This window comes from Floridaenema aerugineum BLCC-F46, assembly GCF_041929345.1.
GTDB lineage: Bacteria > Cyanobacteriota > Cyanobacteriia > Cyanobacteriales > Aerosakkonemataceae > Floridanema > Floridanema aerugineum.
In genome coordinates this window covers 1-57,671 of the sequence record NZ_JBHFNQ010000121.1, presented here as the reverse complement: position 1 = coordinate 57,671, position 57,671 = coordinate 1, and the positions used below count along the sequence as shown (strand labels likewise).

The 57,671-nt window shown below is 41.3% G+C and carries 47 protein-coding genes, 1 other RNA gene and 2 pseudogenes; 19 read left to right on the top strand and 31 right to left on the bottom strand.

The window, feature by feature from the left end:
- Positions 1 to 481: 481 nt before the first annotated feature.
- Complete coding sequence (locus ACE1CC_RS16300; protein WP_413271484.1) at positions 482 to 829, top strand: zinc ribbon domain-containing protein; 348 nt, start codon at positions 482 to 484, stop codon at positions 827 to 829.
- An 8-nt stretch (positions 830 to 837) separates the two neighbouring features.
- On the opposite strand, the gene nblS is transcribed toward ACE1CC_RS16300, so the two are convergent.
- From nblS to ACE1CC_RS36845, 3 genes and pseudogenes are all read right to left on the bottom strand, one after another.
- Complete coding sequence (gene nblS / locus ACE1CC_RS16295; protein WP_413271483.1) at positions 838 to 2,829, bottom strand: two-component system sensor histidine kinase NblS; 1,992 nt, start codon at positions 2,827 to 2,829, stop codon at positions 838 to 840.
- 105 nt (positions 2,830 to 2,934) lie between these two features.
- Positions 2,935 to 4,215 carry a phosphoribosylamine--glycine ligase gene (gene purD, locus ACE1CC_RS16290; RefSeq protein WP_413271482.1) on the bottom strand — a complete coding sequence of 427 codons (1,281 nt, stop codon included), beginning with the start codon at positions 4,213 to 4,215 and terminating at the stop codon, positions 2,935 to 2,937.
- 143 nt (positions 4,216 to 4,358) lie between these two features.
- A pseudogene (locus tag ACE1CC_RS36845) lies at positions 4,359 to 5,338 on the bottom strand (Rpn family recombination-promoting nuclease/putative transposase).
- A 494-nt stretch (positions 5,339 to 5,832) separates the two neighbouring features.
- Here ACE1CC_RS36845 and mutS point away from each other — a divergent pair.
- On the top strand, positions 5,833 to 8,523 hold the full coding sequence (mutS, locus tag ACE1CC_RS16275) for a DNA mismatch repair protein MutS (RefSeq protein ID WP_413271479.1): 2,691 nt from the start codon (positions 5,833 to 5,835) through the stop codon (positions 8,521 to 8,523).
- Between the two features lie 58 nt (positions 8,524 to 8,581).
- On the opposite strand, the gene ACE1CC_RS16270 is transcribed toward mutS, so the two are convergent.
- From ACE1CC_RS16270 to ACE1CC_RS16260, 3 genes are all read right to left on the bottom strand, one after another.
- A complete protein-coding gene (locus ACE1CC_RS16270; protein ID WP_413271478.1) occupies positions 8,582 to 9,217 on the bottom strand; it encodes a type I restriction endonuclease in 636 nt (211 codons plus the stop codon).
- A 27-nt stretch (positions 9,218 to 9,244) separates the two neighbouring features.
- Positions 9,245 to 9,955: a metallophosphoesterase family protein gene (locus ACE1CC_RS16265; protein WP_413271477.1), complete on the bottom strand. Its 711-nt coding sequence runs from the start codon at positions 9,953 to 9,955 to the stop codon at positions 9,245 to 9,247.
- Positions 9,956 to 10,173: 218 nt separating this feature from the next.
- A complete protein-coding gene (locus ACE1CC_RS16260; protein ID WP_413271476.1) occupies positions 10,174 to 11,370 on the bottom strand; it encodes a GNAT family N-acetyltransferase in 1,197 nt (398 codons plus the stop codon).
- Between the two features lie 175 nt (positions 11,371 to 11,545).
- On the opposite strand from ACE1CC_RS16260, the gene ACE1CC_RS16255 reads away from it, so the two are divergent.
- Positions 11,546 to 11,758: a hypothetical protein gene (locus tag ACE1CC_RS16255; RefSeq protein ID WP_413271475.1), complete on the top strand. Its 213-nt coding sequence runs from the start codon at positions 11,546 to 11,548 to the stop codon at positions 11,756 to 11,758.
- 175 nt (positions 11,759 to 11,933) lie between these two features.
- Positions 11,934 to 12,326: a transfer-messenger RNA gene (gene ssrA / locus ACE1CC_RS16250) on the top strand.
- Between the two features lie 165 nt (positions 12,327 to 12,491).
- Here ssrA and ACE1CC_RS16245 read toward each other — a convergent pair.
- The 3 genes from ACE1CC_RS16245 to ACE1CC_RS16235 are packed head-to-tail and all read right to left on the bottom strand — an operon-like array spanning position 12,492 to position 15,947.
- Positions 12,492 to 14,180, bottom strand: coding sequence for a tetratricopeptide repeat-containing S1 family peptidase (locus ACE1CC_RS16245; protein ID WP_413271474.1), 1,689 nt, complete (start codon positions 14,178 to 14,180; stop codon positions 12,492 to 12,494).
- A gap of 45 nt (positions 14,181 to 14,225) precedes the next feature.
- Positions 14,226 to 15,068: a S1 family peptidase gene (locus tag ACE1CC_RS16240; RefSeq protein WP_413271473.1), complete on the bottom strand. Its 843-nt coding sequence runs from the start codon at positions 15,066 to 15,068 to the stop codon at positions 14,226 to 14,228.
- A 51-nt stretch (positions 15,069 to 15,119) separates the two neighbouring features.
- Positions 15,120 to 15,947 carry a COP23 domain-containing protein gene (locus ACE1CC_RS16235; protein ID WP_413271472.1) on the bottom strand — a complete coding sequence of 276 codons (828 nt, stop codon included), beginning with the start codon at positions 15,945 to 15,947 and terminating at the stop codon, positions 15,120 to 15,122.
- A 518-nt stretch (positions 15,948 to 16,465) separates the two neighbouring features.
- Between ACE1CC_RS16235 and glgP the strand changes: the two genes are divergently transcribed.
- Entirely contained in the window at positions 16,466 to 19,105 is a 2,640-nt protein-coding gene (glgP, locus tag ACE1CC_RS16230; protein WP_413271471.1) for an alpha-glucan family phosphorylase, read from the top strand.
- Between the two features lie 101 nt (positions 19,106 to 19,206).
- Here glgP and ACE1CC_RS16225 read toward each other — a convergent pair whose 3' ends face one another.
- Complete coding sequence (locus tag ACE1CC_RS16225) at positions 19,207 to 19,947, bottom strand: DUF429 domain-containing protein (protein WP_413271470.1); 741 nt, start codon at positions 19,945 to 19,947, stop codon at positions 19,207 to 19,209.
- A gap of 87 nt (positions 19,948 to 20,034) precedes the next feature.
- Here ACE1CC_RS16225 and ACE1CC_RS16220 point away from each other — a divergent pair, with 87 nt between their 5' ends.
- Complete coding sequence (locus tag ACE1CC_RS16220; protein ID WP_413271469.1) at positions 20,035 to 20,973, top strand: hypothetical protein; 939 nt, start codon at positions 20,035 to 20,037, stop codon at positions 20,971 to 20,973.
- Between the two features lie 64 nt (positions 20,974 to 21,037).
- Complete coding sequence (locus ACE1CC_RS16215) at positions 21,038 to 21,496, top strand: hypothetical protein (protein WP_413271468.1); 459 nt, start codon at positions 21,038 to 21,040, stop codon at positions 21,494 to 21,496.
- A gap of 116 nt (positions 21,497 to 21,612) precedes the next feature.
- On the opposite strand, the gene ACE1CC_RS16210 is transcribed toward ACE1CC_RS16215, so the two are convergent.
- Positions 21,613 to 21,900, bottom strand: coding sequence for a hypothetical protein (locus ACE1CC_RS16210; RefSeq protein WP_413271467.1), 288 nt, complete (start codon positions 21,898 to 21,900; stop codon positions 21,613 to 21,615).
- 416 nt (positions 21,901 to 22,316) lie between these two features.
- Here ACE1CC_RS16210 and ACE1CC_RS16205 point away from each other — a divergent pair, with 416 nt between their 5' ends.
- A complete protein-coding gene (locus ACE1CC_RS16205; protein WP_413271466.1) occupies positions 22,317 to 25,991 on the top strand; it encodes an NACHT C-terminal alpha/beta 1 domain-containing protein in 3,675 nt (1,224 codons plus the stop codon).
- A gap of 524 nt (positions 25,992 to 26,515) precedes the next feature.
- Here ACE1CC_RS16205 and ACE1CC_RS16200 read toward each other — a convergent pair.
- Both ACE1CC_RS16200 and ACE1CC_RS36840 read right to left on the bottom strand, forming a co-directional pair.
- Positions 26,516 to 26,899, bottom strand: coding sequence for an SH3 domain-containing protein (locus ACE1CC_RS16200; protein WP_413271465.1), 384 nt, complete (start codon positions 26,897 to 26,899; stop codon positions 26,516 to 26,518).
- Between the two features lie 173 nt (positions 26,900 to 27,072).
- Positions 27,073 to 27,234: pseudogene (locus ACE1CC_RS36840) on the bottom strand (B12-binding domain-containing radical SAM protein); the annotation flags it as partial.
- Between the two features lie 389 nt (positions 27,235 to 27,623).
- On the opposite strand from ACE1CC_RS36840, the gene trpS reads away from it, so the two are divergent.
- The 3 genes from trpS to ACE1CC_RS16185 all read left to right on the top strand — a co-directional run bounded on the left by trpS (position 27,624) and on the right by ACE1CC_RS16185 (position 30,805).
- On the top strand, positions 27,624 to 28,631 hold the full coding sequence (gene trpS, locus ACE1CC_RS16195; protein ID WP_413271464.1) for a tryptophan--tRNA ligase: 1,008 nt from the start codon (positions 27,624 to 27,626) through the stop codon (positions 28,629 to 28,631).
- 154 nt (positions 28,632 to 28,785) lie between these two features.
- Positions 28,786 to 29,709: a methylenetetrahydrofolate reductase gene (locus ACE1CC_RS16190; protein ID WP_413271463.1), complete on the top strand. Its 924-nt coding sequence runs from the start codon at positions 28,786 to 28,788 to the stop codon at positions 29,707 to 29,709.
- A gap of 97 nt (positions 29,710 to 29,806) precedes the next feature.
- Entirely contained in the window at positions 29,807 to 30,805 is a 999-nt protein-coding gene (locus ACE1CC_RS16185) for an ADP-ribosylglycohydrolase family protein (protein WP_413271462.1), read from the top strand.
- 290 nt (positions 30,806 to 31,095) lie between these two features.
- Here the strand turns inward: ACE1CC_RS16185 and ACE1CC_RS16180 are convergent, their stop codons facing one another.
- A complete protein-coding gene (locus ACE1CC_RS16180; RefSeq protein ID WP_413271461.1) occupies positions 31,096 to 32,433 on the bottom strand; it encodes a hypothetical protein in 1,338 nt (445 codons plus the stop codon).
- A 95-nt stretch (positions 32,434 to 32,528) separates the two neighbouring features.
- Here ACE1CC_RS16180 and cysC point away from each other — a divergent pair, with 95 nt between their 5' ends.
- The gene (gene cysC / locus ACE1CC_RS16175; protein ID WP_413271460.1) at positions 32,529 to 33,059 is read left to right on the top strand and encodes an adenylyl-sulfate kinase; all 531 of its coding nucleotides are present in this window, start codon (positions 32,529 to 32,531) and stop codon (positions 33,057 to 33,059) included.
- A 126-nt stretch (positions 33,060 to 33,185) separates the two neighbouring features.
- Here the strand turns inward: cysC and ACE1CC_RS16170 are convergent, their stop codons facing one another.
- Positions 33,186 to 33,401, bottom strand: coding sequence for a hypothetical protein (locus ACE1CC_RS16170; protein WP_413271459.1), 216 nt, complete (start codon positions 33,399 to 33,401; stop codon positions 33,186 to 33,188).
- Positions 33,402 to 33,587: 186 nt separating this feature from the next.
- On the opposite strand from ACE1CC_RS16170, the gene ACE1CC_RS16165 reads away from it, so the two are divergent.
- Both ACE1CC_RS16165 and ACE1CC_RS16160 read left to right on the top strand, forming a co-directional pair.
- Entirely contained in the window at positions 33,588 to 33,791 is a 204-nt protein-coding gene (locus tag ACE1CC_RS16165; RefSeq protein ID WP_413271458.1) for a hypothetical protein, read from the top strand.
- Positions 33,792 to 33,903: 112 nt separating this feature from the next.
- Positions 33,904 to 35,490, top strand: coding sequence for a B12-binding domain-containing radical SAM protein (locus ACE1CC_RS16160; RefSeq protein ID WP_413271457.1), 1,587 nt, complete (start codon positions 33,904 to 33,906; stop codon positions 35,488 to 35,490).
- Positions 35,491 to 35,871: 381 nt separating this feature from the next.
- Here ACE1CC_RS16160 and ACE1CC_RS16155 read toward each other — a convergent pair whose 3' ends face one another.
- From ACE1CC_RS16155 to ACE1CC_RS16145, 3 genes are read right to left on the bottom strand one after another with little or no spacing between them, the layout of a single operon-like run.
- Positions 35,872 to 36,651, bottom strand: a complete 780-nt coding sequence (locus tag ACE1CC_RS16155) for a photosystem II S4 domain protein (RefSeq protein ID WP_413271456.1) — start codon at positions 36,649 to 36,651, stop codon at positions 35,872 to 35,874.
- Positions 36,651 to 37,235 (bottom strand): GNAT family N-acetyltransferase, encoded by a 585-nt coding sequence (locus ACE1CC_RS16150; protein WP_413271455.1) that lies wholly within the window; start codon positions 37,233 to 37,235, stop codon positions 36,651 to 36,653. The genes ACE1CC_RS16155 and ACE1CC_RS16150 overlap by 1 nt, the downstream gene beginning before the upstream one ends.
- Positions 37,228 to 37,740, bottom strand: coding sequence for a hypothetical protein (locus ACE1CC_RS16145; protein ID WP_413271454.1), 513 nt, complete (start codon positions 37,738 to 37,740; stop codon positions 37,228 to 37,230). Before ACE1CC_RS16145 ends, ACE1CC_RS16150 begins: the two co-directional genes overlap by 8 nt.
- A 405-nt stretch (positions 37,741 to 38,145) precedes the next feature.
- On the opposite strand from ACE1CC_RS16145, the gene serA reads away from it, so the two are divergent.
- From serA to ACE1CC_RS16130, 3 genes are all read left to right on the top strand, one after another.
- Positions 38,146 to 39,726 (top strand): phosphoglycerate dehydrogenase, encoded by a 1,581-nt coding sequence (gene serA, locus ACE1CC_RS16140; RefSeq protein ID WP_413271453.1) that lies wholly within the window; start codon positions 38,146 to 38,148, stop codon positions 39,724 to 39,726.
- 121 nt (positions 39,727 to 39,847) lie between these two features.
- Positions 39,848 to 40,744 carry a 50S ribosomal protein L11 methyltransferase gene (gene prmA, locus ACE1CC_RS16135; RefSeq protein WP_413271502.1) on the top strand — a complete coding sequence of 299 codons (897 nt, stop codon included), beginning with the start codon at positions 39,848 to 39,850 and terminating at the stop codon, positions 40,742 to 40,744.
- Positions 40,745 to 41,163: 419 nt separating this feature from the next.
- Complete coding sequence (locus ACE1CC_RS16130; RefSeq protein ID WP_413271452.1) at positions 41,164 to 41,481, top strand: hypothetical protein; 318 nt, start codon at positions 41,164 to 41,166, stop codon at positions 41,479 to 41,481.
- Here the strand turns inward: ACE1CC_RS16130 and ACE1CC_RS16125 are convergent.
- From ACE1CC_RS16125 to ACE1CC_RS16105, 5 genes are all read right to left on the bottom strand, one after another.
- Positions 41,471 to 42,598 (bottom strand): Gfo/Idh/MocA family oxidoreductase, encoded by a 1,128-nt coding sequence (locus ACE1CC_RS16125; RefSeq protein ID WP_413271451.1) that lies wholly within the window; start codon positions 42,596 to 42,598, stop codon positions 41,471 to 41,473. The genes ACE1CC_RS16130 and ACE1CC_RS16125 overlap by 11 nt on opposite strands.
- 343 nt (positions 42,599 to 42,941) lie before the next feature.
- Entirely contained in the window at positions 42,942 to 43,409 is a 468-nt protein-coding gene (locus tag ACE1CC_RS16120) for a DUF4870 domain-containing protein (protein WP_413271450.1), read from the bottom strand.
- A 61-nt stretch (positions 43,410 to 43,470) separates the two neighbouring features.
- A complete protein-coding gene (gene gshB, locus ACE1CC_RS16115; protein ID WP_413271501.1) occupies positions 43,471 to 44,439 on the bottom strand; it encodes a glutathione synthase in 969 nt (322 codons plus the stop codon).
- A gap of 73 nt (positions 44,440 to 44,512) precedes the next feature.
- On the bottom strand, positions 44,513 to 44,770 hold the full coding sequence (gene grxC / locus ACE1CC_RS16110) for a glutaredoxin 3 (RefSeq protein WP_413271449.1): 258 nt from the start codon (positions 44,768 to 44,770) through the stop codon (positions 44,513 to 44,515).
- A 118-nt stretch (positions 44,771 to 44,888) separates the two neighbouring features.
- Positions 44,889 to 46,433, bottom strand: a complete 1,545-nt coding sequence (locus ACE1CC_RS16105) for a zinc ribbon domain-containing protein (protein ID WP_413271448.1) — start codon at positions 46,431 to 46,433, stop codon at positions 44,889 to 44,891.
- Between the two features lie 55 nt (positions 46,434 to 46,488).
- Between ACE1CC_RS16105 and tnpA the strand changes: the two genes are divergently transcribed.
- Entirely contained in the window at positions 46,489 to 46,896 is a 408-nt protein-coding gene (gene tnpA / locus ACE1CC_RS16100) for an IS200/IS605 family transposase (RefSeq protein ID WP_413271500.1), read from the top strand.
- A gap of 275 nt (positions 46,897 to 47,171) precedes the next feature.
- On the opposite strand, the gene ACE1CC_RS16095 is transcribed toward tnpA, so the two are convergent.
- The 8 genes from ACE1CC_RS16095 to ACE1CC_RS16060 form a co-directional block, all read right to left on the bottom strand.
- Positions 47,172 to 47,969, bottom strand: a complete 798-nt coding sequence (locus tag ACE1CC_RS16095; RefSeq protein WP_413271447.1) for a cistern family PEP-CTERM protein — start codon at positions 47,967 to 47,969, stop codon at positions 47,172 to 47,174.
- Between the two features lie 695 nt (positions 47,970 to 48,664).
- Positions 48,665 to 50,377 carry a GTPase HflX gene (gene hflX / locus ACE1CC_RS16090; RefSeq protein WP_459563859.1) on the bottom strand — a complete coding sequence of 571 codons (1,713 nt, stop codon included), beginning with the start codon at positions 50,375 to 50,377 and terminating at the stop codon, positions 48,665 to 48,667.
- Between the two features lie 53 nt (positions 50,378 to 50,430).
- Positions 50,431 to 50,871 (bottom strand): tetratricopeptide repeat protein, encoded by a 441-nt coding sequence (locus ACE1CC_RS16085; protein ID WP_413271445.1) that lies wholly within the window; start codon positions 50,869 to 50,871, stop codon positions 50,431 to 50,433.
- A 138-nt stretch (positions 50,872 to 51,009) separates the two neighbouring features.
- Entirely contained in the window at positions 51,010 to 51,348 is a 339-nt protein-coding gene (locus ACE1CC_RS16080) for a type II toxin-antitoxin system PemK/MazF family toxin (protein WP_459563858.1), read from the bottom strand.
- The gene (locus ACE1CC_RS16075) at positions 51,344 to 53,680 is read right to left on the bottom strand and encodes a Z1 domain-containing protein (RefSeq protein WP_413271443.1); all 2,337 of its coding nucleotides are present in this window, start codon (positions 53,678 to 53,680) and stop codon (positions 51,344 to 51,346) included. Before ACE1CC_RS16075 ends, ACE1CC_RS16080 begins: the two co-directional genes overlap by 5 nt.
- On the bottom strand, positions 53,673 to 54,158 hold the full coding sequence (locus tag ACE1CC_RS16070) for a hypothetical protein (RefSeq protein WP_413271442.1): 486 nt from the start codon (positions 54,156 to 54,158) through the stop codon (positions 53,673 to 53,675). Before ACE1CC_RS16070 ends, ACE1CC_RS16075 begins: the two co-directional genes overlap by 8 nt.
- 38 nt (positions 54,159 to 54,196) lie before the next feature.
- Positions 54,197 to 55,159, bottom strand: coding sequence for a 7,8-didemethyl-8-hydroxy-5-deazariboflavin synthase subunit CofG (gene cofG, locus ACE1CC_RS16065; RefSeq protein WP_413271441.1), 963 nt, complete (start codon positions 55,157 to 55,159; stop codon positions 54,197 to 54,199).
- Between the two features lie 94 nt (positions 55,160 to 55,253).
- Positions 55,254 to 55,886, bottom strand: a complete 633-nt coding sequence (locus tag ACE1CC_RS16060; RefSeq protein WP_413271440.1) for a helix-turn-helix transcriptional regulator — start codon at positions 55,884 to 55,886, stop codon at positions 55,254 to 55,256.
- Positions 55,887 to 56,261: 375 nt separating this feature from the next.
- Between ACE1CC_RS16060 and ACE1CC_RS16055 the strand changes: the two genes are divergently transcribed.
- Positions 56,262 to 57,347, top strand: a complete 1,086-nt coding sequence (locus ACE1CC_RS16055) for a hypothetical protein (protein WP_413271439.1) — start codon at positions 56,262 to 56,264, stop codon at positions 57,345 to 57,347.
- Positions 57,348 to 57,671: the final 324 nt, after the last annotated feature.

Genomic DNA, 57,671 nt, shown 5'->3' with positions numbered 1-57,671 from the left:
GGGGCTGGCAGGGTTACTTCATTGTCTAATGAGAAAATTTCCCCACCCTTGGGACGTAGGGGGAGTAGGTGGAGAAACTTCCTTTCATCTCTCGACACTTGAGAGACAATTCTATTTGACAGAGGCAGAACATCTAATGTAGGGGTAATTCATGAATTACCCCTACATTAGATGTTCTGTGTCAGTGCTGTTCCACTTCCATGATTTTCTGCTCCGAACATGAATTAGCCCTGGGGGGGCAGGGGAGCTCGCTTAGGCTCGCTTAGGCTCCAAGGGCAGAGGAGATAACTTAAAACTCATAACTTTCTTCCTGTACGGACAATTCATGAATTGTCCCTACTCAAAACTCTGTATGGGCAATTCATGAATTGCCCCTACAACTCAAAACTTTCCCTCCTCCCCAGTTCCCAGGCTTCGACGTGAGCGCTCAGCCGAACGTCCCCAGTCTAAGATAATTTAATTAGTCACGTTGCTACTCTCAATGTCTAATTGTCCTCGTTGTCAACAACCAATTAAACCTCAAGCAATTACTTGTCCCCATTGCCGTTTGGTTTTAAAAGCTCACGGTCATCCAGGTATTCCTGTACACCGTGCTACAGGGGAAGCGCTATTATGTGATAGTTGCGTTTATCACGCAGATGATACTTGTAATTATCCCCAGCGACCTCATGCTAGAGAATGTACGCTTTACCAAGATATTAATGCACCAAAAATGGAAGTTAAACCGCAACCTAATCAATCATTTCAGTTTTGGTTTAAGCGTAATTTGCTTTGGATTCTCCTGCTAACTTTATTATTGATTAGTTTTTTAATCACCATTTTACAGTAGGACTCATACTAAAACAAACTGGCAGTAATAGAACTTTTTAATTCAGAAGTTTCTGGGAGAGTTGGCAAACTTTCATCACTGGTTTCTTTTTGTTGAAAAACTGCCAAATTAAACCAGAAAGTTGTCCCTACTCCTACTTCACTGACTAAGTTAATTGTGGTGTGATGTTTTTCAATAATATTGCGAACAATGGAAAGTCCTAACCCTGTTCCTTCCAGGGTATGGACGCGATTTTCAACTCGGAAGAAACGCTCAAAAATTGCTTCTTGATCTTCTGGTGCAATGCCAATTCCGGTATCAGAAACTTCAATTCTTACCTGGGGTGTTTGGGTTTGGGTGTGGGAGTTTTCTTCTGCGTTTAAAAGATAAGCGCGAATCGCTACTTTACCGCCAGAAGGAGTGAATTTTAGGGCATTACCTATTAAGTTAGCAAACACTTGTAATAGTAAATCGTAGTGTCCTAAAACTTGTGGTAAATCAGGATCTACTTCCTGAATTAGCTCAATCCCTTTGTCTTTAGCGTTAAGTTGGTAAGTTCTGAGTGTTTGTTCAATTGGTTGGGCAATATCTAAGGCTTCAAAATGATAGATACGGCAGGATGATTCTAACCGAGTTAATTCTAAAACATCATTGACTAAACGAGTTAGGCGATCGGTCTCGTTATTCGCTGTCTCTAAAAATTCCTTGCGTTGTTCTTCGTTTAAATCTTCGCCGTATTCGTGCAAAGTTTCAATGAAAGATTTAATATTAAACAAAGGCGTTCTCAACTCATGGGAAACATTACTAATAAAATAACTTTTCGCCTCGTTGAGTTCCGCTTCGCGAGTAATATCTTGCACCGTCATCGCAATGCCCTTGACACTTTCCCGATATTGGTCGAGAACAGTAGTTAATAAAATGCGAATCGTGCGATTTGTCGGTTGAGTTAATGTTACCCGAAATTCTGCGCCTTCTTTATCACTTTCATCTTTTGCCATTTGATAAAGTGGGCGAGTTAGTTCCGAGGTAACTTCTTGGGGAAGATGATACAAAACATTGTCACCGACAACGTTAGAGTTAGAATTTTCCCAACCAAAAATTCGTTTAGCAGTGGGATTAACTAAAATTACTTGTAAATTAGTATCAAGTAAAACTGCACCATCAGCAATTGTAGAAACCAAAGTTTCTAATTTGGCTTTTTCTGCGGTCAACTCTTCGATATTTTGTTCTTCATAACTTTCTAACCTTTCTGCCATTTCGTTGAAACTGGAAATTAACTCTCCTAATTCTCCTCCCAATGGCAAATCAATCCGCTGATTAAAGTTTCCCGCAGCGATATTTTTTACCCCTACGACTAATTCTTTAATAGGTTGAGTAATTGTCAAGGCATTAATCACACCGCCGAGAATTACCATTACCCAAATTGAAACAAAAACTGCGATCGTCACATCTCTAGTTAAATGAGATGATGTCACTACAGTCGGATTGGGATTAATCCCAATTGCCAAAACTCCCAAATATTTGCCACCCTGAGTTAAAGGCACAAACACATCAGTAACTTCCCCATTGGGAGTGCGATGCTGACGAATCATTGGCAACTCGGAATTGCTGGCGTAATCTGGAGGCAGTTGTATCCGCCTTTCAATAGTTAAAGAGTTTTGGACTTCCGACTGCCAAAAAGGAAGACCAAAAAAGATTTTGCCATCTTTATCCGCATAAAGCATATAGCGGACACTGGAAGTGTTATCGAAGAAACGTTCGGAAAAACGTGCGACTTCCCTCAGATTGTTTTCGGCAATTAGGGGCGATACATTGGTTGCCAAGAGGATTCCCAAGTCACGACCAAAACGGGTATCGTTGAGACGAGCATCCTCTTGAATGGTATTCACTGCCCAAAAGGTAAGACCACTCATTAGTAAAGAGACTATCAAGGTAGCAGCTGCCATTAACCTTGTTTGCAGTGTAAACTCTGACCACCAGTGGGCGATAGCTTCTCGAATTGTTTTCAGGAGGACCAGCATCTTAACAAAGGATGGAGGACAACTAAGGGAGTGTGAACTGAGAAGTTTGCCTCATTGCCAAACTTCTATCGCTATTCATACTTTAAAGGCTATTTGCAAAAAAAGTTAGGCGATCGCTTTGTCACTGATATCCCGTCGATAGTATGCGCCTGCAAATTCGATTTTATCGACAGCAGTGTAAGCGAGGGCTTTAGCACTATTTATATTTTCGCCTATCGCCGTAACTCCTAAAACTCTACCGCCATCGGTAACTAAAGTTTGTCCGAATTTAGTCCCTGCATGAAATACTACTGCGCCTGTTGACTCGGCTGGAGAAATGCCTGTAATTTCTTTACCTTTGGGGTAATCTCCGGGATATCCAGCGGAAGACATAACGACACAAACGCAAGCACCTGATTTCCAGCGAATCGGCGGCATTTCGCCAAGTCGCTGTTCCACACAGGCTAACATTAATTCTTCTAAGGGAGTTTCCAGCAAGGGTAACACAGCTTGAGTTTCTGGGTCGCCAAAGCGACAGTTAAATTCTAGGACTTTTAATTCGCCTTGGGGAGAAATCATTAGTCCGGCGTAGAGTACGCCGCGATAGTCGATGTGGCGTTTTTGGAGAGTGGCGATCGCTCTTTCCAACACTTCTCGTTCTATCCTTTCCATAAGGGAAGGTGTCACCAAAGGCGCAGGCGCATAAGCACCCATTCCCCCAGTATTCGGCCCTGTATCTCCCTCCCCAATCCGTTTATGATCTTGAGCAGGGATTAAAGGGCGAATTGTCACCCCATCTGTCAAAGCTAAAACGGAAGCTTCCTCACCAACTAAACATTCTTCAATTACCAAAGTGATGGAAGAATCAGAACTTTTGCCGATACCTTCTTTAAAGATAGTAGTAATTGCTGTTTGTGCTTCTTCTACTGTTTGCGCGACTATTACGCCTTTTCCCGCTGCTAGTCCATCTGCTTTTACCACAATCGGTGCGCCTTGTTGGGTGACGTAAGCTTTCGCCGCTTCTGCATCGGTGAAAGTTGCAGACTTCGCTGTTGGGATTCCTGCTTCTTCCATTAAAGCTTTTGCCCAAGCTTTGGAAGCTTCGATTTGAGCACCTGCTTTGCTTGGGCCAAAAACGGGGATATTTTGAGATTGTAGAGCATCAGTAATTCCCAAAGCTAGGGGAACTTCGGGGCCAACAACGACTAAAGAAATGCTATTTTCTTGAGCAAAACTGCTAATTCCGGCAAAATCATCGACAGCTAACGGCACATTTTGGCATTTTTCCATTATCGCCGTTCCGCCATTCCCCGGAGCGACAAATACTTGTTCTACTTGTGGAGATTGTAAGAGTTTCCAAGCTAAGGCGTGTTCCCTTCCGCCGTTACCAACTACTAATATTTTCACTTTGTCCTCGCACTTATAAAGATAGATGCTAGTTTCGCTGTTTATAGGCGGCTAATAGTATAGACGATTTTGGATTTGGGATGAAAAAATTACCCCCCTGGAGTTATAGTTGGGGGGAGTGCGATCGTATCCATTGAATTCTCTTAATTATTTTCCGACAAGGTATCAGCCGCAAAATTTCCCGCCGCTGTCCTCACCAATTCCAAATCCAAGTTTAATCTTTCCGCGATTTGTTCAATACTTAACCCTAATTCCAACAACAAAGGTACTGTTTCCAATTTCCCTTCTAATTTCCCTTCCAATTTCCCTTCTTGTTTACCTTCCAATTTCCCTTCCTGTCTACCCTCCTGTTTACCTTCGGCTTTTGCTTCTTGATACAATCTGGTTTGTTTCAAGTCACTTAAACTAAACATAGCTTCTATCTCCTCGCGACTTAGGTTAGTAAATTTATAAATCAATACTGACTCTATTAATTCTATAACTTTCCGCCTGGTTGTTTCATCGTCTAGCTGTCTCTGCGCTAGTTCTAAAAGTCGCCTAGTGCGTACAACTGCTGACTCAGAATCTTCTACCACTAGCTGCACCATCCCAATTGGTAATGATGGTTCAGTTCTATTGATTAATTCATCTAAATATACAACAATTACTTGTTGATTTTGGACTAGTCCTTGGTAGTGAATTGGGATTCCTGGATCTAAATCACGATTAGCAAATATGGCGACTGCACACCAATTATTTCTAGGTCGATATTGTCCTAAGTAACCCAAGTTGCTAGTTATAAGATTAGTCTGATTCTTTGTACGTTGTTGGGCTTTAGCCCTCTTATGCCACGTTTCCTAAGAGGGCTAAAGCCCAACAACGTACCTTTATGTAAATAACTAGCAACTTGCGTTAAGTAGACAAAGATTTCGGTAAAGAACCGCCAATAAAAATCTGATCTTGGTTGAAACTGGACTTCGACAAAGTAAATAGGTTGCTCTGGCGAATTTTCATGAGGTATAAATAATCCATCTAATCGACGTGCCAGTTCTTTGACTTCTTGAGAAGAGAAGCTATAATTGTTGGCTAAGGATGGAGGTCGATCGATCAGTTCAAACAGTAAACTGGGAAAAGTCTGAAACATTTGATAGAAAATTGTATCTGTTCTCACAAGGAAAAGGCGCTCTTTTTAATGTAGTTAAACAACTGATTCGGCTTTATGCAAATTATACTATTCTTTAAATAGACATCTCCAAAAAACCTTGTAGAGACGTTATATATAACGTCTCTACAAGGTTTTCAGATCGAGAAGATTAACAGCGATGCTCTTTAGAGAGTACAATTTTAGGTGAGTCATAAATAATTTTAACATTATGAGGCACCCTACGACATATACTAGCAACTTGAGTTAGTATATGAAAACCCAGGAATCCTCACCGCCAACTAAACCCCAAAATAAAAGGAGAAGTCGAATTTGAGCAAAACACAATGGGAAAATAACTACTTTATAGCCAACCTATTTAACTGATAAACTCCTCCTTCTCTTACCTCTGCGCCCTCTGCGCCTGGAGCGGTTCAAAAAACTCTAAAACTTATAAATTTAAACATTGAACTCATCAAAAGGTTGATTTATTCTATATGACTTACTCCGCATCTACCCCAAATCCCAAAAAGAATAAAGTTCAAGAAGATGAAATTGCTAATGCTGATTACCGAGTAATCGATCGCGAAAAACTCAGCAAAATGTATCAGCATTATGTAGAAGTAAAAGATAAATATCCTCACTCATTATTATTGTATCGTGTCGGAGATTTCTTTGAAACTTTTTTCCAAGATGCGATCGTCATCGCTAGGGAATTAGAATTAGTTTTAACGAGTAAACATGGGGGTGAAGTTGGTAGAGTACCAATGACAGGGGTACCGCACCATGCTTGGGAACGCTACACAACTCAATTAGTAGAAAAAGGTTATGCGGTTGTAATTTGCGATCAAGTCGAAGATGCTGCTGATGCTGTAGGTTTAGTTAAGCGAGAAGTGACGCGAGTTCTTACGCCGGGAACTTTGTTAGAAGAGGGAATGTTAAAAGGGCGGCGAAATAATTATTTAGCAGCGGTTGTAATTGCTAATACGCATTGGGGTTTAGCTTATGCAGATATTTCAACAGGTGAATTTTTAACTATTCAATCGAGTAATTTAGAGCATTTATCTCAGGAATTAATGCGTTTACAACCTGCGGAAGTGCTGATTCCAACTAATGCGCCTGATTTAGGTAGTTTACTACGTCCGGGAGAGAAATCTGAACATTTACCCGATGTATTACCGCCAAATTTTTGTTATGCTTTACGTCCGCAAATTCCCTTTACTTTGGGTGAGGCGAAACAGCGACTTTTGCAGAAATTTAAATTGCGATCGCTAGAAGGTTTAGGTTGCGAACATCTCCCTTTAGCGGTGCGTGCTGCTGGTGGTTTATTGCAATATTTAGAAGATACCCAAAAAAATAATCAAGTTCCGCTACAACCTTTACGTACTTATACTTTAACAGATTTTTTAATTCTCGATCATCAAAGTCGCCGCAATTTAGAAATTACGCAAACTGTGAGAGATGGGAGTTTTCATGGTTCTTTATTGTGGGCGATCGACAAAACTTGCACTACAATGGGTGGGCGTTCTTTGCGTCGTTGGTTATTGCAACCATTACTAGAGATTAAAGGAATTAGAGCCAGACAAGATACAATTCAAGAATTATATGAAAATGTTTCTTTACGCCATGAATTACGCCAATTATTACGGCAAATCTATGATTTAGAGAGATTAACAGGACGCGCAGGTTCGGGAACAGCTAGCGCCAGAGATTTAGTTGCTTTAGCTGATTCTTTAAAGCGCTTACCAGAGTTAGCTAAATTAGTAGAAAATGCCCGTTCTCCCTATTTAAGAGCTTTACAAAAAGTACCACCAGTTTTAGAACAATTAGCCCAAAGATTGCATAATCATTTAGTTGAATCTCCGCCAATTCATATTACCGAAGGTGGGTTAATTCGCCCAGGAATAAATGCTCAATTAGATGCCATGCGCCAAGAGGCGGAAGACGATCAAAAGTGGTTAGCGAATTTAGAAGCAACGGAAAGAACGAGAACTGGGATTTCTAATTTAAAAGTAGGTTATACCAAATCTTTTGGTTATTATATTAGCATTTCTCGTGCTAAAGCTGACCAAGTTCCTGATAATTATATTCGGAAACAAACTCTTACTAATGAAGAGAGATATATTACACCGGAATTGAAGGAAAGAGAGAATCGAATTCTCACGGCGCGAGAAGATTTAAATCGTTTGGAATATGATATTTTTGTTAGTTTGAGGGCGGAAGTTGCCCAAGAAGCTGAGTTAATTCGCAATATTTCTCGTGCTGTTGCTGCTGCTGATGTTTTGGGGGGTTTATCAGAGATAGCAGTAGCTAAAGATTATTGTCGTCCTAATATGATTGAAGGAAGAGAAGTTAATATTATTGATGGGCGACATCCAGTAGTTGAACAGTCTTTACCTTCGGGGTTTTTTGTCCCTAATTCTACTAAGTTAGGATTCACAAATGACGAAGGACAAATGACTAATAACAGCCCAGATTTAGTAATTTTAACAGGGCCAAATGCGAGTGGGAAGAGTTGTTATTTAAGGCAGGTGGGTTTAATTCAATTAATGGCGCAAGTTGGGAGTTTTGTGCCAGCTAAGGCGGCGACTTTGGGAATTTGCGATCGCATTTTCACCCGTGTCGGCGCAGTTGATGATTTAGCGACAGGTCAATCTACTTTTATGGTAGAAATGAATGAAACGGCAAATATTTTAAATCATGCTACGGCGAAATCTTTGGTTTTGTTAGATGAAATTGGGCGAGGTACAGCAACTTTTGATGGACTTTCTATTGCTTGGGCGGTAGCAGAATATTTAGCAACAGAGATTAAGGCAAGAACAATTTTTGCCACTCATTATCATGAATTAAACGAGTTAGCTTCGCTGTTACCAAATGTTGCAAATTATCAAGTAACGGTGAAAGAATTACCTGATAAAATAGTCTTTTTACATCAAGTGCAACCGGGCGGCGCAGATAAATCTTATGGCATAGAAGCAGGACGTTTGGCGGGTTTACCTCCAGTGGTAATTCAACGGGCAAAACAGGTGATGGGACAAATTGAAAAGCATAGTAAAATTGCTGTGGGTTTAAGGGAAGGTGTACAGACTGAACCTAATTCTGCTAAGAAGAAATCTAAGAAAAAAGCTATAGAAATTCCTTTCGCAGATGAGGAACCAGTTACTTTTGAAGAAAATTTTCCGTTTTGATCGGTTCGTTGTAACGACTTCAGTCGTTTTCTTGCGGAATGTACGACCCAAGTCGCTACTACGAACTTTTGATCGTCTCCTCTCCCAATCGCCTCAAAATTTGCAACACAAGATAAAGTTCATTACTTGGATTGAGCAACGAAAAAAGCCTAGAATTTGCATATTCCGCAGTGGGTTGGCGAGTCGCTTTCAAAAACAAAAACTCATTCCCATTCGTAATCATGCCAAACGTGGGTTGAGCCATCTGTGGGTTGCTCAACATATAAGCCAGTGCTTGAGGAATTGCCCTTGTCACTGCAAAATCACTTCGCTTCGACTCAATCACCAACAGCCACAAGCGATTTTTCAACACTAGCACATCAATCCGCCCCCGAATCACTTTGCCTTCATCCTCCAACTCCACATCGACACTAGTTTCTGTCTCAATCCGAAACGGTTTGTGATAAAAACCCGCTAAATCTAATAACGGAGCCAGCACTACCATCTTGACACTGTTTTCTAGCATTGGTGGATCTTCCATCAATTCCACAAAATTGGCTTTCACCCGATCTAACAAATGCTGTTCTACCTCACTCAAAGGTGGATTATCAGTAGACCACTCCCAGAAAAAGCTTTGATTTTGAGCCAGATGTAACCCAAATGCCTGTTTGAGTTCGCGAAGCGTCACTTCATTAGCCGGAATTGTTTGCACCATTTCACTTTATTTACCTATACTTACTTCTCACGTTGCTGACCATTTTAGACGGGGTTGGTAATCTTCTTTTCCAACAATTAAAACATTGCCATTTTCATCACAAATGCCAGCTTTACCTACTCCATGCACTGCAATTCTACCCCGACAAATTGTTCTACTATAATGTTCATGATGATGACCATGAAACATTTTATTTGCGCCAAGTGCTAAAGCTAAATCATCCAATTCTTTAAATCCGAAACGATGGGAAGATGGCGCTTCGTGGGTAACTAAAATATCTGCTTTTTGTTTCCAAAGTGCGACATATTCTTGCCAAAAAATAGTTACATGATGTTTGCGGGGTATACTATCACGCCAGCGTTGTCCTCTACCGCAAGTATGAAGTAAATCTTGGCGAGTGGGAAATCTGGGTTTTGCTGGAGGTCGCCAAATTTTTTCGCGAAAAACGCCGCCTAAACCAGCTATTCTTTTGCCATCTATTTCTACTACTCTGCCATGCAAATTACGATCGCCCAACTTAGACCCAAACAAGTTATCATACCAACTATCTTGATCGCCATCGTGATTACCGGGAATAAACCAAACTTCTGTTTTATCTATGATTTCGGCAAGTTCTTCATCAAGCGATCGTTCTAAATCACAATCACCTAACAACACCACAGCTTGTGGAGAGTAAGCTTTTACACCCCGAATAATTGGTTTAAAATCACCGTGAGGATCTCCAGCAAATAAAATCATTTCCCAAGAAACAGGCGACAGCGAACTACATAAGGCAGAAGGCAGAAGGTAAAAGCTATAAGGTAAGAACAGCAATAATTATTTTGGTGGTTACTATAGGAATCCTGTTTGAAATTTCCCAACATACTGAGATTTTAACTCGTATCCAACAAGGGTTTTAAAATAAAAGCCTTCAGAAATAAAACCGGATTCCTATATAAATACAAAAAACCAAATAATTAAAATAAATCTGCCATCCAAGGTACAGAACTAGCAAAAATTTGTGTGGCACTAGCAAGAGCTTTTTCAGTAGCTTCTAAAAAACCACTAAATTGTAATTGGTGGGCTGTATAAAGTCCCGTGTAAAGCGGTGAGAGTCCACGGATATTTAACCGTAAGTCACCTCTACCTCCTCTCGTTACTTCGCCACTTCCACCAGACACCCTGAGAATAAAGTTGCCATTATTACCAGTCAATAAATCATCTTGAACTGCTAAGTGTAACTCAGCTTCCACCCCGGCTGCATAACCACGTACCGAAAGTGCTTTCACTACATCAATTATCCGCAGCATCCAGATACTTGAATTTTTTACCTTGGCTGTTTGTTCTGGTAAAAATAATAGTAGTGGGTGAACAACTGAACCGCGCCAGGTGGCTGTTTGAATTTGAGAACGATGATCTGCGACAAATGTCCACAAACGTTTTGCTGCCGCTGTTGTCAAAGCTACCCAATCTAGAATTCCGAATTTGGATTCTTGACTATTTTGATAGAAAATAATATAGCCTTCTGGTTGGCTTTGGGCACCCACCAAGTAAGCATAAATTACTTCCTGTTCTCGCAGCGGGATAATTCCTTCCCAAAATTCTCTCGGCTGGATAATTCCTGACCAAATTGATTGGTGGCGATCCAGATAGCCATTTATTTTAATGGCTGATTGACAATAAATGTCAGAAAAAATTTCAGGATTAATTGGAGTTGCTGGTTGAATAGGAAGAGTGCGATCGCTTAACCCTATACTATTAGTCTGTATTTCATAAATACAAGCATTTCCCCCCTGTTCATAACCGACTTTTCGATACAATCTTTGAGTTGCCGGATAAAGTGCTGAAATAGGTACTTCCCTTTTGTGGAGTTCCTGAAGCGTCTGGGATAGCAACTCAAAAGCAACCCCCGTTCCCCGCTGTTCTGGTGGTACTCCCACCCCTGCTAGTCCCGCCATCGCTACACTTTTACCCCCAAACCATTGTCCCATCTGGTATATACCCAAACCACCAACTATTCGACTCCCTTCCCGAACTACCCGGAAGTTCTCTAAACCCAAGCGATGGAAGTATCTTTCCGTGTTGGTAAAAGCAAAGCATTGATTAAGAATAGCTGCTAGTTGCTTCGCCTCTTCTTCATGGGAGAGCAAACCAAATTCTAAGTGAGGTTTCATAAATTTCGTCCAGTAAAATGCAAAGAAATTGAAACAATCAATAGGCAAATTTTATGCTTCTCAACAATTGAACAATAAAAACGTTAAAGTTCATTACAGAAGTTACAGAAGGTAAAACTGTCGTGATACCTTCGTTCATGTTGACTTTCCGAACCAAGAGAGTTGAGATTAAAGCATGGAGAACACTTTGAACTTGCAATCACTTCCAGCCCGCCACAATACAGTTCGTGAAGACTTTAGCGAGTACGTAGCTCATCTCCAACTTCACATGGCTTTACAAGCGCGTAACTTAGTGCCAACTTTAACTGAAGCCGCCGACAGCCGAGAACAACTTTTGCATCAAACTCAAGCTGAGTTGGAAAAAATGATTTCCCGGCAAATGCGCTGACAGATATCTGTTTGTAGGTAGTAATACGGACAAGGTGCGATCGCCCAAAAATCAGATTCGGTTAATACCCAGATGACAAAACCAGCTACCTAACTTTACTAGATCATGGGAAAAACTTCACATATTTTTTACACACAGCACTGAAGAAAGCACTATAATAAGAAGTGTGAGACAGGGGGCTGTAATGGTTTCGACAGGTCGGCGAACGCTGTCTCGTGATACAGGTCGAGAGTGAGTCTTCTCTCGCTAATACCGGGCTCAAAAAAAAGTAAAGGCGAAAAACAACATCGTTCCTTTTGCTCGCGCAACAGTTGCTGTTGCTTAATAATCTCTAAAACAGGTTACGAGCATCTGTAAACCGACTCCGTTAAGGAATACAGAAACAACCCCAACGGATGCGCTAGTAAGTTGTCTCTGGTAGGCTTGCTAGCAAAGAACTCACCAGAGAATCCTATCGTCCGGGATAATGGACGATTCCCGCCTTGAGGATCAGATAGGCTAAACCTGTGAAGGAGCGGGAGGCAAATACCCGGTTTGGACAGCCGTTCAATTCGGCTCAGCTCCATTTTATACCGAAAGCGCTATACCGAAGCTATATGACCACCCTTTTTAGGGTGGTCTAAAGTTTTTATCTTAATGTTGCAAGTAGGGGTAATTCATTGGTAGGGGTAATTCATGAATTACCCCTACCAATGAATTACCCCTACGACGGTGAGAGTGTCAACAGCAATGGTTACAAAGGCTGAGGTTCTTGAGTTTCAGAATCATCCGGGGTAGTTTGTTGGGACTCATCCGAAGTTTCAGGTTGTTCAGTTCCACCGCTCTCAAAGGGAGGTTGACCAGAATCAACACTAGGGTCAGCTTCTTGAGTTTGTACAGGATCGGGCATAGCTTGAATGGTTTGGATTTTTTGCTGTACCCTTTGATAATTGTTGTTGTCGCCTTGTTGTTGAAATAGGGTAGCGGCTGTTTGTAAATCTTGGAGAGCACCGGATCGATCGTCCACTTCACTTCTGACCACACCCCGGTTATAGTAAGCAGAAGCTTCTTGGGGATCGATGCGGATAATTTCGCTTAAATCTTGAATAGCACCAGGACGATCGCCCAGACGACGACGAATAATGGCGCGGTTATTGTAAGCTGTGATTAAATTAGGAGCCAAACGTAGAGCTTCCGTTAAATCTGCGATCGCTCCTTCTCGATCGCCCAAAGCCGCCTTAGCCGAAGCTCGGTTATTATAGGCAGCCGGATCTTTAGGATCGAGACGTATATATTGCTCGTAATCTTGAAGCATTCCCTGACTATCTTTCAAAATTTGCCGAGCCAGACCTCGGTTAAAATAAGCCGAAGCATAGTTAGGAGCCAGAGCGATCGCTTGACTAAAATCTTCATTCGCTCCCTGATAATCCCCTTGATTATAACGAGCAACACCGCGATTGAAGTAGGTCAAGGCATCATTGGAACCCAAACTCACCGCTCTATTAAAGTCCTCAATCGCACCCTGCCTATTTCCTTGCTCAGAGCGCGTAACACCCCTAGCAGTGTAATCGTTAGCAGTTTGGGGATTACTTAACCGTTGTTGTGGATTATCAGTACTGGGGGCATTGTCAACTACCACACCATCGCTACTCCCGCCATTGTGCTCTAGCCACTGGCGAAAGGTATTGATCGGAATTGCCGAATTAAAGCCAGTTTTCACCACATTATCTGTCGCCCTGGGGCTGCGTCCGCCACTCTCTGTTGGTACCATCTCTTGCACCCTGGACAGATCGCCCAATCCGTGAATGCCAACCACTCGACCATCCACATCAAATACGGGCCCACCACTCATCCCACCCAGCGTCACAGCACTATAGCGCAGGGCATAGCCCCATTGAGCATTTCTGCGAACACTCGATACAGCACCTCTGGTGAACTCAAAATCTCGCTCGGCACCCAATCTCTGATTTTCGTAGATGCCTTGCACTGGATAGCCAAATACAAAAACGTCGGCTCCTTCGGTTGTTTGGTCAGAATTTCCCAAAGTGGCTACGGAATAATCTGCTGTGCTAGTAAAAGTAAATACAGCTAAGTCAGGTTCATTCTGGTTGTTTAAGTTTCCCAGAGCTTGAAAATTTGCCGCTGAATAGCTTTGACCATCGTAGGTGCGAACGGTGGGCGAAGAACCTACTTGATTCTTGACATGATTGCAGGTCAGCACCGTGTAAGTGTTACCCTGTTTGCTAATGATCACGCCAGAACCACTACCTCTGCCGTCACTCGACTGATTAACCTGGACTGTAACTAATTTCGCAAACTGGGCAATATCTTGAGGAGTTTTAGCAGCCAGGGCTGCGGATTGGTAAATTACCAGTGCGGCAACAGTTGCTGTTCCTGCTAGCAAGCCAGGAATTGAATCCATACGAGAAAAACCTAGACTCATAAATAACTCCTGAGTGGAATTTAAAGATATAAGATCGAGAATTATTTACCTGATCGCTTGTTGAAACCGAGTCACCGGGATTGCCCAACTCAGGCTTTCCATCTCCCGGAAAAGTTCTTCAGATGGGAGGCTACCATCGGCAAATATAAAAACATTAATACCTTTGAAAGGGTATTTTGCTCGTCCGTTAATCCCCATCAGCCGACCGTACCGATCTAACACTGGGCCACCGCTCATCCCCTCCTCAATGTCGTTGGTATAGCCGAGTTGATAACCCTCTTGTAGAGATTTGTCCGGTAGCATTCCCACCTTACCACTCGTCAATCGAAAAGCTTTTGTTCCCCAATGACGAGTTTCCTCGATCGCATCCGAGTTAATCCAGTGCCAATTGGGAAAACCTGCCGCATAAACTGGGTCGCCAACTGCTAGAGTTTTCCAGTCTGCTATTACTGCCACTTGATAAACCCGCTGGCTCTGAAACTGCACCAAAGCTAAATCTAGATTGGGGAAATTTGCAGAAGGCAGCCAGCGTCCAGAGTGTGTTTGCCCATCGGCAGTCAAAATACTGTAGGGATGATCCTTGTTGTCAGCCAAGACATGATCGTTAGTCACAACAGTATAGGTTTGTCCTGTGCGATCGACAATCACCCCCGATCCCATACCGCGATCGCTAACAATTCTCACACTCACCTGTTGAGCAATAGCTGGCACTGACAGCTTCACCTGTGGAGGAGTGGAAAGATTTTGAGTTACGATACTCGAACTATAAATTGGTTGACTCTCAGAGTTCGGCATAGATTGCAGCTTCGATGGTGGTAATAGTCCACTCAACAAGGGAGCCGCCAATAGCGATAAACAACTCACGAGAATTGCTCGTAAACCCAACATTATTTTCCACTCTTCACGATTTCAGTAATTTTTCCCTAATTATCTATCGGATCACAATGGGCCGGAAGAATCTTCGGTTTGAGATTCGGAGTCATTACTTGGATTCTCCACAGGGCTGTTTTCTTCGCTAGCGCCAGACTCAAAATTCGTTGGTTCTGAGGTGTTCTCTTCATCACCACCGCCAGACTCAAAACTACCAGCAGCAAAAGCATTATCTACTGCTTCTTGCAAGCTGACTTGAGTTTCTCCTTCGCCGCCGCTTTCAAAATTTCCGCCTTGGTTGTCTCCACCGCCGCTTTCAAAAACACCCGGACTTCCTGTACGACCGCTACCAAAACGCACCAACTTGGCTAAAACATCTCCTGCACTTGCCGCATTCCTGGGATTGACTAGGGTAAATAGTACGTTACCAGAATTACAACGTTCGGCACTGTTGACAAAACAAATTACCGTTTGACCATTTACACGCCCGCTAGTCAGGAGTAAGCGAGACAAATCACCACCATTCTGGGCTACGGCTCTGGTTAGTCGAGTGGAAACTTGTTGGCAACGTTCTTGCTGTGAAAATTCTCCTACTGCGGTTCTCCAAGTAATCATTGGGCCTGTTCTTCTGGTGCCTTTTTGGGCGATCGTCACCCATTCATTTCCTTGACGAATGCAGCGGAAGACTGTCGCGGCATTCGATGCCGGACGACTTGTGGTAGAGCGATTTGTGGCAGGGCGAGTCGTTGCCGGACGAGTTGTTGCCGGACGACTTGGTGCGGGTGAATTGTCGCTTCCACCACTTTCAAACTGAGCTCGTGCTGGAGATGGAAATATAGCAGCACTTGATAAAGCAATGGTAGCCAGCAAAACTGGAATAGAATACTTAATTTTCATCTTCAATCCTTTATATTCTGAACTTTAAAATGACAATCACAGCGCTGTATGAGTACAGCGCAAACATTTCAACTCTTGCCAAAGTCAATAGTAGATGTTGAGAAAATGTAAAACTTTGCAACTTTTTCAAGCTAAGCAAAGTTTCAGATCAGCCCCTCACCCTTTACCGTTATTTTTGCCAGCAGTCCAGGGAAAAGTTTAAAAACTGTAACCACACCAGGTAAAATCTATCTTTTCAGATATGCAATTGTTTAACTAGTTCTATTATGTAAGATTCTAGACTGAATGAATAGAGTAAACTTTTCAGCTAAATCAAATCTTCATAAAAGTTTTATTCTCCCAGGAAAATTCGTTTTGCTGCTTTAGAGGAAAGTCTGTTCTCAGTACTTTCACTGAAAAAATTGCTCAGTCTGGCTCTAGAACAAATACTATCTCCCAAGAAACTATTAAGATATCGTCACTTGCCACAGAACTGAGGTAAAAATAACCTTAATGAGATTCAAGAGGTTCTGCTCAAGATGCAGCCAATACGGACATTTAACGTTACACCTTCTTTACCGCCGCGCTTAGAACCCTTGCGGCAGTTAGCTTATAACCTGCACTGGGATTGGAACGTCGATACTAAAGATTTATTTCGTCGTTTAGACCGAGATTTGTGGGAATCTAGCCGCCACAACCCAGTTTTAATGCTTGGTACAATTTCCCAAAGTCGATTGCAGGAAGTAGCAGAAGATGAAGGCTTTATTGCCCAAATGGAAAGGGCGGCTCAACAATTAGAAGATTACCACCATCGCTTAACTTGGTATCACAAAAACCGCAAATTAAGTGCTGGGTCAAAAGTGTCTGCTATTGCGGAGGATTCTGAATCTTTACCTCATGGCTACCAATCTTTACCCTCTGACCAAACCGAGTGCTACGCTTACTTTTCTATGGAATTTGGGTTAACAGATTGCTTACCCATTTATTCGGGTGGTTTAGGCGTTTTAGCAGGAGATCATTTAAAATCTGCCAGTGATTTAGGATTACCTTTAGTTGGTGTTGGTTTACTTTATCAAGAAGGTTATTTTAGCCAATTTCTTAATGCTGATGGTTGGCAAACAGAACATTATCCAATCAACGATTTTTACAATATGCCTTTGCATCTGGAACGCCATCCAGATGGTTCAGAAATTCACATAGAAGTAGATTATCCGGGGCGAAAAGTTTATGCGCGGATTTGGCGGGTGCAAGTAGGAACTGTACCCTTGTATTTGCTGGATACTAATATTGATGCCAACGCTAGTAAGTACGATCACGATATCACTGACAGATTATATGGCGGTGATATTGATATGCGGATTCACCAAGAAATGATGTTAGGAATTGGTGGGGTGCGTGCTTTAACGGCTTTGGGATTAAAACCAAGTGCTTTCCATAAGAATGAAGGACACTCTGCCTTTTTATCATTGGAACGGATTCGGGTTTTAATTCAAGAACAAGGTTTAAATTTTGCTCAAGCAAAACAGGTAGTTGCTGCTAGTAGCATTTTTACTACACATACTCCTGTACCAGCAGGAATTGACTTATTTCCTCCTGATAAAATCCTTTATTACCTGGGTTACTACGCAGAAATATTCGGTTTACAAAAAGAAGAATTTTTGGCTTTAGGAAGGGAAAATACTGGTGATTTAAGTGCGCCATTTAGTATGGCAATTTTGGCAATTAAAATGGCATCTTTTGTGAATGGGGTTGCCAAATTGCATGGTGTAGTTTCACGGGAAATGTTTAAAGGTTTATGGCCTAGTTTACCTGTGGAAGAAGTACCAATTACATCAATTACTAATGGTGTTCATGCCCGTAGTTGTGTTTCTCCGGTGATGCAGGGTTTGTACGATCGCTATTTAGGCCCACGTTGGGAAAGGGCATCAAGCGGCGATACTTTGTGGGATAAAGTAACAGCAATACCTGATGAAGAATTATGGCGATATCACGAACGTTGTCGCGCCGAACTAATCGTATTTGTTCGGGAAAGATTAGTCAAGAAATTTCGAGAAAGGGGTGCTTCAGTAGACCAAATTTCCCAAGCAGCAGAAGTTCTCGATCCGAGTGTTTTAACTATTGGGTTTGCCCGGAGATTTGCTACTTATAAACGGGCGACTTTGTGGATGCGAGATATGGAACGCATCAAGCGAATTATGTTAGCAAATAAATCGCGGAGATTGCAATTTGTTATTGCCGGAAAAGCACACCCCCAAGATATTCCGGGTAAAGAGTTAATTAAAGCAATTAACCATATAATTGGAGAAGAAAATTTGAATCGGAATGTGGTGTTTATTCCCGATTACGATTTAAATGTTGCCCGACACATGATTGCAGGTTGCGATGTGTGGTTAAATACTCCTAGAAGACCAAGAGAAGCTTCGGGTACTAGTGGGATGAAAGCTTCGATGAATGGTCTTTTAAACCTCAGTGTTTTGGACGGTTGGTGGGATGAAGCTGATTATGTCCGCACTGGTTGGCCCATTGGTCATGGAGAAGATTATGACGATCCAAATTATCAAGATGATGTGGAAGCAAATGCACTTTATGATTGCATTGAAAAAGAGGTAGTACCGCTATTTTATCATCGCGATGCTGAAGGTACTCCTCGCGGTTGGGTAAGCAAAATGAAAAATGCAATTCGCATCAATTGTCCTTATTTTAATACGGCAAGAATGGTGCGAGAATATGCTTCTAGGGCTTATTTTGCGGCTAGCGATCGCTACTTTACCATGACTTCGGAAAACTACGATCCTGCTAAAGAATTAGCTAACTGGAAAAACAAAATGTTTGACCAGTGGTACAACATGAAAATTGAAAGCGTTGATGTTTCTGAAGGAGAACAGATTCAAATCAATCAAACAGTTCATGTGAAAGCGAGAATTAATTTAGCAGGAATTAGTTCCGATCATGTGCGCGTAGAACTGTACACTGGACTGTTAAATGCGAACGGAGATATTGTCAACGGAACGCCAACAGTAATGGATTACCAAGGTGCTGATCCCAATGGAATTGGCATTTACACTGGCAATATTACCTACACTTCTAGCGGTTTGCAAGGAATGTCTTTGCGGGTTTTACCCAAACATGAATATCTTAGCAATCCTTATGATTTGGGATTGATTCTTTGGGCACAATAAACCCCACCCCCAACCCCCTCCCCTTGTACGGGGAGGGGGCTAAATTTTATCTGTGTTCATCTGTGTTTATCTGTGGATATCTGTGGTAAAAAAAAATATCATCAAGTTAATTTTAAGGGGTTATGTGGAGAATTAGGAATTACAATATATCCTGTAGAATTATCACCTAAAACTAAATTCCGTTCTGTTCCCCAATACCACCAATAAGCACCAACATAAGCACAAATTAAACTATCGAGTTGGTCTTCTACACTTTTCATTGCTAAACCTGTAAGGGGAATTTCTGGTAATTCAAGTAATTTAAGTTTTGGTTGTAAAGTCGGTAAGTAATTTAAAATATAAAAGCGTAGTTTAATTAATTCACTGCGTCTTTCTGCTAATTTACCTTTTTTATATTTCAAAATCCGTTCTAATCTAAATAAATTCACAATTGCCGGATGAGGAAATACTTCTATTTGATATCTCCCTAATTTTTGCGGTTCTATTGTTGCGGCGTGGGCAAAACCTTTAGCTTCTAAACTTAAGCCAAATTCGACAGTTCTTTGAGCAAAAGGTCGCCCTAAATTTGCTGGGTAACAAGCAGCGTGATAGCGATGAAATAATTTGTGGGTGAGGGTATCTGGGAGGCGCATTCCTGTTGCATTGGGAATTAAAGTTGGCGCATCTACGGCGATAATTGCGGGGGTTGCTGCGGGTGCGAAACTGTCAACCCAGTAAAGAATATCAGAGATAGATTCGCGGCGATCTAAATCAAGTAATTGCAATTGGTTATCTTGCCAAGTTAAGCAGCATAAACCACTTGCGCCAGTTCTCCAACCTAAGTCAATTCCGAGAAAGTTCATAATTATAAATGAGTTTTATAAGTATATTATGATAACATTAAATTAGATAAAATTAGCCAATTTAACAGATTATCCCCGAAATTTTAAATGACCAAATTTGTTTACGATCAATTTGCCAAGGATTATTTAAAGGAGTTATTAATGCCTCTTGGTGAGGTAGAAACTAGCCGAGATGTCCCCGGCGAAGTGCGAGAAATAGATGTGTGGTTTACACCTTACCCAGCAGAACAAAGAGGTGATGCAGAAGTGTTAGGATTGTTGGGAAGATTTGCGACTACTCCATCGATTTTTGAACCTTTTCGCAATGCTGTAAACCTTAACCAAATTCGCGGTTGTATTGGTAAACTATTTGATATCCACGCCAATTTACTGCGTCAGAGTCAGAGGGAAAACAAGCGTGTTCATGAAACAGATTTACCTTGGTTGTGGATTCTTTCGCCTACGGTTTCGAGAGCAATTTTAAATGGCTTTAAAGCTGAAACCGATGAAAATAACTGGCTACCTGGAGTATACTTTTTACCAGAGTATCTCAAAACAGGAATTGTCGCAATTCACCAGTTACCGCCCACCCCGGAAACGCTATGGCTAAGACTTTTGGGTAAAGGAAATGTACAAAAACAGGCTATTAATGAAATAGGCACACTTTCGCCTAATCATCCTTTACGTTCAAATGCTCTTTTATTACTGGCTAATTTGCGAGCAACCATCCAAGCAAGTCAAAATATCGATCAAGAAGAACAGGAGTTAGCTATGGAATTATCACCACTACTTTTAAAATGGGAAGAAGAAGCTATACAGCGAGGTTTGCAACAAGGTTTGCAACAAGGTTTGCAGCAAGGTTTAGAACAAGGAGTAAAAACGGAACGCCGCGCCACTATTGAGAATTTTTTGCAGGCAAAATTTGGGGTTTTGGATGAAGAATTATCGAGAATAATTGAGCGTTTATTGGAGTTGCCTTCAGAGGAATTTACTGTTTTGTTATTGCAATTATCCCGTGAGGAATTGTTGGCTAGGTTTAGTGGCTAAAAAGTACGTTGTTGCGCTTCAGCGCTAAAGCGCAACAACATACTTAGTATTAAAAATGAAAAAAATGCCGAATCAACTATTCCTGATTTTTACCTTATTTCTACTACATAATTGTTGGGTATTTGCGGCTGATTCTTCGCTGAAAAATACTTGTAATGTAGAAGTGTTAGCGGTAGAATATAGAAACTTGCGGACAATTCCCGGACACTTCGGCGGGGGTATTTGGAACGAAGATGTAGATAAATGGAATGGGCGAAAACAGCAAGTAATGAATCAACTTGGTGATTGTTTGGGAACGGGGAGATATAGTAAATCTGATATTATTCAGTTGATGGGGAAAAGCGATCGCACTTCCACCAAAGGAGATAACTTTTTTACACTAATCGAACACACCCGCCAAAATAAACCAAAAGGAAATTACGAATATTTGATTTATTATTGGCGAGGCGGACACGATTTTCTCTACTTCACCTACCAAGGAGAAACCATCATTGATTCCGGTTGGTGGATGGCATGGGAATAATAATTGCGGATAATTTTAATTCAAAAATGCTGTAGGGACACGGCATAATTAATATTTGTCTCTCATTCAATAGATTTATGATGCCGTGTCCCTACAATTTCGCGATATTATCCCCGTTATTCTTTATCTTCCTCTTTTTCCACAATCAAAACCTGAACCAAATGCCAAAGTAAGAAAAAAGAACCAACACAAATTCCTGAAACCGGATCGAACCAACTTACAATATTAACAATCGAAAACTCACCTAACTGCGAACTCACCCGAATTAACTTGCGCTTCGTCAATTTGTCTTTTCGCTGAACCTTGATGCTTTGATACTGCGAATAACTAATCAAAGCTAACAAAATGAAAAGCTGAATTTTTGGATTTTGAGAAAGGATAGCTTTCAATAATTGGGTAGACATAAGTTTTCTTGAACATCAATAACCTACAAATACCCTGATCTTTGGGGTAACTTCCAGACAAGAAACAGACAGATAATAAATTCCCCTTTCTGTCCCTTTCTGTCCCTTCACCCATAACCACCTGAAAATCAATGATGCTGCTGGCAAATTAATCTGTGTAGGGGCGAAGCATTCGGGCGACAATTTATAATACTCAACCAAAATATGTAAATCCCGAATGCTTCGCCCTGCCTTGGCGCAAGATAGTAGATACAGGTTATTTGTGGGGGAGGGCGAAGCATTTGGATACAAGAATCTTTTGTGGGTTGCAGAACTTATCGCCCAAATGCTTCGCCCCTACATCCTCTGACTTTTACCAATAAGATTAAAGGATATGGAAAAATGTTAATATTGCCTATATCATTAATCTTCTATTTATGAATTCAAGCCGCAAACCTCGTGGTATTCCGGCGACTCTAAACGGAATTCAAAAACTCACAGAAGCGAAAGCTAGTCAAAGAGATGAAAACTGCAAACCGCTAAGTTATAAAAAGATTGCTGATAAAGCTCGGATAGATGAACGGACAGTTAAGCGGTTTTTCGGAGGTGATGCGGTTGATAAAGATTCTGCCATCAGCATCGCTAAAGCTTTAAACTTAGACATAAACGAAATAGTCGATCCAAAAGACTTAAACCCACCCACACCAACAACCACACCAACAGAAATCAACTGGCGCGAAATCTGCACCAAAGTATTAGAAACCCAACACCTCCGCCGCCAAGCAACAGCACAACAATATGAATTAAAAATTTACGTTCCCTTGGGATTAATGGAACGTCCCAAAACACCAAACCCCATAAAAAACGCCACAGGAGAAGACTCGCCACCGCAGAAAGAACCAGAACTGCAAATCGTCCAAACTTATAAAGATGATGCTTTTTTCCTGAAAGTTATTGCCGAAAATCACACCGAAAAACGCAAGCATATTGCGATAATTGGCGAACCGGGTGCGGGGAAAACTACGCTGTTAGGAGAATTGGCAGAACGTTTGGCGAAAAATTCCCCGGATTTTCCCATTTGTATTCGCTTGGCAGATTTACGTTCTAGCACAATTGCCGATTATTTACTCAATAATTGGCTCTCCAAAGCATTGCAATTTATCGATTTTGAAGCCGAAAATGTCACCCCAGAAATCAGAAAATCATTCAAGCAACTTTTCGCAGCAGGTAAAGTGTGGTTGCTGTTGGATGGGGTGGATGAAATGGCGGCGACTTCCCCTATCGAGGCGTTGGCGAGAATTCGGGAACAACTGACAGACTGGGTGGGTAAGGCGCGGGTGGTGCTAACTTGTCGATTGAATGTTTGGGATGCGGCGATTAACAATACCCTGACAAATTTTGATACTTATAAAACTTTGGAATTTGAACCGGATGATGTGGATGAGTTTATTCGCCAGTGGTTTGAAGAGGCGAGTCAGGATGAGAAACGGCGCAATTCTGGCAATGAAACTTTTTGGCGAGAACAGGGAAAACGCTTAACAACACAATTAAAAGAACCGGGAAAAGAGCGAATCAAAGAACTGGTACGGAATCCCCTGCGGTTGTCGATGTTGTGTCAGTCTTGGTGCGTACCCCAACAGGAATTGCCGGAAACGAAGGCGGCACTTTACGAGCAGTTTACCACTTATTTTTTTGAGTGGAAACAAGAGGAATTCTCCAAGAAACAGCGAGTATTAAACCAGAGGGATAAAAAACAGATTCAACAAGCTTTGGTAAAGTTGGCTTTAGCGGCAATGGAAAGCGTTAATCGGTTTCGGATTGAGCAAGATTTTGCGATTGAGCAGATGGAGGAGGAGTGGTTTAATTTAGCTGATGAATTGGGATGGTTGGTTTTAGTTGACAGGGATACTCGCACGAAAAAGCCTGTTTACGCTTTCTTCCATCCGACGTTTCAGGAATATTTCGCCGCTTGTGCAATTGGGGATTGGCACTTTTTTTTAAATCACCAAATTCCCCCGGTTTCTGCTTGCAGTTACCGCATTTTTGAGAGGCAGTGGCGAGAGGTAATTTTGCTATGGTTGGGGCGAGGGGAGATAGAAGGAAAGCAGAAAGAGGAATTTATTGATGCTTTGGTTAATTTTGAGGATGGATGTGGAGGTTTTTATGAAAATAGAGCTTATTTTTTAGCTGCTGCTGCAATTGCCGAATTTCAGGATTATTCTCAAATAAATGAAGTAATGGAGTGGCTCATTAAGTTTAGTTTGGGTTATTTTGATACTGAAGAACAAGAGTGGATAGATTTTCTTGAAATAATTAGTAATGCAGCTAGGGAAGCATTGGAAAAGACACACAAACCAAAAGCGATCAATGCTTTAGTGCAACTGCTCAATTCTCCCGAACTTAATGATTACAGGCGTATGGAAGTAGTCGAAATATTAGGAAATATTGGTCAAGGCAATCAAAAAGCGATCGACACTTTGGTGCAACTGCTGAGTTCTCCCCAACTTGATGATGACGACCGCAGGCAAGTGGCAGAAAGCTTAGGGAATATTGACCCAGACAATCAAAAAGCAATCGATGCTTTGGTACAAGTACTGAGTTCTTCCAAACTTGATCCTTTTACTCGTAGAAGAGTAGCAGAATACGTAGGGAAAATCGACCGAGAGAACCAAAAAGCGATCGATGCTTTATTGCAACTGCTCACTTCATTCAATCTTAATGAAAATCTCTGTTGGCAAGTCTCAAAATGCTTAGAGAAAATTGGCATAAGTAATCAAAAAGCGATTGGTACTTTGCTGCAACTGCTCAATTCTCCTGCTCTTGATGATGCCACCCGTTGGCGAGTGGCAGAAGGCTTAGGAAAAATAGACCCAGGTAATCAAAAAGCGATTAATACTTTAGTGCAACTACTCAACTCACCCGTTCTTAAGGATGATACTCGTGGGCAAGTAGCAGAAAGTTTAGGAAAAATAGACCCAGGTAATCAAAAAGCGCTCAATACTTTAGCGCAACTACTCAACTCACCTGCTCTTTCTGATAACGCCCGTTGGCTAGTAGCAGAAAGGTTATGGGAAATCAATCCAGGCAATCAAAAAGCGCTCGATACAATGGTGCAACTACTCAACTCACTCTGTCTTGATCAGAATCTTCATTACTTAGGAAAATATATAGCGGAAATTGACCCAGGTAATCAAAAAGCGATCTGTACTTTAGTAGAAATTCTTAATTGTAATCTAGATGTTGATACCTGTTGGCGAGTTGCAGATAGCTTAGGGAATATTGACCCAGGTAATCAAATAGCGATTGATACTTTGGTGCAACTGCTCAAATCTGACTATCTTGATGATTACACCCGCAGCGAAGTGGGACAAAGTTTAAGGAAAATCGACCCAGGTAATCAAATAGCGATCAATGCTTTAGTGCAACTGCTCAGTTATTCCCATCTTAATAATTATGATCGTAGGGAAGTAGCAGAAAGCTTGAAAGAAATCGAGACAGACAAGCAGTTTGCCGTCATTACAGCCTTAAAAACCAACTTAAACAACTCTCTTTACGAATACTACGAATTAATCTGGCACTACGCCCAAAATCTGCCCTACCCCGACTTCTATCAAGCTTGGCACCAAGACACCCTTACCAACACCGCAACAGCAAACCTCAACATAGCAAACTTACCCCAAGTCCTTGCCGAAGCTATTAACAATCAACCCGAATTATGCAGCAAAGTAAAGCTAATTTGCATCGACACACACCAAATCATCGATCGCGAAAACCCCGCCCCAGAAATTTACGACCAGATGCTAAATCAAAATTGTCCAGAGTGGCAGAATGGGTATCCAGAAACAATGCAAAAACTCAAACTTTATTGGAATTACCTGCGCCGCAATAGCGAAATTCCCCTGTTTTTCATCTGCTACGATTCCACAGCACTCACAGCCACACCCACAGGATTTAGCCTTCCCTTTCTGACAGCTTTGAGCAAATTTGATGGCGCGATTTGTGTGGTGTGTGAAAAAGGGGAATTTGGGTTGCAAACATTTTCACCGAGTCAACCAAATTTAATAGCAGATATTGTCGGTTGGATGAGAGAGAAAATGATGGAAAATTTGTAGGGTTTGTAGGGGCGAAGCATTTGGGCGACAATTTATGTGGCGTAACCAAAATATTTATGTCCAAATGCTTCGCCCTGTCCCAGGCAACAAAAATAAATGTAGGGGAGAAGCATTTGGGGGACAATTTATGTGGCGTAACCAAAATATTTATGTCCAAATGCTTCGCCCTGTCTTGATGTAGTAATTTATCTAGAAATAACCAAAATATTTGTGTCCAAATGCTTCGCCCTGTCCTGATGTGATAATTTATCTAGAAGTAACCAAAATATTTATGTCCAAATGCTTCGCTCTGTTTTGATGTAATTCGCCCTGTAATTCGCCCTGTTTTGCTCTGCAAATAAAAATGTTTGTTCATATAAATTGTCGCGGGGGGAGGGCGAAGCATTCGGGAATATAAATTGTTGATTACCCAGATATATTGTCGCCCGAATGCTTCGCCCCTACGGTTGATTTTTTGGTTGATTATTTGATTTTTTCTTGGAGTTGGGGTTTCTTGATTTTAGAATGGGTTTCTGTGGAGTGCATTAACCAGCAACAGATCTTGGGCAAGGTCTGAGGTATCTAGTGGAAACATAACCTCCTGTGGAAAGCCTTACCCAACCCCGGTAATAACTATTAGGAATTACTCTGACATAACTGCCATTGTAAGCATAACCGATAAGCCGTCCACCTGGCGATCGACGAATGAAAAGTCTGCCGCCATTAGTAACAACTCGACTGCAAGCTGCTCGGTTAGAGACTTGTTGGTAGTCATCATATTCATCATCAATAAATGATGTTTGTATTGTTTCACAAGATTGGAAATATAGAGTTGATGCGGTGCTAGGTTTGATACCAAAACCAAGAGAACCCAACGCAGAAAGAGAAACTAAAGAAAAGGTAGCTACCAAATTTTTCCAAGCACTCATACTTTTAGATTCCTCTAGTGAGAAAAACAAAACTTCTTGTCAGTCTTTCAGAGAAGAGGTATTACAACCCGGATTTTTTGCCTAAAAACTTTGTAGTCACGACTTCAGTCGTTTCCGGGCGAGATAGAAGGACTAAAGTCCTGACAACAAACCCGTTTATTGTGCATTCACACTTCATCTAAAATCAGGTAATGGGCTCCTGATTCCAATGCAAACTCCGGCACAGAAGTGGGAAAAGGGCCTCAACAGCGACTTTTTTACAGATCGCACCATGCCCAATCTGCTTCTGTTTCTGGTTGCACGTTACGATCGGCAAATCTAATTTCCCACTCTTTAACCTCTTGAAGTTGCTTTGAAAGGGAACAGGGGACTAGGGAGGGGTTAGGGGTTAGGGGTTAGGGGTTAGGGGTTAGGGAAAAACTCCCCTGTGCTCCGAGATCTCCCCTGCTCTGTAAAAAGGCTAGTAAATTGAAAAAAGAGACTAAAAAACTGTGTCAGCTTCAGCTTATTTTGCTCAAGCACCCTAATTTCGCAAAAATTGCTTGGTTTCCAGCTTACTTCCTATTTATTCAAAACGAAAAGTAGATTTTAGTAAAGTTTTGTGAAGCTTATTTGTAGATGCTTTCAGAAAATTGCCGAAAACTTGAGAAACAAAAAATGTAAAACTAGTTAAGTGAGTTATTTAAACAACTTTTAAGCAAGTTCGAGACAGTCTAAGAAATTTATGGCGAAACAGCGAGTTCTCTCTGGGGTTCAACCAACTGGCAATCTTCACCTGGGTAACTACCTGGGAGCGATTCGCAATTGGGTAGAAGGACAGAGCGAGTACGATAACTTTTTTTGTGTAGTTGATTTGCACGCAATTACAGTTCCTCACGATCCGGCTACATTGGCGGAGAATACATATAAAATAGCGGCTTTGTATCTAGCTTGCGGCATAGATTTAAATTATTCGAGTATTTTTGTGCAATCTCATCTTCCCGCCCACAGCGAATTAACTTGGTTACTAAATTGCATTACGCCTTTAAACTGGTTGCAAGATATGATTCAGTTTAAGGAAAAGGCTGTAAAGCAGGGGGAAAATGTTAATACTGGTTTGTTAGATTATCCGGTATTAATGGCATCGGATATTTTGCTTTACCAAGCTGATAAAGTGCCTGTAGGTGAAGACCAAAAGCAACATTTAGAATTGACTCGTGATATTGCAGTGCGATTTAATCATTTGTTTGGTAAAGGAGAAAAGGTGTTAAAGTTGCCCGATCCTTTAATTCGATCGGAAGGTGCGAGAGTAATGAGTCTGACGGATGGGACAAAGAAAATGTCTAAGTCCGATCCTTCGGAATTAAGTCGAATTAATTTGTTAGACTCGCCCGAAGAAATTCAAAAGAAAATTAAGCGGTGTAAAACTGATCCGGTGCGCGGTTTGTCTTTTGATGACCCGGAAAGACCGGAAAGCCGAAATTTGTTAACCTTATATATGCTGCTTTCTGGTAAGACTAAGGAAGAAGTTACGGCAGAATGTGCGGATATGGGTTGGGGTCAGTTTAAGCCTTTATTGACAGAAACGACAATTAATGCTTTAAAACCAATTCAAGATAAGTATGATGCGGTGATGAATGAGAAGGGTTATCTGGAATCAGTGTTGCGGGAAGGGAAGGAAAAGGCTGGTGCGATCGCCAATCAAACCCTAGCAGAAGTAAAAGCCGCAATGGGCTATTCCCAACCTCTCTAGAAGCAGGGGAGCAGAGGAGCAGAGGGGCTCCAGGGGCAGAGGGGAGAAAAACTCAACACTCTTTCAAAACTCAAAACTCTCTGATTCCCTAACTCAAAACTCAAAACTCTCTGATTCCCTAACTCAAAACTCAAAACTCAAAACTCAAAACTTTATGCACAGCACGCAATACCCAAAACCTTTAAATTACTTTCGTAACGCTGTTAAAAGCGGAGAATTTTTGATTACCGCTGAAGTCTCACCACCAAAGGGAGGTGATTCAACTTCGATGCTGAAGATGGCGCAACTCCTGAAAGGTCGAGTTCATGCGGTGAATATTACGGATGGTAGTCGGGCGGTGTTGCGGATGTGCCCCTTAGCAGCTTCAACCATTTTGCTGCAACATGGTATTGAACCAATATGTCAGGTTGCTTGTCGCGATCGCAACCGCATCGGCTTACAAGCGGATCTCATGGGTGCTAACGCTCTTGGTATCCACAACATTTTAGCCCTCACAGGCGATCCTGTAAAAGCCGGAGATCATCCCGATTGTAAAGCGGTTTTTGATTTAGAATCTGTGCGCTTGCTACAATTAATCGACAAAATGAATCATGGTTTTGATTGGAATGATAAACCTTTAACAGATGGCGCGACTGATTTATTTGTCGGTGCAGCTGTCGATCCGCAATCACATAGTTGGTCAGGTTTACAACGACGTTTTGAGCGAAAAGTACAAGCCGGGGCGCAGTTTTTCCAAAGTCAATTGATTGCAGATTTCGACAAACTGGAAAAGTTTATGAATCAGATTGCAGTTGGTAGTAATAAGCCAATTTTAGCGGGAATTTTCTTAATTAAATCAGCGAAGAATGCCGAATTTTTAAATCGTTGTGTACCGGGAATCGAAATTCCGCAATCGATTATCGATCGCCTAGCCGCTGCCAAAGATCCCTTGCGCGAAGGAATGAAAATCGCCGCCGAACAAGTAAAAACGGCAAAAGACATTTGTCATGGGGTTCATTTAATGGCAATTAAAAGAGAAGATTTAATTCCCGAAATCTTAGATATGGCAGGAATTTCACCTATAGCAAAAAGTGTGTGAAGTCAAGCCTTAAGTTTGTTGTAGCGACTTTAGTCGTATTATTTACATTAAAGGACTAAAGTCCTTACAACAAACCAAACAGTAAGGAAATATTCGCATGGATTTACTAGTAGCGGATAGAATTCGGGGAGTTTTATTTGGTCAAGCAGTAGGAGATGCCCTTGGATTTGGCACTGAATTTATTTCTCGCGAACAAGTGAAATTTACTTATCCAAATGGATTAACAGACTATTCTCAAATCAGATACTTTTCGAGAATTACTAACCAATTTGAGCAACTTCAAGATTGGCGATGGCAACCTGGAGATTGGACAGATGATACAGACCAAATGCTCTGTATTCTGGATAGCTTACTAACTTATCGACAACTGAATATTCAAGATATTGCTACTCGTCTGCAAAATTGGGCTGTTACAGATGGTTTTGGAATTGGTAGCACAGTCAAAACTGTTGTTCATGACACAGAATTTTTGCTTAATCCCCATCTTGTAGCTCAAAAATATTGGGAATCTAAGGATAGAAAATCAGCCGCAAATGGCGGAGTAATGCGAACATCAGTTTTAGGAATTTGGGAATATAAAAATGCTGAAAAAGTGTGGTCTAATGCTGAACAGGTATGTCGAATTACTCACGCCGATCCTCGTTGTATAGGCTCATGTGTAGCTGTATGTTTAGCAATTAGTCAACTCATTCAAGGTGTAGAAAATATAAATCAATTAGTGGATTCGATCGCTAATCAAGTGAAGATATTCCATCCTGAAATGGAGATATACTTCGCCAAAGCAAAAGCAGATTCACTAGAAGCTTTAGACTTAGATGAAGGTCTTAATCCCAATGAGAAATATACATTAGGCTATACACTGAAAACTTTAGGCGCAGCATTTTGGGCGTTACTTCATGCTTCAACCTTTGCAGAAGGACTTTTGGCAATTATTAATGAAGGAGGAGATGCAGATACAAATGCTGCGGTAGCAGGAGCATTATTAGGAGCAAGATTTGGTTATCAAAAAATTGAACCTTCTTGGGTGGAAGGCTTAATTTACAAACAAGAGCTATCGGAACGAGTAGATAATCTAATCGAACTTTGCGATTATTAACTCAAGTTTCTAGTTATTAATTCTTTCGGAGTTCCCCCCGTGATGTTAATAGCAAAGCTTCCTCTGGTTCCCCCCTTATTAAGGGGGGTAGTGGGGGGATCTAATGCTGTGATTACTAGGTTTTGATCCCCCCAACCCCCGTGATTTTAATAGCGAAGCTTCCGCTGGTTCCCCCCTGATTAAGGGGGGCTCCAGGGGGATCAAAAGGGGGGCTAAGAAACAGCCGGATTTATAACTAGCAACTTAAGTTATTAGTAAATTTCCGGCTTAAGCGAGAAGCCTAATTACCCTCAACTACCAAAAGCAGATTGCGGTGTTTCCTTGAGTTTTTTCTGAGCAGATTGCATCAATTCTTGTGCTTCTTGGTAAACCGTTGTTCCGGTTTGTACTTTTTGTAATTCATAAATTATACTTTGGATTTGGCTAATCATTTGATTGCGATCGCGTCCTCCAAAATTACTAGCTAATAAACTTTCAATTTCCCGTTTTGCTGTCGTTAATGCAGCAACAGAAGTTTCCTCAGCTTGTCGCCTAATTTTCACAATTCCCAAATTACCTTGATAAGTAATTAGTAACTTTTGTGCTTCTAAATAACCCGATTCTTCTAAAGAAATTTTCTCTAATCTATCGATCGCTTGTTCCCACAACTTTTCCACTTCTTGCCATTCCGCAGCCGTATGAGGTGGATTTTGTCCTTTAACAGCCGCAGCCATTGCAAATTGCCTTGCTGCATCCATTAAAGTGCCTGTGCGTTCATTTTCCGTAGCTAAACTCGAAATTTGCCCAAAATCACGTTGATAAGCTGCTATTTTCGTTTGTGCCCCTTTACCAGCGAAAGTTTGTGGTGGTAATTGTTCCAATTGATCTAAAGCAACTTGCCAAGCTGCGATCGCTTTTTGGCGTTCTTGCCAACTTTTCGCCGCCTCATGTTGCTGCTTCGCCGTATTTAAAGCTTGTTCTCCCTGTTCCAACAAAGTTTGAGCTTGCTTTTCTTGAAACAGTTTCGCTTCCATTCGCCCTATATTAGCACGCGCCGAGCGAAATTCATCAAAAGTAAAATTCCATCCAAACCAAAATCTATATTGAGGTTGATAACCTAAAAACCAAACAGGTAAACCATCTAAATGTTTTTGTGCTTGCTTGACCTTTTGTTCTCCCAAAACCAAATCTGCGGGACTAGTAGCGCGATTAACCAGCTGATCGGCTTGTTCTACCAGTACGATCGCTTGGCGATAATCATAATCCATTTTCATATAACTAGGTAGCAGCAAAATTGGTGCAGTTCGCGCCACAGGCCAACGAATCATCGGATAAGGTAAGTTTAATACCCAAATCGTCCCAGCAGTAGCACCTGCAATTCCCACCACCCATTTGATTGTATCCCACGCACCCGGAGGACGATTAGCTTTAGCAGCTTTTTTCAGAACTTGATCGCTGAAATTAGGGAAAACATCGCTAATGGTATCACGCAGTTCTTCATAAGAAGCTAGATCGCCATCTTGGTCTTGCAATTTATTTAATCGTTTAAGTACGATATCTCGCTGTACTTTCAACAGAGGATCTTTTCCCACACACCTTTCCACTTCCGCACGTAAAATTTCCCAAGCGCGACCTGTGAGACGAGACATAATCAATACCTAACCAGTAGCATTGTTATTCCAATTTAGCTCAGCCAAAATTTAAAATAAGATAAATTGCCGGATTTTTTAGGGAAAATATACAAATGATGCGACGTGGTGTTACCGTATGGTTTACTGGTTTAAGTGGTGCAGGGAAAACTACGATTAGCAAAGCGGTGGAACAGGAATTGCGATCGCAAGGCTATTTAGTAGAAGTTCTCGATGGTGATATTGTTCGTCAGAACTTAACCAAAGGTTTAGGTTTTAGTAAAGAAGACAGAGACGAAAATATTCGCCGCATTGGTTTTGTGGCGCATTTATTAACCAGAAATGGCGTAATTGTTTTAGTTTCAGCAATTTCTCCTTATCGGGAAATTCGCCAACAAGTCAAAGCCAAAATTGGTGATTTTGTTGAAGTTTTTGTTAATGCACCTTTAGAAGTGTGCGAACAAAGAGATGTGAAAGGATTGTATAAAAAAGCCAGAACGGGGGAAATTAAACACTTTACTGGAATTGACGATCCTTACGAAATTCCTACTAATCCAGATGTGGAATGTCGCACAGATTTAGAAACAGAAGCCGAAAGTGTAGCCAAAGTTTGGCAAAAACTACAAGCATTTGGATATCTGGATTAAGTAGTTAGTAGTTCTGTAGTAATTATTTGTGCTTTTGCACTAATTACTACTCCCATTAGGCTCGGTTTTTCAACAAATTTACCAAACTAGAAATTAGGGTAACTGGACATTTTTCTCTGTTAATTGTCAACCTGCTAAATCCACTAAAGCATCCCGTTTAAACCTGAGTGTGCGAGAAACTGAGATGCGATAATGGTCAGAAGTGAATACTGATAGTGTAATGTTATTACTTTGACCAGAATCTAGAATGCGTTTCACTGTACAGATCTGCATCTTATTATTGCAGTAAGCAATGATGCGATCGCCCATTTTGATATCCAACGCTTGTATTTTCAAGTTCAATTCAACCTCATCAAGGACTTGGCTTACTTAGCTATATTTAGCAGTACTTTTGCTATCAAGCCCGCGATTTACGATTCCTGTTTACCATACCACATAAATCAAAATTTCTCTATGTCTATCGATAGACGTATTCCTTGTCAAGGGGACTTATACTTAAAACCTAATTAAAATACTGGTTTTTATAAGATGCTAGCTTTATTAACAACTTCGATCGCATTGCCCCGCGACCTGATTAATAGTCGCCAGCGACGAAGTATTATCCCCACAATCGATCAATCTATGTACGAGCACCATACTTGTCTTTGTTGCTCAAACACTTTACTACGTCATATCCGCATGGGAGGCATTTACTGGCGTTGTAGTCACTGTTATCAAGAAATGCCTGTTTAGAAAACAATTGCACAGAAAGATTCTGCTGATGGATCGGTCAATCCAAGCTGATCTATTTCCTGCATCTGCTCCAAAAAAAGAGTGAACTGAAACAGCGCTAAGGATCTCAACAATGAAAGCATTATTGCTCTATCCTCAGTTTCCCCAGTCCTTTTGGTCTTACGATCGCTTCATGGAAATAGCTGGATTTAAAGCAGTTATTCCACCTCTGGGAATCATTACAGTCGCCGCCCTCCTCCCGAAAGAATGGGAAATTAGATTTTGCGATCGCAACGTTAACCTCGAAACAGAGGCAGATTGGCAATGGTGTGACTTAGTTATCCTCTCTGCGATGTTAGTACAGAAATCAGATTTCCACGCCTTAATTCAAAAAGCAGTAAAATTAGGCAAAAAAGTAGCAGTAGGTGGCCCCTATCCCACATCGCTTCCCCAAGAGGCCCTCGACTCAGGAGCCCATTACCTGATCCTCGATGAAGGTGAAATCACAGTTCCACAATTTATCGCAGCACTTAATCAAAGTCAAGAGCAAGGAATTTTTCGCGCCTCGGAAAAACCGGATGTCACCCAAAGTCCCATGCCTCGCTTTGATCTCCTGAAACGCGATGCCTACTTCATGATGGCAATTCAGTTTTCTCGCGGTTGTCCCTTCAACTGCGAGTTTTGCGATATCATTACCCTTTACGGTCGCAAACCGCGCACCAAAGAACCGAGTCAAGCAATAGCAGAATTGCAAAAGCTTTATGATTTAGGTTGGCGAGGTTCACTTTTCATCGTTGATGACAACTTTATTGGCAATCAGCGTAACGTCAAACGCTTTTTACGAGAATTGATTCCTTGGGTAAAACAACACAATTACCCCTTCACTTTCATGACTGAAGCTTCTGTAAATTTGGCAGAAGACGATGAATTGTTAGATTTAATGAATCAAGCCGGATTTTATGCTGTATTTCTCGGCATTGAAACCCCAGATCAAGACAGTTTGAAAGTAACTCACAAACTACAAAATACTCGTCATCCTCTCATTGAAGCTTGTCGCAAAATTAATCAGGCAGGTATGCTGATTTATGCAGGATTTATTCTCGGTTTTGATGGCGAACGTTCTGGCGCAGGTGAGCGAATTCAAGCATTTATAGAACAAAGCAGTATTCCTCAACCTATGCTAGGCATTCTCCAAGCTTTACCTAATACTCAATTATGGCATCGCCTGGAAAAAGAACAGCGTTTAGTAGAGGGTGTTGGTATTACTAAAGTGGGAGATCAAAATACTTTAATGAATTTTACCCCCACTCGTCCCATCGCTGAAATTGCCAAAGAGTATGTCGAAAGTTTCTGGAAATTGTATGAACCCAAAAACTATCTCAAACGCTGTTTTAAGCAATGTCTCAAGATTAATTCGCCAGCACAACGAAAGCAAACAATGCAATTTCCCTTGGGTAAGGGGTTGCGATTAGTTTCCCAGGTAATCTGGCATCAGGGAATACGTAGACCGGAAATTCGCGGACAATTTTGGCAACAACTATTAACAATTCTGTTAATAAAGCCGCAAGTTCTGAATATGTATTTGGGTTTATGTGCTGCTGGAGAGCATTTTTGGGAGTACCGAGTTTTGGCTAGGGAAAGGATTACTGAACAGTTAGGTTACGATCCACTAAAAGTTTCTGTAAAACCTGAGAAAAAACCAATGCTTGTTAGGTCTTGATTTTGATTCAGGCTCTATCTGTAGGGTGCGTTAGTGATAACGTAACGCACCATTCCACTAAACCAATTATTTTGGGATCTGGCAAAAATTTGTTTTTTTACCACAGATGAACACAGATGTTAATTAACTCAAGTTGCTAGTTACAAATCCGGCTCTTTCTTAGCCCCCCTTTTGATCTCCCTGGAGCCCCCCTTAATAAGGGGGGAACCAGCCCAAGAAGAGCTATTAACATCACGGGGGGTTGGGGGGATCTAAACCTAGTAATCACGGCGTTAGATCCCCCCACTACCCCCCGAAGTTCGGGGGGAACTCCGAAAGAAGTAATAACTAGCAACTTGCGTTAATTAGGATTTTTGGGGGATACAAATGACCAATGACAAATTACATATACCTCGTCATTTGTACACGGTAACGGTCTTTTTTCGTGACGGCAATTTCACCAACTTCTAAACGTCCTTTACCGCGAATTGCGACTAAATCACCTGACTTTAATTGATGACTAGCTTGGGTAATTTCTTTCCAATTTACTCGGACATCACCACCATCGATTAAGTCTACCATTTTGCTGCGAGACATTCCAAAACCAGCGGAAGCGATCGCATCTAACCGCAAAGAAGCTTCCACCGTAGTCATCTCTTTCTTCTTCGGTTCTTTAATCTTTAATTCGCTAATTTCAAGGCGTTGAGTTCTTACAGGGACCGATCGCACTTGTTCCAAATGTGTCTCTAAATATTCCACCATTTCAGGAACTACAATTGCTTGAGCACCTCTTTCACCCAAAACAATCAAATCTCCGGTTTTTTCCCGATTAATTCCACATCCTAACATTGCCCCTAAAAAATCTCGGTGAGTTGCCGGATCGAAGAGGAAATTACCAGCAATTTCTAAAGCGGCAATTTCCACTTGGGAGATGTCTAGAGGGAGTTCGGAACGTGCGATCGCCAACCGCTGTCTTTCCGCCTGGGGATACCCACCCCAAGCTAGCAAATGCACTTCCGTCAACTTACCAAACATCCGTTGAACTTCTGCCAACTCTGGCGGCGAAAGAAAGTCAGAAAACACAATTTCCCAAGTTTTAATTGCCTGCTCAGCTAAATCAATTACCCTAGCCGCACAGTCTCTATTTTCTACACCTTTTAACAGTTCTTCTCTTGGTAACATCAGAGGATTTTAGATTGGGTATTTGGGATTTTTGATTGATTCATTAACTGCCATTTCCAAACTTGAGTATCTGGAACTTCTGGCATTTCTACTAAGTGTAATTGCTCCATGCCTAACTTTGACAAAATTTGCATAGAAGCCAAATTATCGAGCGGACAATGAGCAACAATTCTCTTTAATTCCGGGTGAGAAAAAGCCCAATTTACTAAAGCTTCTACCGCCTCAAAAGCATAACCTTGATTTCGATAAGCAGCAAACACCTCATAACCAATTTCTAAACTTCCCGACTCATCAGGTTTACCACCGAAACCCAAATCACCTATTAAAATATTCTGTTGACTTTGAATCATCAACCAAACACCCCAACCCAAGTTTGAGGGATCGTCCACCAGCATTTGAGCATACATTGGTAAAAAATCTTGCACCTCCGTTTTTTGCCAATCTTCTGGTACACTCGCCCCCAAAATTTCAGCTACTCGCAACGGATTAAAAATACTCGCTTCCGCTACTTCCAAAGGGCATGGAATTAACTTTAAGCGTGTCGTTTTGATTCGCAAACTGCTCGCAGGATGATTTTTAGACATTTGGTTCCACGTAACCTTGAATATTTTCGGGTTCAAATTGACGGAGAATATTAGTAGCTCGGCGGGTCACAGTTTCCGAGCCTTTGACTACAATTAAATATTTACCAGCATTTAAACGATTGCGATAGGGCAGAGCATCACCACCACCAAAGATTAATCCAGTTCCCCCACCAGCGAAAATACTGCCCATTGCCCCGGAGATCGCACCTAAAACCCCACCAATTAAATGATTGCCGATTTCACCAGCCCAAGCAAAGGTATTTAACCCAGTGATGACGCTGAAGGTAGTACCAGCGACAAAACCAAAAGGGATTAACCAAAATGCCATGAATTTAGCTTGTTTAATCGCTTGTTCGTTGGGGTCAATTAAACCAAATTCATCGGCACTTTTGTAGCCTCTGCCTAAGATGGTAACTTTATCCATCGCAAAACCTTCTTTTTCTAAAGCAGAGTAAGCTGCTTCTGCTTGAATGCGATCGCTCAAAACAGCAACAAGATAATTCATAGACCTAACATATAGCGGTTACTTTTAACAGCGTAGCAGCGAAGGGAACAGGGAGGATGGGGAGATGGGGAGATGGTAGGGCTAATTCATGTTCGGAGGAAAAAATCATTTAAGTGGAACAAGACTGACACAGAAGATCTAAATGTAGGGGTAATTCATGAATTACCCCTACATTTAGACCCAATCCCGACTCAAAGCCTAAAAACTTTCTAGCAAAACTCAATCGGTAATGTCGTTTGCCGCTAGAATGACCTACTGTAAAGATTTTTCATGGTGGCAAACCAGTACAAGGTAGCAATAACTATTGCAGTTAAAAAAGGTGAAAAAGCTTTGTATAAGCGTATAAAAGCCTTCTGCCCTCTGCTTTCTGCCTTCTGCGTTCTTATTTAAACTCACTTACTACTCATGTCAAAGGTTCTCGTTTCCGATCCAATAGACCAAGCTGGCATCGACATCTTATCCCAGGTAGCCCAAGTTGATGTAAAAACCGGGCTACCCGCAGAAGAGTTGGTGAGGATCATTCCCGAATATGACGCATTAATGATCCGTTCCGAAACTCGCGTTACTCAAGAAGTGATCGCAGCTGCTAAACAGTTGAAAATTATTGGTCGCGCCGGGGTTGGTGTTGATAATGTAGATGTGCCTGCGGCAACCAGACAAGGTATTGTCGTAGTTAACTCCCCGGAAGGTAACACGATCGCAGCAGCTGAACACGCGATCGCCCTAATGCTAGCACTCTCTCGTTCGATCCCCGATGCCAACACTTCAGTCAAAAGTGGAAAATGGGAACGTAAAAAATTCGTTGGCACAGAAGTTTACAAAAAAACTCTCGGTATTGTTGGCTTAGGTAAAATAGGCTCTCACGTAGCCGCAGTCGCCAAAGCAATGGGTATGAAATTATTAGCATTCGACCCATTTATTTCTACCGAACGTGCAGAACACATCGGTTGTCGTTTGGTAGATCTGGATATGCTATTCCGGGAAGCTGATTATATTACGCTGCATATACCCAAAACTCCAGAAACTACCAATTTGATCAATGCCGAAGCTTTAGCCAAAATGAAACCTACCACCCGCATTATTAACTGCGCTAGGGGTGGGATAATTGATGAAGCAGCTTTGGCAGAAGCAGTTAAAGAAGGTAAAATTGCCGGAGCAGCCTTGGATGTGTTTGCCAAAGAACCTCTGGGTGAGTCGCCGTTATGCCAGATGGGTAAAGATGTAATCCTCACTCCTCACTTAGGCGCTTCTACCGCTGAAGCACAGGTAAATGTGGCGATCGATGTCGCCGAACAAATCCGCGATGTATTATTAGGATTACCCGCCCGCAGCGCCGTCAACATCCCCGGTTTGTACCCCGATGTCTTGGAAAAACTCAAGCCATATCTGCGACTGGCAGAAACTTTGGGCAATTTGGTGAGTCAGCTTGCAGGGGGAAGAGTCGAAAGTCTCAACGTCCATTTGCAAGGAGAATTGGCAACAAATGACAGTAAACCCATAGTAATCGCCGCTTTAAAAGGTTTACTTTACCAAGCACTGCGAGAACGAGTCAACTACGTCAACGCCAGCATTGAAGCTAAAGAACGGGGAATTAGAGTCATTGAAACCAGAGATAACGCAGTGCGCGACTATGCTGGTTCCTTACACTTAGAAGCAAAGGGATCTTTAGGCGAACACTCAGTTACAGGCGCTTTGTTGGGTGATGGGGAAATTCACATTACAGATATTAATGATTTCCCGATCAATGTTCCACCAACTCACCACATGCTATTTACTCTGCACCGGGATATGCCAGGAATTATCGGCAAAATCGGTTCTTTACTAGGCAGTTTTAATGTCAATATTGCCAGTATGCAGGTAGGTCGCAAAATTGTGCGCGGTGATGCGGTAATGGTGCTGAGTCTGGACGATCCCCTACCGGAAGGAGTTTTAACCGAAATTCTCAAAGTTCCCGGAATTCGCGATGCTTACACAGTTACTCTGTAAATCCTCAGAATAGTTATGAGTTATGAGTTTTGAGTTTTGAATGAACTTAAAACTTAAAACTCAAAACTTAAAACTATTCTTAAATCGCTTGAGTGTTAATCTGTCGCGTAATTTTTCAAACATGGCAAACAGTTGGTGGGAACTACAAATTTTCTGCGATCCAGTTTTAGAAGAAGCAATATTCTGGCGATTAGAAAATTTTGGCTGTCGGGGAACTGCTAGTGAAATTAAAGGGAATCATTCCTTAGTTAGGGCTTACTTACCGCAAGAACAAGCAGAATTATTGGATTTAGCAGCGCTTTCTTTATGGTTACGTCAAGATGCGCTGGTTTTGGGTTTGCCATTAGCCGCGATGCAATGGCATTTAATTGATGAGGAAGATTGGTCAAGTAGTTGGAAAGCACATTGGCAACCGCAAGAAATTGGCGATCGCTTTTTAATCAACCCCGCTTGGCTACCTGTTCCCACCGACACCTCACGCATTGTCTTCCGCCTCGATCCCGGTGTGGCTTTCGGTACGGGGAATCATGCTACCACTCAGCTTTGCTTAGAAGCTTTGGAAATGCGCTTAACCGATCCGGAAACTGACTCTCACATAGTCGTGGCAGATATCGGTTGTGGTTCTGGTATTCTCTCGATCGGCTCGGTGTTACTAGGTGCCCAAAAAGTTTATGCTGTGGATACTGATCCTTTGGCGGTGCGTTCCGCTCGCAGCAACCGCACTCTGAATCATGTTAGTTCGGAACGTTTAATTATTGAACAGGGAAGTGTCGATCGCGTCAAACAATTAATCGATAGTCCAGTAGATGGGATTGTCTGCAATATTCTCGCTGAGGTAATTATTGACTTGTTGCCGCAAATGGGGGCGATCGTCAAACCTACCAGTTGGGGCATTCTTAGCGGTATTCTTGTCGAACAAGCAAAACCTGTAGCTGATGTTTTAGAACAACAAGGTTGGATCGTCGCTGCTCTCTGGCGCAGACAAGAATGGTGCTGTTTTAATATTCGCAGAATCTAAATTTATTATTAACTTTCCCGATCGATATTAACTTATGTAGTAAATTGAATCTTTTTGCGAAATTTTCATAAGATATCTGTAGTACAAATACTCAATTACTATGTCTTATTTAACCGCAAACGAATTCTTATCTTCAAATAAATACACACATTAAAGACACTATTGTTTACAATTACTCAGTCAGTAGGATACATTTTGTACCTCACAACCAGTCTATAATTAAAAAACAATAAAGCAGATTTTACCTAGCTAGTAGTGACAACTGTCACAGGAAGAGTCGAAAGAATGTCACCAAAACACTCTATTTTCGCTCACCTAATTCGTTTAATTACATCACTTTTACAGAGCAGGCTGCATCACCACTCCGAAAGGAGTTTTACAGCATATTTATACTTGTTGAGTTAACAAAACTAGCAAAAATGCCTACCTATTTCAAAGATTCCCAGCAATCTAAACACCAAAAATCCTCTCATCCTGCTCCCAAAATTTCTGATAGCTTATTAGAGCAAATTCCTGTCCGTTACAAAGGATGGGGAATCAGCACTAAAGTTATCAATGGAAAACTGTGGTTACGTTGGCAACATCCCAATGAAAACTTTCCTCGTTATGGTTGCCCAGTAAGTGAGGAGGGTCTGGATGTTACAATTAATAATGTCAAGTTTCTGATCAACTTAGCTAATAAGCTAGAAGACGAGGTAAAAACTAAAGGTTTGCGCCGCCAATCTTCTATTTACTAGCTAAAAATGTTTGTAACTCAGGAACTTCTACCCAAACACCAGTATCATTGGACTTGTGAGCTAAATCCATCAACAATTGTGAATAAACTCCTTCTTTTAAGGAAGGTGTCTGCGCTGTGCCGAATTTAATACCTTGTACCCAATTATCAACAACTCGGATAAAAGGTGCGATTCTACCATCCGTGTAATTTTTGGGAAAAACTAATCTGTGGGGAATTTCTACTTCCGAAAGGTTTTTCCCGGCGGGTGCAGCTAAGAGACGAAAGCCGTGAACATAATCTTTTTGGTTATCGCTGCCTAAAACTAGGGTACCGCGATCGCCATAAATTTCCACCCAATGCCCTCGTCCTTGATAAGTCACCGAACTAATACAAATTTGACAAGGTGTACCATCTGCCAACTCTAGCATCAACATACAGGCATCATCAGCATCCACAGGTTTCATTTCACCTGTGTTGGGGTCGGGACGAGTGGGTATAGTGGTAATTAATTTGGCTGATAAGCGACGTACAGGGCCAAATAACCAACTAATATAATCAAAAATGTGGGAACCTACAGCGCCTAATGCGCCACCACCTTGATCTTTTCGCGCATACCAGTTCCAAGGGCGCGTTGCATCAGCACGACTGGGAACTAAACAATCTATTTTAATTAATCGCTTGTTTCCCACATAATCTGCCGCTAACATTTCTGATAGCATCATCCAAGCGGGGACAAAGCGAAATTCAAAATCCATTGTCGCGATCGCACCACACCTGTTCGCCATAAGATATAATTCTCTAGCCTCAATAGCTGTTAAAGTTGTCGGCTTTTCTAATAATAAATGTTTTCCAGCTTGCAACACCTGACTCGCCATTTCATAATGCAAAAATGGCGGCGTAGAAATACTCACAGCTTCTACTTCCGGCAAAGCTAAAATCTCTTCAATAGAAGTACAACCATGCGGAATATTATATTTAGAAGCTATGGTTTTTGCCTTAGCTAAATCGCGATTATAAACCGCAACAACAGCAGTATTTGGGTTTTCTTGTAATCCGGGGATCTGGACTTTTTCTCCAAATCCAGTTCCCACAACAGCGACACCAACTTTTGAATTTTGAGCAGATGCTACAGACATAAACTTATTTCAAAAAACGAATAGATAAGCCAAGTTTAGCATTATTTCTTATTTTCCAAATGCAGTTCCGACAACGGCAACACCAACTTGTGAATTTTCTAGAGATGCGGTTTATCCGTAGATATCTGTGGTTAAAAGGAATCTCTGCTTCTCACCATAAACACTGCACCTACATCTGCGTTTATCTGCGTTTATCTGCTTTCATCTGCGGTTAAAAAAGCGCCTCTCATCCCTGCAAAAATCATGAAACACATCAAATTAGCGATCGCCAATGAAAAACAATTGCCACAAACAAATAGCCAAACCCAATTGTGATTTTTAGGTAGATGCTCAAGACATGAACTTATCTCAAAAAACGAATAGTAAAAGGATAGAGGTAGAATTCACCATTTTTGGCTTTACGAGAGGCATTGATTACTAAAATCAATTGAGAAATAGCCAGAAGTATGGTTAGAGAAAAACTCAACGTACCTAATTTTAAACCAAAAAGAATATCACCATCTTGTTCGGTTCCACTTCTCCCAATGGCAGCAATTCTAGTTAAGCCTATGATTATACTTGGAACTAATAAAATTAGCGCCATTATAAAGTTGTAGATTGTAAAACAAAGCTGAAAGTTTAGTGACTCTTTTGCCTGTTCATCAATAAAAGAATCGTCGCTTCTTTTGAACCACCAAATAGTTAATGGCCCAATAATATTGAGAACAGGTAAAGTAAAGCCAATAAATATGAAAGGTATCCAAATAAGGGAAGAGAGATGTGCCCACATTCCCCACTTGCGAATCTCTTGAGTCTCGTTATTTTGTGTCATGGCTGATTATTCCAGAGAACTAACTCAGCAGTTATCTCATTTAGTTAAGCCAAATTTAGCATTACTTTTTTGAGTGTTGCTCTATCCATTGAATCACTTGATAACCGAGTTGAGTACCGCTTAAGCGATCGATTTCTCGGACACCTGTAGGACTAGTAACATTTACTTCTGTCAGGTAGCCACCAATCACATCAAGACCAACAAAAATCAAACCATCTTGTTTTAACACGGGAGCGACTTGGGCGCAAATTTGGAGTTCGCGATCGCTAATTTCCGTCGCCACAGCTTGACCACCCACAGCCATATTACCGCGAAATTCCTTACCAGTAGGAACGCGATTTACAGCGCCAATTGGTTCACCATTAAGTAAGATAATGCGTTTATCTCCTTCCTTAGCAGCGGGTAAATATTCTTGCACCATTACTGGAATTCGACCTTGCAAAGTGCTGAGTTCTATTAAAGAATTGAAATTGCGATCGCCCCCTTCCAAAAATAAAATCCCTTCTCCCGCCTTACCCCCCAAAGGTTTAAGAACTGCCGCTCCTTTTTTGTCCACAAATTCCCGAATTACCAATTTATCTGGAGTAACAATGGTTTCCGGTATTGCCTCAGTAAACTGAAGCGCATACATTTTTTCATTAGCGGCTCTAATGCCTCTGGGAGAATTAATTACTAGCGTTTTTTCAGGGTTAATGTAATCAAGAATATAAGTAGCATAAAGATAAGGAATCGTCACTGGTGGATCTGTTCGCATAAAAACAGCATCCATACTTTCTAAAACTTGAAAAACAGTTTCTCCTAATTCAAACCAAGGCAGAGTAATTAACCAACGTCCGTCTACTAATTGTACTGGAGTCAGTTGCACCCTTTGTAAAAGAGCCCAAGCTTGACCATTAACCACGCTTAAACTTTCCGCTTGGGTAATCCAAACCTCATGACCCAATTGTTGAGCCGCTTCCATAAACGCTACGCTGGTATCGTGACCAGGGTCTAACTTTTGAATTGGGTCAATGATAAAAGCAAATTTCATTGTTTTGTTATTAGTCATTGGTCATTGGTCATTGGTCATTGGTCATTTCTAACCAAAGACCAACGATTAAAGACTATACCAGGAGTGGGTCGAGTTTACCTGTTCTATCTAAGGCATGAAGGTCATCACAACCGCCGATATGCTGGTCATTAATGAAAATTTGCGGTAAAGAGCGTCGTCCGTTAGCACGTTGAGCCATTTTCCCCCGTGCTGCTTCATCTCCATCGATGCAGTATTCAGTAAACTCAACTCCCTTTTTGTCCAGCAAAGCTTTAGCACGGATGCAGAAGGGGCAAGTACTCCAAGTGTAAATTTCTACGTTAGCGGCCATAACATCCTTAAAATGTTAAGCAATATTACTATCCTAGTCTAACGAGCATTAGTCCTCACTAAAAAGCTCCTCACAATGTTATCTGCTGAAGCCACCCCACGCTTAGAAAGCGGGGGGTTCAAAATGTTTTGATGCCTCTACTTGGCTCTCCCGAATTGGTACAACATCCAAGTACGCGAGCATCGACATTGAGAACTTTTGCTGCGACTCGCTCTGACTCCGGGAATTTCCCAAAGGAAGAAGGAACTCGTCCTCCTAATCGCAAGTTAGTTTGGGTCGCCTGTCTCCAAGCCGCATACAGGATCGGTTCCGAACCTAACCAAGCATCTCGCGCTTGATTCGCTTGAAGCAGTTCTTTTTCATCAACAAATTTGGCAAGAAAAGCCGAATACAAATCTCTTTGACAATAGATTCCACAATCACATTGATGGATTCTGTCAGAGAGATTTTTCTTTTTTACACTTTCGCATTGATGACAAGTTTGCGACAATTTAGTTGTTTTAGTGGAGAATTCCATCACATTAACGTCAGCACTTTCAGCCTTACGCTTTAAATGCAAAACAAATTCCCCTGGCGCACGTTTGACTACAGATTTTCCATAATTCTTTTGAAATGATTTGTAGGAAAGCTTTTCTAGCTTGATATTATCACCAAGACTCAAAATCTCGTTAACCAACTTCCCATGCAAAGACTTTCTGTGGGCAGCTAACTTCCTTTCAAGATTAGCTTTAGCTGTCCTAACTTTCTGATAACTACGGGAATTATTCCAAGAATGACGACTTTTCTTAATTGTCCCTTTCTTCTTCTGCCCCCTTTTGTTAACCAAGTCAGGATTGTAGTTTTTTGGGTTATTCGCCCTTCTAGACCGTTCCATTTTTCTTTGTAGCTGACGAATCTTATTTGAAGCCAACTTTAATTCTGATGCAAATAATGTTAGTTTCCCAAATTCATCGCTAACAATAGCAATAGTAGATGGCCCAATATCTAACCCAACAACACCTTGACCAATTCGATTTTTGGGCTTTTGGAAAGGCTTACCTTCACAAACCAATTGAGCGTAGTAGAAAGTTTTACCATTAATCCGACGACGCACTAATCTGACATATTTAACTCGGCTATGCCGCCCATGAGTTACCACTGGATCGTAGGTTGTTAGATGTGGCTTTAGTTGAAGATTACCCCAAACTAAAGTCTCGTTAATCCATCTAATCCCAGTTTTATTTGTTTTACCTTCCAATGAATCAATCTGGTTTTTACCTTTAAATCGAACTTTCTTAGCTTGACCAAAAGCCACCTTCTCACTCGCATTAAAAGCGCGAGTCGCTAATTTCTGTGCCGTGTTTGAGTCGATATGTTCCCCAATCCAAGAATTGCGAATAGTTGTGCAATAAGAATGCAGATCGTATTCGCTATAGCCGTAAGCTTGATTTACTTCTTTAAAAGCTACTGTTCTTGCCTTACCCTTTTTGAACGCTCTTGCTTCTTGGTATTTCTTCGATTGCTTAACTAGTTTTTGTCGGCGCATTGCCTCACCTAAGCAGGCATTATAAAGTTGCCTACCCGCTTCAAATCTAGATGACAAAACCCCAGCATCTTTGTTGGATACCACCAGGGGCATCTCAACAATAAATGATGGGGTTTTGCTGCGATTTTGGCGAGGCATTGACTTACTAATTAACTGATGCCACTATTATATGGAAACCGAGCGTATATTAGCAATGCCCAATCAGTTTAAATCAAATAACAATATCTTATATGCTTGTCAATATCACATTGTCTGGTGTCCTAAGTATCGGCGCAAAGTACTAGTCAATGGTGTTGATACTAGACTTAGAGAAATCATTCAACAAGTAGCTCAAGAGAAGAAGTGCGAGATTATTGAGCTTGAGATTATGCCAGATCATGTTCATTTATTGATTAGCATTGACCCGCAATTTGGTGTTCAACAAGTTATTAAAATCATCAAAGGTAGGTCATCTCGTTATTTGAGACAAGAGTTTCCCTGGCTCAAAAGTAGATTACCTACCTTGTGGACTAATTCTTATTTTGTGGCTACTGTTGGCGGTGCGCCATTGGATGTGGTTAAGAAATATATTGAGAACCAAAAATGGAAGCCTGGGACTTGACTGCGGTTAAAACCGCAGGCGTGCGCTTCCTCCATACAGTCTAAAGCCAGGGGCTTCCGCGCACGTTACTTGGTGAGAAGCTTTTTTAATCAACTTGCAGTTGATGCTATTGTTTGTTTTCCCGACGTTAGCCAGAAAGCGTCAAAATAAAAAAGACCAAGATTAAAAGTAGTTCTCTAGTCCTAATCTTGATCTTGCCCCACTTCAACCAGAAACCCAAAAACTAATTAGTCTCTCTTAGTCAAACTCTCAAATGGCAGCCATTTGAAAATTAATTATGCTTGAGCTACGCTGTTGCGTTTGCGTAGTTTGAGCGCACTGAGAGCAACTGCACCCAAAGCAAGTGTTGTGCCCGGTTCAGGAACCCTTCTCGTTTCGGGAGTCGGATTGGGATTATACACGCGAACAGTTGTGGCTCTACCAGTGCCGCTTGCACCGTTAAAGCCATTGCCACTAATACTTTGGTAGCGAACACCAAAGTTACTCATAGCAATACTATTAACTGAACCTTGCAAAGCAACACTAGCTGTGAAACTACCTTGTTGGTAAACACCAGGTAGAGACGTGGAGTTACTTACACCGCCATTTTGCCCACCTTGACAGGTGTTACCGTTGGTAAAGCAGATATCAATATTACCAAACCCGTTCGGGAAGGAGCCATTTACATTAGCACCGCTAAAAAGCGCCGTGTTGCTTGGAGCAAGTGCAGAAGTGCTGCCGCTCAGTTCAGTCTTGTCAGTATTAAACCCGATCGCAGACACTCTAGAAAGGATACCCCCACTAGAGGTGTTTTTGAGAATGATATCGAACAGGGCGTTAGTATCGCTGCCAGAGCGTGAAAACCCTTGAAATGTGAAGATGGCGCTGGAAGTTAGTCCTGAGACACCTGTTTCATTGACACTACCATTAAAGTCAATCTCGAAAGCCTTGCCAATATCGGTGTTGGTCAGACCATCAATATTATTACCACTAATGGTAAAAGCGGAAGCGATCGGGGCAATAGCGAGGGATAGGATTTCAACTGTTGCTAGTGCAGACAGACCGAGAACTAATTTTGGGAAGTGTTTCAACATTTTCATTTAACTAAATAACTGGAATTTACGACAGTTTGATTACGAGACTAATTTCTGTGGGAGATGCGATCGCCTGATGACCGGGATGAGTTTTTGTAATTAGTTGGGGTTTACCCTAACCAAAGACTTAAAGAAAAAACTTAGTTTAGGGTTTGTTTAACAGTTAACGGGTGTGTTTACTGTATTTCAAATCCAATGTAATCAACTCACAAAAGCTTTGTCCACAGTAATTAACGATCTTCTTGATATCTTCATACATACTCACTAATTAATTCTAGGCTGGACAATTTTTGTCCTTAATAGTGACAACTGTCTCAGAAATTTTGCTGAATCTAAAATTAGAATTTTACTAAATAAATTTTTGGTAAAATTTTAAATGATCGGTGATTACACGGTTGATTTTACGAGATTGGTTGTCTGAAGAAATGCGATCGTCAATCCCGAAAATAAAAGCTGAAAAACTTCTAGTAATAGTACGTAAAACCTTCCTAATTAACTGTGTTCAGGAAAATACTTTTCTTTCAGTAAGTTTGCGTAAGATAGCAATTTTTAGTTAGATCAAAACCAGCCAAAAAATTAACCCCGCTATCACAACGGGGTGTTCCTTACCTAGAAAATACACTAGTTAAATTACTGAGTTTCTAATCAAGATCCCCGACTTCTTGAAAAAGTCGGGGATCTGGGTAGCGTACCCTTTAATGATGCACAAGAGCATAATTAACTAATAGAGCAAGTCGCTGACGCAGTGTTTCTAATCCTAGACGATCGCTTGCGGAAATAAACACTGCTTGCGGAAACTCTTCTTGCGCTAAGGCGAGGGTGTCGCTGTCTACTTGGTCAATTTTGTTAAAAGCTATTAACGCAGGGCCCGGAGTAATGGGCATTTCGGATAAAATAGCCATTACGGAACGAATCTGACTTTGCCACGCGGGATGGGAAAGGTCTACTAAATGCAGTAAAGCGTCTGCTTCGGTGACTTCTTCCAAGGTGGCGCGGAAAGCATCCATCAAAGCTGGGGGTAGTTCGTGAATAAATCCTACTGTATCGGTGAGGACGATCGCCATTTGTTCCCCAGTGTCAGCATTGGGAATCATCAAGCGTCGGGTAGTAGGATCTAAGGTGGCGAACAGTTGGTCAGCAGTGTAAACTTGGGCGTTAGTCAGTGTATTCAACAAGGTAGATTTGCCTGCATTGGTGTAACCAACTAAAGCTACTGAGGGAACTTCTTTATGCTGACGGTTTTGCCGTAGTCTTGTTCTGTGCGCTTGTAATTGGTTAACTTCCTGTTGTAGGCGGGCGATGCGACGTTGAATAGCCCGACGTTCGGTTTCTAATTTTGTTTCACCGGGACCACGAGTTCCAATACCACCACCCAAGCGAGACATTGCTTGTCCTCTACCTGTGAGTCGAGGCAACATATATTCTAATTGGGCGAGTTCTACTTGTAATTTCCCGGCTCCAGATTGGGCTCTTTGGGCGAAGATATCTAATATTACTTCGGTGCGATCGACTACGCGCACGCCAATTTGGGTTTCTAGGTTGCGAACTTGTCCGGGTGAGAGGTCGCGATCGAATACAATTAAGTTTGCTCCTAATGTTTGGGCACTCAGGGCAATTTCTTGCACTTTACCTTCACCGACAACGGTTTGGGGATGCAAACGGGAACGCTTCTGCTTGATAGTTTGCAAAACTTCTCCACCAGCAGTATTGACTAACCTGGCTAATTCATCGAGGATATTTTGAAATTCCTGTGGCTTCAGGTTATCTGTTTGCAAACCTACGATTAAAACGCGATCGTGATCTAAGTCTACCTGTTGACCAACAAATTCTCTTTGGAATTCTGCTTCTAAGTTTTCGACTAATTCCAATAAGTCTTGTTTGCTTAATAGGTCTAAACTCATGGGTAAAGAAACTGTCCAAGCAGCTTGTCCGTTGAGTTCTGACTTTTCTGCCGTATTGGGGACGAGATGCGCTAAATAGGTTTCTTTGACATACCCAGTTGCACCACCGCCTCGGCGTTCAAAACCTTCTTCGGTAAAGGTGAGGCTGACTAAAACATCTAAGCGTTGAATTGCCATTGCTGTCAAGTCTGCTTCGCTGGGTGGATGGGTTTTTTGTTGCGTGGCGATGCAACGTATACCACTGAGTCGTTCTGCACCATAGCGGGGTAGTTCCAAGGGCGGAATTTGCGTTTGTCTGGGTGTTCCCACTCCGACGCGAATTACTTGTCCCCGACGGTTGATATAGGCGCACACTGGTTGGTTAATTTCCGCACTAATGGCACCTAAACGCTGGGCGAATTCTGGCGTGGTGATGCGATCGCCCGGAAGACGTTGGTGATACAGTCGTTCTAGCTGCTTAAGTTGACTAGATTTTAGACCCTGAAGGTTTCCGTAAATCGTTTCTATAGGACTTCCTTACCAGTAACCTGGCTGCGAATTTGTCTTATATATTTTAACTATTACGACTGGAAACTGTGTCTGTTGAAGAGGTCGAAGAATTTCCACACTTTTGTTCGCCAAGGTGATGGTTCTTTTCTCCCCAATGCTTTTTCGTAACTCAGGTAAGCTTCTTGTTTGCGACCTAATTTAGCTAATGCTGCACCGCGAAATGTCCAAGCTTCGCTATCGTTGGGTTTAATTTCTAATGCTTGGTTACAACTGTTGAGGGCTTCTTCATAACGTCGTAGGTGTATTAAAACGACTCCTCGAAATACCCAAGCGGCGCAGTTTTGCGGTTGTAGTTCTATGGCTTTGTCAAAACTGGCTAATGCTTTTTGATAATGACCTAAGTTGGCAAGTGCATCTCCTCTGTCATACCAATGCTGACTATTTTCTGGGTTGGTCTGCAAAGATCGATCGCACTTTGTCAATAGTTCTTTATAATTCTTTTCGTTATTCATAAAATATTTTGCTTGTTTTGAATTTATCCAGGCTGATTATACAAATAGGAGATTGTCGATTACAAGATGCGATCGGCTTTTTGAGTATTTGTAATCATTGTTTAGCACCATTGCTTAATCTAACTTTGCATATTAGACTTATTCAGTTAACAGCCTACACAACTTATCAGCAATTTGAGCCTGAGTTTCTAATGACAATTCGCCTAATTCACGCCGAATAATTGACTTCTGAACAGTCATCAAGTGATCCAATCTAATAGTAGAAGGTCGATGTAAACCGCTAGCAGCAAAGTCGGGATGAGTTGTATCCAAAACTATATCAGTTGCTAGTAAATTTCGGGAAATTTTACTTGTGACAAAAGCCAAAATAATGTGTTCGTAAGGCCCAATAGGGTTAGTTAAGCAGACAGCCGGACGTACCTTGGTAGATGATAAATCGTCAAATGGGAAAGGCACTAGCACAACTTTACCTTTAATCATTGAATGGCTTCCCATCAGCTAATGTATAAATATCTTCTTCTGGATCTTTGAGGAAATCAAAAACAGGGTTATTCGCTGCGGCGTGAAGCCATTCTTTTTCATCCATCTCCTCTATGTACTGCCAGTCCAAATCAGCGCTAATTTCTTCAATATGATCTGAGTAATTGAACATAAAGACAAATTTATTTTTTGGGAAAATCAGCATAGGTAGATAGAGTGGTTGATCGTCCCATCCTTTATTTTTTTTTCCTTTTTCATACACAAGAATAAGTGAAGGTACATCTGTATAGTTACTTTTGATAATTTTTAATATGTTGTTGGAAATAAACCCTCCCCCACCCCATTTATCTGGTGGCTGTCGTTTCAAATCATGACCTGTTTTACCTCCACGTACCATTAGCCGTCCTTTTTTAATTCCGTTAGCTTTCATTGCTTTTAAAGCTTCTTTAACTCGTTTATCCTCCCACTTTTCTCCAAAAACATGGTCACTATGGAGGTGTGAGATTATCTCGATCAGAAAATCTATGTCTACTTCTTGTGCTTCATATTGTATATAAGTGCCATCTTTATCCTTGTGGTATCCAGCCAAAAGTTTTTTGAGTACTTTTGTTTCTTCACTGACATCGGCTGCTTTATAAAAAGGAGCGCGTGGAAAGATATGCGAACCTGGTGTAAAAGCATCTATTTCTGCTGGGTTCAAAACGTTAGAACGAGTTGCCTGAAGTTCTCCACCAACCCAGACAGGTTTAATTTTAATATTACTAGGATCGTCGCCAATAGCCTGACGCATACCTTCATCAGATTCATGAATAGCACGGAAAGCTTCTAAGTTATGTTCAGGTAAGAACAGACGAGTAACATCTTTTAGTTCCTGGCGATAACCATACATTCGGGCGTGTTGATGCACGGTATCCATGACTTTTTGTTTAGCATCCCGTCCGTAGTAAGTTACCATCAATCCATCAATAGTTACACCCCTGCCAAGCCTATTACCACCAATAAGAATATTCATTCCTGGGTTATAGTTTGGTTCTTTATCGGGATTATTAGCATTAATAACTTTAGGTATAGCTCTGCGTAATTCATGCTTTAAGTCTTCAATTAGATCATCAAGAGGTGGTAAATTCGGTACTGTTTTATTCAACTCCTGATAAGCTTCATTTAACCACTTCAATGCCTGTTCTTTCTTAGTTGGTGATAATTGATCTCGTAGAGCCCGATCCAGTTCTACCACAAACCCACTTATGATTTTTTCTAAGTTATCGTGATTATCCTTTTTATAGCATATATGAGCTAAAAATGAGTATTTCGCATCTTCATCTGTTGCCGATTGCATCTTATAAATTGCCCCCAGAAAGAAACAGCACAAAGCCAATCTCAAACCTTTAGGTATATTCCAGTTATTCCCAGGATTTATTTTTCCTTCCTGCTGTTTTAATAGTTCTATTTCTTCAGCTTCAACTATAGAGCAGTAAGGGCTATTATCATCATCAAAAAATAAATCTCCTCCCATATAACTATTGCCTGGTTTTGGCAAGGCAGCACAAAAAGCGGGTTTACATGGATGGTCAAGATTTTGCAGCAATAAACTTTGTGGAGTGGCTGTAATCTGTAAGTAAATATGATTAGTTACTTCTTGGCGAATTTTGCCAATCTTATCGAAAATAGCACTATCAGGAACAGCGTCTTTACCTTTCTTAGCTTGCTTTTTTTCGTTGGTATTCAAACTAGCATTATCAGCTTCATCATCAAATATCAAACTTGGTACGCTACTGGCATTAGCGTATTTAAGAACTTTAAGCAAATTATCTAAATGACACTGATTTTTAGTTGATACCAGTACAACACCAATATCTTTTATATAAGGAAGTAATTTACTTTTAGCAAATTCCTGCGGATCTTTTTTCCATTGTTCCCAATCAAAGACAACTGGCCCACCTTTGAGTTGATTATTAAAACGATTAGCAGTTTGTTTACCAAGCCAAGTATTGTCAGAAGTTAATACAAGGAAACAACGAAATCCATTTTCCTGGGCAACTGCTAGAGTAGCAATAGTAGTATTAGTTTTTCCGCTCTGAACTCTACCGTAAATTAAACCAGTGGTACCATTGGGTATTTTTCCTTTGTGAGGATTACTAACAAGTCCCGTACCTGTAGCGCCAACATCACCAGCGCCAAATTTTTCAGAGTAGACTTTAACGCAGTTTTCAACAATCTCTACAGCCGTTTGCTTTAATTCCTCTGCTGCTTTATCTCCTATTTTGTTTCTCAAACGAGCAATCAGCTTATTGATGCAGTATCCATCTGTTTTAAGAGTAATTTCACTCATAGCTATTTTCTCTACTAGCAAAAACTACGCGAGGCCAGTCACTTTGGGGTACGGTCTGCTCCATTTGCTGCCTGCCAGGGCCACTTACATGATAACTACCATGAGGCTGTCTTGACACTGAGATATGTTGACCCCCAATGCCAGAATCTTTATCTTTATCTAATATACTCCAAAGACGTTGCTGGGCTATGCAGCAGATACCATCTTTGTGACATATTAATGCAATAAACACCGTGAAGTTAGGATACTTTTTATAGAGAGTATCCAATGCAGACTCTTCTTGAATGCTGAATGTGAATGACCAAGCAGATTTTGGCTTGGTTGATATCTTAAAAAGAATAGCTGACTTACTGCTATTAGTTTCTATTAAGTAAATAGAGCTATGTATCCAAGATGGGTGAGCGATCGCAATTTGCTCTCCATAATTAATCAAACGGAAAAAGGCTGCACCGTGTAAAAATTCTCGATCGTTTATCATCAAAAATCTTACTAATTTTATTTCAGTTTAGTCGATTATTACTTCCTGTATCGCCACTGCTTCACACTAATTCGTAATTCTTTAGATAACCACTTATCATATTGCGGATATACTGGCAAACGTGGTACTAATTCCCAACCCGCAGGTTGTAATATTTTGGTTAATTTCTGATAATGCGGATGAGGATAATCGGGATTTACTTCATCTTTTGGTCCGATTCCGCCTAAATCTCTGGCACCTGCATCTAAACAAGCTAATAATAATTCTGGTTCTTGGACTAAGTTTGGGGGAATTTGAATTGTGATTTCTGCGGGTAAAATTTCTTTAGCTTTGCTGATTATTTCGGGTAATAAATGATTATCAAAAGCGGGAAATTGTCCAGTTTGTTGAGTTCCGGGACTGTGGGGTTGGAGAATGACTTCTTGAATGTGTCGCCAACGTTGGTGGAGTTTGGCGATCGCCTCTAAACTCTCCCACCAATCTGCTGAACTTTCCCCAATACCCAACAACAAACCAGTAGTAAAAGGAATTTTTAACTTTCCGGCAAACTCTAATTGTTGTAATCTTAATTTTGGTAATTTACTGGGTGCATTTTTGTGAACGGTGTTTAATAAACTGGGGGTTAATTGTTCTAACATTAAACCCATTGAAACATTGACATTTTTTAATAGTGCCATTTCTGCGAAAGATAATGGCCCAACATTAGTATGAGGTAAAAAGCCTAAAGAGAGTGCTAGTTGACAGAGGTTGTAAATGCGATCGAACCAAGCTTTTCGTAAAGGCGAGTTAGGATGTACTTCGCCGCTAAGAATCAGAATTTCACAAACACCTGTATTTTGCAGGGAATTTAATAAAATTTCTGCATCAGTAAGAGTTAACCAAGGACTTTTACCTGGGTCTGTGCGAAAATTGCAATAAGCACATCGGTTAAAACATTCATAAGTAGGGACGATCGTATAAGCAGGACTGTAAGTGATTTGGCGGGAAGTAGAAGTAGACATAAATTGCTTTTAACTGATGATTGACAGCTAATTAATTTTAGCTAAACTCCCAAGAGTGGCAATATCTGTCCTTCCTAACAATTGCCAAAAACACTTACTCCTCATAGCTGTCTTTTAATTGATGCCAACGTTTTTTGGCATAGATGTTTTTTACATGAGTTTTGACGGTGTTTAAACTGATATGCAGCTTTTCGGCAATATCTTGATAGCTGTATTCTTGACGTAGCAGCGACCAAATTTCGATTTCGCGATCGGTTAACTGATACTTTTGCTGCTCGAATTGTAAATCTTCTTGCAGAATTTGATTGCGATTTTCTAAGAAAATCACAATCTGTTGATTTTCACTTGCAGGTAAATTAGCATCAGCAGCACCTAAGTTTACCCAACTGGCGCGGATGCGAATTGTTTGCTGTTCGACGGTTAAACATTCGGTAACGATCGTTTGTTGATAATTTGTACCATATCTAATTAATCGGTAACAAATTTCGGAAATTTCTAAGGGTAAAATGGTTAAGTGACGATCGCCGATCGACAATTTTTGACTAATCTCCTTAGCTTGTTGATTCATATATATAGGTTTGACATGGCGCGAAATTACCATGACACCTTCTCTTAAGGACTCAGCTAAAGCCATCCAAGGAGAATTAAACAATGGGTTGTTAACTTCTGATTTCTCTGGAACAGAAGTAGATATTTCTAGATTAACAGTCAGTGAATGAGCGTTCATAATTGCTTTCTCTCTCTCTATGAGCCCATTCTGTCTTGGCGTTGAGTGAAGGTGCAATGAGTAAGCAGTTGAGATCACCACTTTAGAGAAGTCATATCGTAGCGGCTCCAATCAGGTGAATCAACCTGAAGTAGGGTGAAGTTTTTCTGTTAAACTGAAAGCGGATGGAGCCAGAAAACGCCAAAATAACCGACATCAGCTTTTACTGGTCTGAAAGCAAAAACTGAAAGCTATTATTAGCCCTGCTTCGGGATATGGTTTCCTGGCATTTGTAGCCAATCTTATTGCTTCTGTAGAAATTCTCGGCCTAGTAGTCGGGAAAAACCTCACCCTAAAGGGTGCTTCAGTAAAAACTACCTGATTCACTTTACTACTATGACCCCAGAATACCTAGAAAAGTGGTTTCCGATCGAGCAACAGCGTAGCTATGTTTCTATGCTGGTGAAGCGGGGGGGTGGACTTACCAAGCGAAGGGCTGAATATTTTGTTCGCTTGTGGGCATACTTGTTAGTGAAAGAATTACAAGAATCAGGTCGCCGCTTGGTGCAACCTTTGACAAAATTAGAATTACCGCAAGGATGGGTAGCTTGTACTCACAGGGAAGCAGCGGAACTATTTTATAGTGAAAAAGACCGAGGTGGCGATCGGGCTGCGGGAATGATGATCGATCAATTAGCAGCACTTGGTTTAATAGAAAAACAATTCGATGGTCACACTACTTGCATTCAAATTATGCCTTGGTCGGAACTGCTCGATCCGCCACACTCAGCTGAACCAGTGCAATTAATCATAGATGATTTTAATCTGAGAACTGATGCGGTTCCGGTGGCTAATTTGATCGATCGCCATTATGTGCAAACGGCAAAAGATGCCAGCACAACTCCTCACCAGATTACCCAAATATTACGTGATTGGGGAAGGCAATATTCTACCGGAATGCGGGTGTTGCGCCGGAGTGATAACTTGCATCCTGTAGGAATTTCAATTATTTACCCAACTGTAAAGGAATCAGAGGCGAATTTCTTTCTCCCTCCCGGAAAAACGCGCTTCTTTACTTCGGATATGCAACATGAACCTTTTAAAATGGCTGTTCCCGGAGATGTAGATTGCAGTTGTGCCTTTCTGAGAGCTTGGCTGATCGATAATCCATATATGGAGTATGAAACGATTTGTAATTTTGTCGAAGATTTACAGAAAACTTTGGTAAAGGTGCAAGTTGATTTTCCCAATCTCTGCGATCTATATAGTGTGGCAATTAACCCGATTTCTGGAGAATTGGGGCGAGTTCTGGGATTTCAAAGAACTTACCAAGATGCTCAACGCCCGATTTATCGGATTTATATTCCGGTCGATCGCTTTCTCGCTTTGAACGTGCGCCAAACTCTCTCCGGTCTGAAGTTTCAGCCTACCTTAGAAGGTGCGAGAAAGGAAACTGTTCCTAGTGCAACACGGCGGAAATAGTCCTAACTCAGATCCCCGACTTCTTGAAGAAGTCGGGGATCTAGATTCAGCTTATCTTAGTTCCATTCCCCATTCTTTCCTTCTTTAACCTTTAACCTTTTCCCTTCTGCCTTCTATAAGCTGGCCTGATAATTCCCATAAAATTAAACAATCAAAATCAATAGCAACAAATACTTTACAAATCGAAACAAATCCCTTAATGTATATTTAAGCGGGCAAACAAACCGCTCTGAACCTCGAAAAATAAATCATCGCAATTATCCAACAATGACCACAACCATTCAACGCCGCGAAAGCGCCAACGTTTGGGAACGGTTTTGCAAC

Coding starts and splice junctions, on each gene's coding strand:
- ACE1CC_RS16155 (WP_413271456.1), bottom strand. CDS start 36,651: ATGTTACCAAGAGAAGAACTGTTAAAAGGTGTAGAAAATAGAGACTGT.
- ACE1CC_RS16200 (WP_413271465.1), bottom strand. CDS start 26,899: ATGAGTGCTTGGAAAAATTTGGTAGCTACCTTTTCTTTAGTTTCTCTT.
- ACE1CC_RS16120 (WP_413271450.1), bottom strand. CDS start 43,409: ATGACACAAAATAACGAGACTCAAGAGATTCGCAAGTGGGGAATGTGG.
- ACE1CC_RS16225 (WP_413271470.1), bottom strand. CDS start 19,947: ATGAACTTTCTCGGAATTGACTTAGGTTGGAGAACTGGCGCAAGTGGT.
- ACE1CC_RS16125 (WP_413271451.1), bottom strand. CDS start 42,598: ATGTCTGTAGCATCTGCTCAAAATTCAAAAGTTGGTGTCGCTGTTGTG.
- ACE1CC_RS16300 (WP_413271484.1), top strand. CDS start 482: ATGTCTAATTGTCCTCGTTGTCAACAACCAATTAAACCTCAAGCAATT.
- ACE1CC_RS16150 (WP_413271455.1), bottom strand. CDS start 37,235: ATGTCTAAAAATCATCCTGCGAGCAGTTTGCGAATCAAAACGACACGC.
- ACE1CC_RS16220 (WP_413271469.1), top strand. CDS start 20,035: ATGACCAAATTTGTTTACGATCAATTTGCCAAGGATTATTTAAAGGAG.
- glgP (WP_413271471.1), top strand. CDS start 16,466: ATGCAGCCAATACGGACATTTAACGTTACACCTTCTTTACCGCCGCGC.
- ACE1CC_RS16145 (WP_413271454.1), bottom strand. CDS start 37,740: ATGAATTATCTTGTTGCTGTTTTGAGCGATCGCATTCAAGCAGAAGCA.
- ACE1CC_RS16095 (WP_413271447.1), bottom strand. CDS start 47,969: ATGTTGAAACACTTCCCAAAATTAGTTCTCGGTCTGTCTGCACTAGCA.
- ACE1CC_RS16245 (WP_413271474.1), bottom strand. CDS start 14,180: ATGAGTCTAGGTTTTTCTCGTATGGATTCAATTCCTGGCTTGCTAGCA.
- ACE1CC_RS16190 (WP_413271463.1), top strand. CDS start 28,786: ATGCACAGCACGCAATACCCAAAACCTTTAAATTACTTTCGTAACGCT.
- ACE1CC_RS16255 (WP_413271475.1), top strand. CDS start 11,546: ATGGAGAACACTTTGAACTTGCAATCACTTCCAGCCCGCCACAATACA.
- ACE1CC_RS16075 (WP_413271443.1), bottom strand. CDS start 53,680: ATGAGTGAAATTACTCTTAAAACAGATGGATACTGCATCAATAAGCTG.
- ACE1CC_RS16180 (WP_413271461.1), bottom strand. CDS start 32,433: ATGTCTCGTCTCACAGGTCGCGCTTGGGAAATTTTACGTGCGGAAGTG.
- ACE1CC_RS16085 (WP_413271445.1), bottom strand. CDS start 50,871: ATGAATAACGAAAAGAATTATAAAGAACTATTGACAAAGTGCGATCGA.
- ACE1CC_RS16215 (WP_413271468.1), top strand. CDS start 21,038: ATGCCGAATCAACTATTCCTGATTTTTACCTTATTTCTACTACATAAT.
- ACE1CC_RS16060 (WP_413271440.1), bottom strand. CDS start 55,886: ATGAACGCTCATTCACTGACTGTTAATCTAGAAATATCTACTTCTGTT.
- ACE1CC_RS16160 (WP_413271457.1), top strand. CDS start 33,904: ATGAAAGCATTATTGCTCTATCCTCAGTTTCCCCAGTCCTTTTGGTCT.
- cysC (WP_413271460.1), top strand. CDS start 32,529: ATGATGCGACGTGGTGTTACCGTATGGTTTACTGGTTTAAGTGGTGCA.
- cofG (WP_413271441.1), bottom strand. CDS start 55,159: ATGTCTACTTCTACTTCCCGCCAAATCACTTACAGTCCTGCTTATACG.
- ACE1CC_RS16165 (WP_413271458.1), top strand. CDS start 33,588: ATGCTAGCTTTATTAACAACTTCGATCGCATTGCCCCGCGACCTGATT.
- ACE1CC_RS16185 (WP_413271462.1), top strand. CDS start 29,807: ATGGATTTACTAGTAGCGGATAGAATTCGGGGAGTTTTATTTGGTCAA.
- prmA (WP_413271502.1), top strand. CDS start 39,848: ATGGCAAACAGTTGGTGGGAACTACAAATTTTCTGCGATCCAGTTTTA.
- grxC (WP_413271449.1), bottom strand. CDS start 44,770: ATGGCCGCTAACGTAGAAATTTACACTTGGAGTACTTGCCCCTTCTGC.
- mutS (WP_413271479.1), top strand. CDS start 5,833: ATGACTTACTCCGCATCTACCCCAAATCCCAAAAAGAATAAAGTTCAA.
- gshB (WP_413271501.1), bottom strand. CDS start 44,439: ATGAAATTTGCTTTTATCATTGACCCAATTCAAAAGTTAGACCCTGGT.
- nblS (WP_413271483.1), bottom strand. CDS start 2,829: ATGCTGGTCCTCCTGAAAACAATTCGAGAAGCTATCGCCCACTGGTGG.
- ACE1CC_RS16265 (WP_413271477.1), bottom strand. CDS start 9,955: ATGATTTTATTTGCTGGAGATCCTCACGGTGATTTTAAACCAATTATT.
- ACE1CC_RS16130 (WP_413271452.1), top strand. CDS start 41,164: ATGCCTACCTATTTCAAAGATTCCCAGCAATCTAAACACCAAAAATCC.
- ACE1CC_RS16270 (WP_413271478.1), bottom strand. CDS start 9,217: ATGGTGCAAACAATTCCGGCTAATGAAGTGACGCTTCGCGAACTCAAA.
- ACE1CC_RS16055 (WP_413271439.1), top strand. CDS start 56,262: ATGACCCCAGAATACCTAGAAAAGTGGTTTCCGATCGAGCAACAGCGT.
- ACE1CC_RS16205 (WP_413271466.1), top strand. CDS start 22,317: ATGAATTCAAGCCGCAAACCTCGTGGTATTCCGGCGACTCTAAACGGA.
- tnpA (WP_413271500.1), top strand. CDS start 46,489: ATGCCCAATCAGTTTAAATCAAATAACAATATCTTATATGCTTGTCAA.
- ACE1CC_RS16260 (WP_413271476.1), bottom strand. CDS start 11,370: ATGAAACCTCACTTAGAATTTGGTTTGCTCTCCCATGAAGAAGAGGCG.
- ACE1CC_RS16105 (WP_413271448.1), bottom strand. CDS start 46,433: ATGCCTCGCCAAAATCGCAGCAAAACCCCATCATTTATTGTTGAGATG.
- serA (WP_413271453.1), top strand. CDS start 38,146: ATGTCAAAGGTTCTCGTTTCCGATCCAATAGACCAAGCTGGCATCGAC.
- ACE1CC_RS16240 (WP_413271473.1), bottom strand. CDS start 15,068: ATGTTGGGTTTACGAGCAATTCTCGTGAGTTGTTTATCGCTATTGGCG.
- ACE1CC_RS16210 (WP_413271467.1), bottom strand. CDS start 21,900: ATGTCTACCCAATTATTGAAAGCTATCCTTTCTCAAAATCCAAAAATT.
- trpS (WP_413271464.1), top strand. CDS start 27,624: ATGGCGAAACAGCGAGTTCTCTCTGGGGTTCAACCAACTGGCAATCTT.
- ACE1CC_RS16235 (WP_413271472.1), bottom strand. CDS start 15,947: ATGAAAATTAAGTATTCTATTCCAGTTTTGCTGGCTACCATTGCTTTA.
- ACE1CC_RS16070 (WP_413271442.1), bottom strand. CDS start 54,158: ATGATAAACGATCGAGAATTTTTACACGGTGCAGCCTTTTTCCGTTTG.